This is a genomic window from Promicromonospora sp. NPDC090134, assembly GCF_044746965.1.
Lineage (GTDB): Bacteria > Actinomycetota > Actinomycetes > Actinomycetales > Cellulomonadaceae > Promicromonospora.
In genome coordinates this window covers 336,940-392,450 of record NZ_JBIVCZ010000006.1, presented here as the reverse complement: position 1 = coordinate 392,450, position 55,511 = coordinate 336,940, and the positions used below count along the sequence as shown (strand labels likewise).

The 55,511-nt window shown below is 73.9% G+C and carries 50 protein-coding genes and 1 pseudogene (1 of these 51 running past the window's edge); 24 read left to right on the top strand and 27 right to left on the bottom strand.

All coding sequences use genetic code 11. The annotated features are described in order from the left end of the window. Both ACIPN7_RS18635 and ACIPN7_RS18630 read left to right on the top strand, forming a co-directional pair. A protein-coding gene (locus tag ACIPN7_RS18635) for an SRPBCC domain-containing protein (RefSeq protein ID WP_400545415.1) crosses the window boundary here: on the top strand, window positions 1-634 show its 3' portion. It extends 20 nt beyond the left edge of the window; the window shows 634 of its 654 coding nt (coding positions 21-654); the start codon falls outside the window, past its left edge; the stop codon is at window positions 632-634. Beyond that, window positions 635-1,084: an ArsR/SmtB family transcription factor gene (locus ACIPN7_RS18630; RefSeq protein ID WP_400545412.1), complete on the top strand. Its 450-nt coding sequence runs from the start codon at window positions 635-637 to the stop codon at window positions 1,082-1,084. An 82-nt stretch (window positions 1,085-1,166) separates the two neighbouring features. On the opposite strand, the gene ACIPN7_RS18625 is transcribed toward ACIPN7_RS18630, so the two are convergent. Then, on the bottom strand, window positions 1,167-2,273 hold the full coding sequence (locus tag ACIPN7_RS18625) for a glycerophosphodiester phosphodiesterase family protein (protein WP_400545409.1): 1,107 nt from the start codon (window positions 2,271-2,273) through the stop codon (window positions 1,167-1,169). Window positions 2,274-2,408: 135 nt separating this feature from the next. On the opposite strand from ACIPN7_RS18625, the gene ACIPN7_RS18620 reads away from it, so the two are divergent. Further along, window positions 2,409-3,212 carry an alpha/beta fold hydrolase gene (locus ACIPN7_RS18620; protein WP_400545406.1) on the top strand — a complete coding sequence of 268 codons (804 nt, stop codon included), beginning with the start codon at window positions 2,409-2,411 and terminating at the stop codon, window positions 3,210-3,212. Window positions 3,213-3,241: 29 nt separating this feature from the next. Next, window positions 3,242-3,706, top strand: coding sequence for an HtaA domain-containing protein (locus tag ACIPN7_RS18615; RefSeq protein ID WP_400545403.1), 465 nt, complete (start codon window positions 3,242-3,244; stop codon window positions 3,704-3,706). A gap of 18 nt (window positions 3,707-3,724) precedes the next feature. Here ACIPN7_RS18615 and ACIPN7_RS18610 read toward each other — a convergent pair whose 3' ends face one another. Then, on the bottom strand, window positions 3,725-4,723 hold the full coding sequence (locus ACIPN7_RS18610; protein ID WP_400545400.1) for an aldo/keto reductase: 999 nt from the start codon (window positions 4,721-4,723) through the stop codon (window positions 3,725-3,727). A 52-nt stretch (window positions 4,724-4,775) separates the two neighbouring features. Between ACIPN7_RS18610 and ACIPN7_RS18605 the strand changes: the two genes are divergently transcribed. Continuing rightward, a complete protein-coding gene (locus ACIPN7_RS18605; protein WP_400545397.1) occupies window positions 4,776-5,135 on the top strand; it encodes a MerR family transcriptional regulator in 360 nt (119 codons plus the stop codon). A 124-nt stretch (window positions 5,136-5,259) separates the two neighbouring features. Next, window positions 5,260-7,728, top strand: coding sequence for a protein kinase (locus tag ACIPN7_RS18600; RefSeq protein WP_400545394.1), 2,469 nt, complete (start codon window positions 5,260-5,262; stop codon window positions 7,726-7,728). A 37-nt stretch (window positions 7,729-7,765) separates the two neighbouring features. Here the strand turns inward: ACIPN7_RS18600 and ACIPN7_RS18595 are convergent, their stop codons facing one another. After that, entirely contained in the window at window positions 7,766-8,383 is a 618-nt protein-coding gene (locus ACIPN7_RS18595; protein ID WP_400545391.1) for a TetR/AcrR family transcriptional regulator, read from the bottom strand. Window positions 8,384-8,504: 121 nt separating this feature from the next. Between ACIPN7_RS18595 and ACIPN7_RS18590 the strand changes: the two genes are divergently transcribed. Beyond that, the gene (locus tag ACIPN7_RS18590; RefSeq protein ID WP_400545388.1) at window positions 8,505-9,365 is read left to right on the top strand and encodes an oxidoreductase; all 861 of its coding nucleotides are present in this window, start codon (window positions 8,505-8,507) and stop codon (window positions 9,363-9,365) included. A gap of 20 nt (window positions 9,366-9,385) precedes the next feature. Here the strand turns inward: ACIPN7_RS18590 and ACIPN7_RS18585 are convergent, their stop codons facing one another. From ACIPN7_RS18585 to ACIPN7_RS18575, 3 genes are read right to left on the bottom strand one after another with little or no spacing between them, the layout of a single operon-like run. Further along, window positions 9,386-12,886, bottom strand: a complete 3,501-nt coding sequence (locus ACIPN7_RS18585; RefSeq protein WP_400545385.1) for an error-prone DNA polymerase — start codon at window positions 12,884-12,886, stop codon at window positions 9,386-9,388. Continuing rightward, entirely contained in the window at window positions 12,879-14,561 is a 1,683-nt protein-coding gene (locus tag ACIPN7_RS18580) for a DNA polymerase Y family protein (RefSeq protein ID WP_400545382.1), read from the bottom strand. Before ACIPN7_RS18580 ends, ACIPN7_RS18585 begins: the two co-directional genes overlap by 8 nt. Further along, window positions 14,558-15,487, bottom strand: coding sequence for a hypothetical protein (locus ACIPN7_RS18575; protein ID WP_400545379.1), 930 nt, complete (start codon window positions 15,485-15,487; stop codon window positions 14,558-14,560). Before ACIPN7_RS18575 ends, ACIPN7_RS18580 begins: the two co-directional genes overlap by 4 nt. Window positions 15,488-15,947: 460 nt before the next feature. Here ACIPN7_RS18575 and ACIPN7_RS18570 point away from each other — a divergent pair, with 460 nt between their 5' ends. The 10 genes from ACIPN7_RS18570 to ACIPN7_RS18525 all read left to right on the top strand — a co-directional run bounded on the left by ACIPN7_RS18570 (window position 15,948) and on the right by ACIPN7_RS18525 (window position 28,879). Then, window positions 15,948-16,136, top strand: coding sequence for a thiazolylpeptide-type bacteriocin (locus ACIPN7_RS18570; protein WP_400545376.1), 189 nt, complete (start codon window positions 15,948-15,950; stop codon window positions 16,134-16,136). Window positions 16,137-16,211: 75 nt separating this feature from the next. After that, complete coding sequence (locus ACIPN7_RS18565; protein WP_400545373.1) at window positions 16,212-17,150, top strand: ABC transporter ATP-binding protein; 939 nt, start codon at window positions 16,212-16,214, stop codon at window positions 17,148-17,150. 1 nt (window position 17,151) lies between these two features. Then, window positions 17,152-18,009: an ABC transporter permease gene (locus tag ACIPN7_RS18560; protein ID WP_400545370.1), complete on the top strand. Its 858-nt coding sequence runs from the start codon at window positions 17,152-17,154 to the stop codon at window positions 18,007-18,009. Next, window positions 17,999-20,689, top strand: coding sequence for a hypothetical protein (locus ACIPN7_RS18555; RefSeq protein WP_400545367.1), 2,691 nt, complete (start codon window positions 17,999-18,001; stop codon window positions 20,687-20,689). The genes ACIPN7_RS18560 and ACIPN7_RS18555 overlap by 11 nt, the downstream gene beginning before the upstream one ends. Beyond that, a complete protein-coding gene (locus ACIPN7_RS18550; RefSeq protein WP_400545364.1) occupies window positions 20,683-21,831 on the top strand; it encodes a hypothetical protein in 1,149 nt (382 codons plus the stop codon). Before ACIPN7_RS18555 ends, ACIPN7_RS18550 begins: the two co-directional genes overlap by 7 nt. Further along, window positions 21,824-23,608, top strand: a complete 1,785-nt coding sequence (locus ACIPN7_RS18545) for a hypothetical protein (RefSeq protein ID WP_400545361.1) — start codon at window positions 21,824-21,826, stop codon at window positions 23,606-23,608. The genes ACIPN7_RS18550 and ACIPN7_RS18545 overlap by 8 nt, the downstream gene beginning before the upstream one ends. 23 nt (window positions 23,609-23,631) lie before the next feature. Continuing rightward, window positions 23,632-25,491 (top strand): TOMM precursor leader peptide-binding protein, encoded by a 1,860-nt coding sequence (locus tag ACIPN7_RS18540; protein ID WP_400545358.1) that lies wholly within the window; start codon window positions 23,632-23,634, stop codon window positions 25,489-25,491. Window positions 25,492-25,502: 11 nt separating this feature from the next. Continuing rightward, window positions 25,503-26,813, top strand: coding sequence for a hypothetical protein (locus ACIPN7_RS18535; protein WP_400545355.1), 1,311 nt, complete (start codon window positions 25,503-25,505; stop codon window positions 26,811-26,813). After that, a complete protein-coding gene (locus tag ACIPN7_RS18530) occupies window positions 26,810-28,558 on the top strand; it encodes a thiopeptide-type bacteriocin biosynthesis protein (protein WP_400545353.1) in 1,749 nt (582 codons plus the stop codon). The genes ACIPN7_RS18535 and ACIPN7_RS18530 overlap by 4 nt, the downstream gene beginning before the upstream one ends. 42 nt (window positions 28,559-28,600) lie before the next feature. Continuing rightward, the gene (locus ACIPN7_RS18525) at window positions 28,601-28,879 is read left to right on the top strand and encodes a hypothetical protein (protein ID WP_400545350.1); all 279 of its coding nucleotides are present in this window, start codon (window positions 28,601-28,603) and stop codon (window positions 28,877-28,879) included. Window positions 28,880-28,932: 53 nt separating this feature from the next. Here ACIPN7_RS18525 and ACIPN7_RS18520 read toward each other — a convergent pair whose 3' ends face one another. The 5 genes from ACIPN7_RS18520 to ACIPN7_RS18500 are packed head-to-tail and all read right to left on the bottom strand — an operon-like array spanning window position 28,933 to window position 33,747. After that, a complete protein-coding gene (locus ACIPN7_RS18520) occupies window positions 28,933-29,397 on the bottom strand; it encodes a MaoC family dehydratase (RefSeq protein WP_400545347.1) in 465 nt (154 codons plus the stop codon). Next, window positions 29,394-30,143 carry a 3-oxoacyl-ACP reductase FabG gene (fabG, locus tag ACIPN7_RS18515; protein WP_285106861.1) on the bottom strand — a complete coding sequence of 250 codons (750 nt, stop codon included), beginning with the start codon at window positions 30,141-30,143 and terminating at the stop codon, window positions 29,394-29,396. Before fabG ends, ACIPN7_RS18520 begins: the two co-directional genes overlap by 4 nt. A gap of 34 nt (window positions 30,144-30,177) precedes the next feature. Further along, entirely contained in the window at window positions 30,178-31,275 is a 1,098-nt protein-coding gene (locus ACIPN7_RS18510) for a zinc-binding dehydrogenase (protein WP_400545344.1), read from the bottom strand. Window positions 31,276-31,286: 11 nt separating this feature from the next. After that, the gene (locus tag ACIPN7_RS18505; protein ID WP_400545341.1) at window positions 31,287-32,510 is read right to left on the bottom strand and encodes an acetyl-CoA C-acetyltransferase; all 1,224 of its coding nucleotides are present in this window, start codon (window positions 32,508-32,510) and stop codon (window positions 31,287-31,289) included. Between the two features lie 37 nt (window positions 32,511-32,547). Next, window positions 32,548-33,747 carry an acyl-CoA dehydrogenase family protein gene (locus ACIPN7_RS18500; protein ID WP_400545338.1) on the bottom strand — a complete coding sequence of 400 codons (1,200 nt, stop codon included), beginning with the start codon at window positions 33,745-33,747 and terminating at the stop codon, window positions 32,548-32,550. A gap of 95 nt (window positions 33,748-33,842) precedes the next feature. Here ACIPN7_RS18500 and ACIPN7_RS18495 point away from each other — a divergent pair, with 95 nt between their 5' ends. Next, the gene (locus ACIPN7_RS18495; protein ID WP_400545335.1) at window positions 33,843-34,304 is read left to right on the top strand and encodes an acyl-CoA thioesterase; all 462 of its coding nucleotides are present in this window, start codon (window positions 33,843-33,845) and stop codon (window positions 34,302-34,304) included. On the opposite strand, the gene ACIPN7_RS18490 is transcribed toward ACIPN7_RS18495, so the two are convergent. The 12 genes from ACIPN7_RS18490 to ACIPN7_RS18435 all read right to left on the bottom strand — a co-directional run bounded on the left by ACIPN7_RS18490 (window position 34,249) and on the right by ACIPN7_RS18435 (window position 46,615). Beyond that, window positions 34,249-35,907: an AMP-binding protein gene (locus tag ACIPN7_RS18490; RefSeq protein WP_400545332.1), complete on the bottom strand. Its 1,659-nt coding sequence runs from the start codon at window positions 35,905-35,907 to the stop codon at window positions 34,249-34,251. The genes ACIPN7_RS18495 and ACIPN7_RS18490 overlap by 56 nt on opposite strands. Further along, the gene (locus ACIPN7_RS18485; RefSeq protein ID WP_400545329.1) at window positions 35,904-37,160 is read right to left on the bottom strand and encodes an acyl-CoA dehydrogenase family protein; all 1,257 of its coding nucleotides are present in this window, start codon (window positions 37,158-37,160) and stop codon (window positions 35,904-35,906) included. Before ACIPN7_RS18485 ends, ACIPN7_RS18490 begins: the two co-directional genes overlap by 4 nt. Further along, window positions 37,160-38,257, bottom strand: coding sequence for a phosphotransferase family protein (locus ACIPN7_RS18480; RefSeq protein ID WP_400545326.1), 1,098 nt, complete (start codon window positions 38,255-38,257; stop codon window positions 37,160-37,162). Before ACIPN7_RS18480 ends, ACIPN7_RS18485 begins: the two co-directional genes overlap by 1 nt. Before the next feature lie 67 nt (window positions 38,258-38,324). Beyond that, entirely contained in the window at window positions 38,325-39,623 is a 1,299-nt protein-coding gene (locus tag ACIPN7_RS18475; protein WP_400545323.1) for an ABC transporter substrate-binding protein, read from the bottom strand. A 5-nt stretch (window positions 39,624-39,628) separates the two neighbouring features. Continuing rightward, window positions 39,629-40,726, bottom strand: a complete 1,098-nt coding sequence (locus tag ACIPN7_RS18470; protein ID WP_400545320.1) for a branched-chain amino acid ABC transporter permease — start codon at window positions 40,724-40,726, stop codon at window positions 39,629-39,631. After that, window positions 40,723-41,649, bottom strand: coding sequence for a branched-chain amino acid ABC transporter permease (locus ACIPN7_RS18465; RefSeq protein WP_400545317.1), 927 nt, complete (start codon window positions 41,647-41,649; stop codon window positions 40,723-40,725). Before ACIPN7_RS18465 ends, ACIPN7_RS18470 begins: the two co-directional genes overlap by 4 nt. Window positions 41,650-41,662: 13 nt before the next feature. Then, window positions 41,663-42,385, bottom strand: coding sequence for an ABC transporter ATP-binding protein (locus ACIPN7_RS18460; RefSeq protein WP_400545315.1), 723 nt, complete (start codon window positions 42,383-42,385; stop codon window positions 41,663-41,665). Then, complete coding sequence (locus ACIPN7_RS18455) at window positions 42,382-43,182, bottom strand: ABC transporter ATP-binding protein (RefSeq protein WP_400545312.1); 801 nt, start codon at window positions 43,180-43,182, stop codon at window positions 42,382-42,384. The genes ACIPN7_RS18460 and ACIPN7_RS18455 overlap by 4 nt, the downstream gene beginning before the upstream one ends. Window positions 43,183-43,341: 159 nt before the next feature. After that, window positions 43,342-44,103: an SDR family NAD(P)-dependent oxidoreductase gene (locus ACIPN7_RS18450; protein ID WP_400545309.1), complete on the bottom strand. Its 762-nt coding sequence runs from the start codon at window positions 44,101-44,103 to the stop codon at window positions 43,342-43,344. Then, window positions 44,100-45,146: an NADPH:quinone oxidoreductase family protein gene (locus ACIPN7_RS18445; RefSeq protein WP_400545306.1), complete on the bottom strand. Its 1,047-nt coding sequence runs from the start codon at window positions 45,144-45,146 to the stop codon at window positions 44,100-44,102. The genes ACIPN7_RS18450 and ACIPN7_RS18445 overlap by 4 nt, the downstream gene beginning before the upstream one ends. A gap of 3 nt (window positions 45,147-45,149) precedes the next feature. Beyond that, window positions 45,150-45,764 (bottom strand): TetR/AcrR family transcriptional regulator, encoded by a 615-nt coding sequence (locus ACIPN7_RS18440; RefSeq protein ID WP_400545303.1) that lies wholly within the window; start codon window positions 45,762-45,764, stop codon window positions 45,150-45,152. A gap of 41 nt (window positions 45,765-45,805) precedes the next feature. Next, entirely contained in the window at window positions 45,806-46,615 is an 810-nt protein-coding gene (locus tag ACIPN7_RS18435; RefSeq protein WP_400545300.1) for an SDR family oxidoreductase, read from the bottom strand. A 149-nt stretch (window positions 46,616-46,764) separates the two neighbouring features. Between ACIPN7_RS18435 and ACIPN7_RS18430 the strand changes: the two genes are divergently transcribed. The 3 genes from ACIPN7_RS18430 (at window position 46,765) to ACIPN7_RS18420 (ending at window position 48,573) form a co-directional block, all read left to right on the top strand. Next, window positions 46,765-47,394 (top strand): QsdR family transcriptional regulator, encoded by a 630-nt coding sequence (locus tag ACIPN7_RS18430; protein ID WP_400545297.1) that lies wholly within the window; start codon window positions 46,765-46,767, stop codon window positions 47,392-47,394. Window positions 47,395-47,461: 67 nt separating this feature from the next. Beyond that, entirely contained in the window at window positions 47,462-47,998 is a 537-nt protein-coding gene (locus ACIPN7_RS18425; RefSeq protein WP_400545294.1) for a YbhB/YbcL family Raf kinase inhibitor-like protein, read from the top strand. Then, window positions 47,995-48,573 (top strand): YbaK/EbsC family protein, encoded by a 579-nt coding sequence (locus ACIPN7_RS18420; protein ID WP_400545291.1) that lies wholly within the window; start codon window positions 47,995-47,997, stop codon window positions 48,571-48,573. Before ACIPN7_RS18425 ends, ACIPN7_RS18420 begins: the two co-directional genes overlap by 4 nt. 60 nt (window positions 48,574-48,633) lie before the next feature. Here ACIPN7_RS18420 and ACIPN7_RS18415 read toward each other — a convergent pair whose 3' ends face one another. Beyond that, complete coding sequence (locus ACIPN7_RS18415; RefSeq protein WP_400545288.1) at window positions 48,634-49,611, bottom strand: siderophore-interacting protein; 978 nt, start codon at window positions 49,609-49,611, stop codon at window positions 48,634-48,636. Window positions 49,612-49,916: 305 nt separating this feature from the next. Here ACIPN7_RS18415 and ACIPN7_RS18410 point away from each other — a divergent pair, with 305 nt between their 5' ends. Continuing rightward, window positions 49,917-50,732: an MHYT domain-containing protein gene (locus ACIPN7_RS18410; protein WP_400545285.1), complete on the top strand. Its 816-nt coding sequence runs from the start codon at window positions 49,917-49,919 to the stop codon at window positions 50,730-50,732. 187 nt (window positions 50,733-50,919) lie between these two features. On the opposite strand, the gene ACIPN7_RS18405 is transcribed toward ACIPN7_RS18410, so the two are convergent. Next, window positions 50,920-52,017: a hypothetical protein gene (locus ACIPN7_RS18405; protein ID WP_400545282.1), complete on the bottom strand. Its 1,098-nt coding sequence runs from the start codon at window positions 52,015-52,017 to the stop codon at window positions 50,920-50,922. A 15-nt stretch (window positions 52,018-52,032) separates the two neighbouring features. Between ACIPN7_RS18405 and ACIPN7_RS18400 the strand changes: the two are divergent. Next, window positions 52,033-52,236: pseudogene (locus ACIPN7_RS18400) on the top strand (hypothetical protein); the annotation flags it as partial. A 323-nt stretch (window positions 52,237-52,559) separates the two neighbouring features. Here the strand turns inward: ACIPN7_RS18400 and ACIPN7_RS18395 are convergent. Next, on the bottom strand, window positions 52,560-53,402 hold the full coding sequence (locus tag ACIPN7_RS18395) for a TrmH family RNA methyltransferase (protein WP_400545279.1): 843 nt from the start codon (window positions 53,400-53,402) through the stop codon (window positions 52,560-52,562). A 25-nt stretch (window positions 53,403-53,427) separates the two neighbouring features. Next, complete coding sequence (locus ACIPN7_RS18390; RefSeq protein ID WP_400545276.1) at window positions 53,428-54,510, bottom strand: DNA polymerase IV; 1,083 nt, start codon at window positions 54,508-54,510, stop codon at window positions 53,428-53,430. Window positions 54,511-54,698: 188 nt separating this feature from the next. Here ACIPN7_RS18390 and ACIPN7_RS18385 point away from each other — a divergent pair, with 188 nt between their 5' ends. Next, window positions 54,699-55,412: a sigma-70 family RNA polymerase sigma factor gene (locus tag ACIPN7_RS18385; protein WP_400545273.1), complete on the top strand. Its 714-nt coding sequence runs from the start codon at window positions 54,699-54,701 to the stop codon at window positions 55,410-55,412. Window positions 55,413-55,511: the final 99 nt, after the last annotated feature.

The following is a 55,511-nucleotide window of genomic DNA, read 5'->3' as shown; positions in this document are numbered from 1 at the left end:
CGTCGCCACCGCCGGCCTCGTCTCCCGCGAGGTCCGCGACGGCAGCCGGGACGGCACCCCGACCAAGATCGCCGTCGCCCGGCGCACCTACGACGCCGAGCAGTCGGACCTCTGGCAGGCGGTCACCTCACCCGAGCGCATCCCCCGCTGGTTCATGCCGGTCAGCGGCGACCTCAGCGTCGGCGGCCGCTACCAGCTCGAGGGCAATGCCGGCGGGCTCGTCGAGCGCTGCGACGCGCCCGAGTCGTTCGCCGTCACGTGGGAGTTCGGCGGCGGCGTCTCCTGGGTGGAGGTCTCCCTCACGCCCGCCGACGGCGGCACCACCCTCGAGCTGCTGCACGAGTCCCCCGTGGACCCCGACTTCTGGACCCAGTACGGCCCGGGCGCCGTCGGTGTCGGCTGGGACCTCGGCCTCCTCGGGCTGGGCCTGCACCTCGCCACCGGCGCCACGATGGACCCCAAGGAGTCCGAGGCGTGGGCCCTCTCCCCCGAGGGCGTGGAGTTCGCGCGGCACGCCAGCGCCGGCTGGGCCGACGCCGCGATCGCCGACGGGGACGACGCCGACGCGGCACGGGCCGCGGGCGAGCGCACCCTGGCCTTCTACACCACGCCGGCCCCGACGCCGGAGGCCTGAGTGCCGGCGGCCGCGGCCGCGCCGGGGGACGACGGCGGACCGGACGGCGGACCCGCTGGCGCGCTCGACGCGGCCCGGGCCGGGGTGTTCGAGGCGCTCGGCGACCCGGTCCGGCGTCGGCTGCTGGAGCTGCTCGTCGCGGGCGAGCAGCCGGCCGGCGCCCTGGTCGCCGCGCTGCAGGCGCGCGTGCGCATCACACAGCCGGCGGTCTCGCAGCACCTGAAGGTGCTGCGCGAGGCCGGCCTGGTGCAGGTGCGCGCCGAGGGCACCCGCCGCCTCTACGCCGTGGACGACGCCGGGACCGCCGCCGCCCAGGCCTGGCTCGCCCGCTTCGAGGACACGTTCGCCCAGCCGCTCGACGCCCTGGCGACGGAGCTGGCCCGCGGGCGCCGGGACCGCCGTCGGGCAGCAACCCGGGAGGAAACCGCCCAGGGCGAGGCGGCCGGTTGACTCTGCGCCCGCCGGCGTCGGCGTGTCAGACGCTCAGTCACTCTGGTGACCTGAGCGTCTGACACGTGCTGGTTCCAGCGTGTCAGTAGCGCTTCGGGAGCTTGAGGTGGCGCTCCGCGATGATCGTGCGCAGCAGGTCCGGCCGGTCGGTGATGAGGCCGTCGACGCCGATGTCCATCAGGGACTCGATCGTGGCGCGATCGTCGACGGTCCACGGGATCACGTCCATGCCCGCGCGGTGCGCGGCGCGGACGAGCTCGGGCGTGGTGAACGGGACGTAGCCCGGGTCGGACACGCTGCCGCCCTGCGGGTCGCCGTGCACGGGCGAGACGGCGTCGGCGCCGAACGAGGCGGCGGCCGCGACGAACTTCTGCTGGATCGAGCCCGGGAAGTCGTCGATGTCCAGGCCGCCGAGCCACGGCGACGCACCCTCGACGCCGACCTGGAGAAACTGCTGGCCGTTGGTCAGCGCCACCAGGCCGAAGCGCGGCTCGACCTGGCTCATCCGCATGAGCGAGCCCCAGTCGAAGCTCTGGATCGTCACCTGGTCGACGAGCCGCGCCGTGCGCACCTCACGCGCGACGACCTGCACGAACTGCTCGCGCGGCGCCGTCTGCTCGGGGGCGCCCGCCTCGACCTTGGTCTCGATGTTGAGCATGACCTGGTGCGCCCGGTGCCGGTTGACCAACGCCAGGACCTCCGACAGCAGCGGCATCCGCTCGCCCGGATGCAGCTCCTGCCCGGGGAACTGCGGCTGGCGCAGCGACCCGCAGTCCAGGGTGCGGACCTGCGCGAGCGTGAGGTCCTTGATGTACGTCTTGTTGGGCACGTAGGGGAACTCGGGGTCGCCCGGGAACGCCGGCTGCGTGTCGACGCACTTGGCCGGGCTCGGGTCGCGGTCGTGGGTCACGACGGCGTACCCGTCCTGCGTGATCTGCACGTCCAGCTCGAGCGTGCTGACCCCGAGCGCGAGGGCGTTGTCGAACGCCGGAAGCGTGTTCTCGACGGTGAGCGCGATGCCGCCCCGGTGGGCCTGGAGGTCGAAGGTGCGGTCGCGGTGCGCGGCCGAGCGTGCGGCGTCGCCCGCGTCGGCGGACAGCGCCGACGCCGGCGCGGCACCCAGGGCCAGCGTGCCCGCGAGGGTCACGGCGAGGGCTGTGGTGATGCGGCGTTGCTGGGTGGTTCTCATGGGTCAGAGCCTGGACAGGTCCCGTGGCCGGGTCATGGCGGCTCGCCGTCAGGCGGGCGACGCCGACGTGAACGCCCGGCGACGTGCGTCCGGGCGTCTCCTGCGCGCCCACCCCGGTACACGTACCGTGCAGTGGTGGAGTTCATCGAGGCGGACGGGCTCCGGATCGCCTACGACCGGGCCGGCGAGGGGCCCCTCCTTGTTCTCGTGCACGGCGCCGCCGAGGACTGCCGCGTCTGGCGGTTCCAGCTCGACGGGCTGGCCGACGAGCTCACGGTCGTCGCCTGGGACGAGCCTGGGGCCGGCCAGTCCTCCGACCTGCCCGAGGGCTTCGGCCTGGCCGGTTACGCGGACGAGCTGGCAGCGCTGATCGAGTCGCTGGGGCTCGGGCCCGCGCACGTCGCCGGCGTGTCCTGGGGCGGCACCGTGGCGCTCGAGCTCTACCGCCGCCGTCCCGAGCTCGTGGTGACCCTGATCATGATCGACACCTACGCCGGCTGGAAGGGGTCGCTGCCCGCGGACGAGGTACGGGCGCGAGCTGCCGGCGCACGCAGGATGCTCGCCGCGCCTCCCGCGGAGTTCGACCCCACCTTTCCCGGGCTCTTCGCCGGAGCTCCGCCGGCGGAGCTCGTGCCGCTGCTCGCCGACGTCGCCGCAGACGTCCGCCCGGCCACCCTCGCCCAGCAGCTGGGCATCATGGCGGAGGCCGATCTGACCGACCTGCTGCCCCGGATCGACGTCCCCACGCTGCTGGTCTGGGGACGCCTGGACGCGCGCTCCCCGCTCACGGTCGCGAGCCAGTTCGAGGCGGCGATCGGTGACACCACGCTCGTCGTGATCGAGGGCGCGGGCCACCTGAGCCATCTGGAGCGTCCCGAGCAGGTGAACGACGCCGTCCGCGACTTCTGTCGCGCCCACCCGCCCGGCGCAAAGCGGTAGAAATCACCGCGTGGGGGTACCGTTCTCAGGTGGCTCATCTGGACTGGGAGATCAAGGCAAGCCTGCTGATGTACGTGATGGGGGCGCCTGGCGGCCGCATCGTGCAGGACGATGCCGTAGGCGGCAGCGGCGCCTCGTTCCACTTCCCGCTCGACCCGGAACGCACCCCCGACCCGTCCCCCGAGGGCACGTCGTTCGCGTTCACCGGCTCCGTGATCTTCATCGGGCACTTCGGCTCCTTCGTCGGCGAGGTCGCCGACATCGAGGTCGACGCCCCCGCCGACGGCGGCCCCGACTGGACCATGTCCATCCGGGACCGCGAGTCGGACGTGCGCACGGTCGCGTTCCGCCTGGCCGGCGCGCCCGAGCGGTCGGACGACGGCACCCGCCTCACCTGGCAGCAGGTCGAGCTCACGGAGGACGGCGCGAAGCTCTGGGGCGGCAGCTACCCGGTGGCGACCCCGTTCGAGCCGCTGACGATCGACCTCTCCTGACCCCTTGGCCACACCGGGTCAGGAGACGGGCGGGGTGACGTCCACCGCCGTCAGACGGGTCGCCTGGTCCGGGGTGAGCGGCAGAGTCATCGCCGCGATCGCCGTCTCCAGCTGGGCCGGCTTGCTGCCGCCCAGCATCGGGTGGATGCCGCGGGCCGTCAGCCAGGCGAGCACCACCTGGCCGCGGGACGCGCCGAGCTCGGCCGCGACGTCGTCGAGCACGGCCAGCCGCCGCGTGGTGCCCGGGTGGTCGAAGACCTCGGGGATGGGCTTGGCCGGGTTGTCGTACGCGCCGGACAGCAGCGGCGTGTAGGCCCACACGTCCAGGTCCTCGACGGCGGCCAGGTCGACCAGCTCGTCGTCGAGCCAGCCGAACCGGTGGTTCCCCGTGAGGGTGCCCGGGCGCGGCTGGAGGTAGCTGTAGGCGTGCTGCACCACGCTGAACGGTTCCTCGCCCCGCCCGACGGCGTGCCGGCGAGCCCGCTCGACCCGCCACGCGGGGTGGTTCGAGGTGCCGATCCGGGCCACGACGCCGTCGGACACGAGGGCCGCGCAGGCCTGGGCCGTCTCCTCGACCGGGACCGAACGGTCCTCCATGTGGGCCCAGGCCAGGTCGACGTGGTCGGTGCCGAGCCGGCGCAGGCTGCGGGTGAGCTGTTCGCGGACCGCGGCGGCCGAGAGGCCGGTGCGGGAGGCAGGCCAGACGGCGGCGTCGCGCGGCTCGGCACCGAACTTGGTGGAGAGCAGCACGCGGTCGCGCATGCCGGGGCGCGCGGCGAGCCAGCGGCCGATCATCTCCTCGCTCTGCCCGCCGTAGCCGGACTCGCTCGCCCAGAAGGAGTAGCAGTCGGCCGTGTCGATCCAGCGGCCGCCGGCGTCGACGAACTGGTCGAGGAGGGCGAACGACGTGGGCTCGTCCACCGCGGTGCCGAACATCATGGCGCCGAGCACCAGACGTGCGGCGGGCGGGGTGTCGTGGAGGGTGGTGTGCTGGGCGGTGCTCTGGGTCGTGGTCATGAGAGCAGCGAAAACCCTGGAGCGCGCTCCAGGTCAAGGGCAGGATCAGAACATGATCACGTACTCGCCCGCGCAGGCCGCCGAGGTCTCCGGTTTCAGCATCGACACGCTGCGGTACTACGAGCGTGAGGGCATCCTGCGGCCCATCGCGCGGACGTCGGGCGGGCACCGCACCTACACGCAGGACGACCTGGGCTGGCTCGACCTGGTGCACTGCCTCCGCGACACCGGCATGCCGATCGCCGACCTCAAGCGCTACGCCGAGCTGTCGCTCGACGAGGCGACCCTCGCGGCGCGGGTCGCGCTGCTGGAGGAGCACGACCGGCGGGTCCAGGAGTCGATCGACGCCCTGCGCACCCAGCAAGAACGCCTCAGGGAGAAGATCGCCTGGTACCGCACCCAGGGTGTCTAGGTCGAGCACAGCAGTTGCTGCCAGACCGGGGCCCGCACCGGCAGCAACTGCTGTGGTCAACGGGTTGCCGATCCGGCGCGGACTTTTCTCTGATCGGCGGAGGTCCGCTGGTAGGTTTTCCGGCATGACGTCACCAGCACCCGGCGTCGGCGAGGTCGCGCCAGCGGCCGTCGGCCCCGGTCCGGTCCCGTCAACGGATCCCGAGCCCGCAGCAGGCCCCCCGCCGACCCCGGAGCTCGCGCCGGTCCCCGCCCCGCCGGACGAGGATCCGACCAGGGAGCTCGCGCCCGTACCCGCTCCGCCGAGCGCGGACGACGCCGCTGAGCCCGCGCCCGGACCCCAGGCCGAACCGGAGCCCGAGACCTCACCGGTCGCGGAACCTGAGCTGTCCTCGGGCGGCGACCCCGAGCCCCTGGCGGAGCCCGGCCCGGTCCCCGTCCCGCCGTCCGAAACCGTGGCGGAACTCGCGGCGTCCGGTGCGGAAGCCGAGCCCACGCCCGAGCCCCTGCCGGATCCGGAGCCGGACGCCGAGCCCACCCCGGAGCTCCCGCCCGCCCCGCCTGCCGACCTCGCGCCGCCCGCCCCCCGCGCCGCCCCGCTGCCGATGCGGCCGGTGCGGCGCATCCCCGCCAGCGGGGAGCGCCTGGGCCGGTTCACGCTCGCCGAGGCGCTGGGTCACGGCGGCTTCGCGCACGTGTACCAGGCGCAGGCCGACGACGGCACCGAGGTGGCCCTCAAGGTCCTGACCGGCCTGCACGACGACGCCCGGGAGCGTTTCGCGCAGGAGGCGCACCTGCTGGAGCGGCTGGACGGCCGGGGCTTCCCCCGGTTCGTCGAGGCCGGCCTGGACGCGACGCAGCCCTGGTTCGCGATGGAGCTCGTGCCCGGCACCACGCTGCGCGACCGGGTGCGCGAGGAGGGGCCGCTGTCCGGCCCCGAGGCGCTGCACCTGGCCCGGCAGATCGTCGACGCGCTGCTCGTGCTGCAGGAGGAGCGCTGCCTGCACCGCGACCTCAAGCCGGCGAACATCATGGTCGACGGCGACCGCGCCGTGCTCATCGACCTGGGCATCGCCAAGGTCTTCGACGCCGCGACCTCCACGCAGCCCGCCGGGACCATGGCCTACATGGCGCCCGAGCTGTTCGGACGCCGGGTGCACCCGCGGTCCGACGTGTACAGCCTGGGCCTGCTCCTCGTGTACGCGAGCACGGGCGCGCTGCCGCTGGACCTGAACTTCCTGGGCCGGGACCTGACGCCCGCCGACCTCGTGGAGGAGGAGCCGGCCGGCGTCGTGCCGGACGACGACCCCCTGCCCGAGCGCCCGGCCATCGACCGGCACCTGCAGTCCCTGGTCCTGGCCATGACGCGGTACCAGCCGAACCACCGGCCGCCGCTGGAGAACATCGCGAGCGTGGTGCGCGCCCGGATCGCGAGCGCGACTCCCGACCCGACGCTCCTGCTCACCTCGCAGCTCGTCAGCGACGGTGTGACGGCCGCCGAGGTCGCCGCGCTCCCGGCGACGGACGTCCTGCCCGGCCGGGGCCACACCAAGATGTTCCAGCACGACCTCGACCGGGCGGACGAGGTCACGCCCACCCGCGTCCCGGAGCCCTGGCACGCCCTGGTCTACGACCGGGCGCTGATGAGCGTGCTGACCGAGGTGCACGCGGACGGGTTCGACGGCGCCGCGGAGCAGGTCGTGGCCGACCATGTCGCGGAGATCGGCGCGGAGGTCGCGGGCGGCCGCACCCCGGCCGAGATCAAGGACTGGATCTGGCTGGCGATGCGCTGGCGGGTCGCCGCTCCCCCGGACGGGCACGCGGACACGCTGCGCGGCTGGCGGGCGTTCCGCAGCCCCGAGCCCGCGCCGGCGAGCAAGCGGGCACCCGTCACCAGCCGGCCCAGGTCCGTGACCCCGGTCGGGTCGGCCGCGGCGGGGTCCGCCGCGGCGCCGCCGTCGGCCACGGCGACCCAGGTGGTCCGCAGCCAGGTTCCGCCGCCGCAGTCGTTCCAGCCGCGCAAGAGCCCGGTGAAGCACCTCGGCCCCGCCCCGCGGCAGGCCGCGCCCAGCCCGTCCCTGCGCGCCACCCGGCCGATGCCCGCGGTGCAGCCGGGCAGGCAGCCGACGGCACAGCCCGGCGCGCGGCCGACGCCGCAGCCCGCCCGGCAGCCGGCCGTGCAGCCCACCGCCGTCCAGCGGCCCGTCGTGAACCGGCCACCAGGCGCGCAGCCGGCCCAGCCGCAGGCCGCACCACCGGCCCGGCCGCAGGGCAAGCAGCGCCCCGCGGTGCAGGCCCCGGTGGCGCCGCGCAGGCGGCCGTGGCCGCTGCGGCTGCTCGGCGCCCTGCTGCGCTGGGTGCCCCGGCTGCTGCTCCTGGCAGCGGTGTACGTGCTGGTCACGCAGGACGCCCAGGGCGGAGACCCGTTCCTCGCCGCGCCGGCCCTCGGGACCGCCGCGTTCGGGCTGGCCGTGCTGCTGCGCCTTGCCGGGCACCGCATGTGGGTCTGGTTCTACGTGCTGTCCGCGGTGCTCGTCGCCGCGGGCTCCGCGGTCATGTGGGCCAACAGCACGGGTCAGCTCGTCCTGGGCTGACGAGGCACGCCACGTGTCCGGCAGCCTGCCGGAGCGATCAGCGCAGACGCAGCGAACGGTTCCAGACGAGCTGCAGGGTCTCGACCACCTGGTCGATGTCCTCGCCGCGGGAGGAAGCGACGTAGAACTCTCGCTCGGTCATCCCGACGAGCGCCCGCACCATCGCCGGCAGGTTGTCCGTCTCCGCCGGGTCGTCCCCGGCTCCGCCGCGGACGAGGTCGACGGCGCTGCGCTCGATCTGGCCCCGGGCGTCGCCCCAGAGCTCGCCGATCACCGGGACGCCGGGAGCGAGGTCGACTGCCGCGCGCAGCACCGCCCCGTGCGCCTTCCAGAGCAGCGACGTCCGGCGGATCGCCTCCGCTATGGCCTTCGCGGGTGACGCGTCGAGCTGATCGCTCGTGGCCACGCCCGACGTCATCTCCACGGCCGCGCGCCGTACCAGCGCCGCGAGCACGTCGTTCTTCGAACGGAAGTAGAAGTACAGCGCCGCCCTGGTGATGCCGGCGGCGTTGGCTATCGACTCCACGGTCATGGCGTCCGCCCCGACGTCCCGGAGCTGCCGCTCCGCCTCGTCGAGGATGGCCCGCTCGCGCCGCTCCCCCTTGGACGGTGCAGCGACCCGACGGCCGTGCTCGTCGTACACATAGGGAGGCACGGCCCCAGGCTACAACGGCCTGCGCACCCGCACGCGGACCCGGCCCCGTGTGAGCGACATCACCGCACACCGAGAATCAACAGCGTGTCAATTATTTCTGTCGCGATGTAGAGTCGATCGCATGACCGATAGCTCCAAGCTTTTCCTCGTGACCGGTGTCAGCTCCGGCTTCGGCCGCGCCTTCGCGGTGACCGCGATCGCGGCGGGCCACACGGTCGTCGGGTCCGTCCGGCGGCCCGACGACGCGGAGGCGTTCCGCGGGCTGCACCCGACCCGCGCGCTCCCTGTCGTCGTCGACGTGACCGACGACGACGCCGTCCTGGAGACCGTCGAGCGCATCGAGCGCGACGTCGGACCGATCGACGTCGTGATCGCCAACGCCGGCTACGGCCACGAGGGGATCCTCGAGGAGTCCCCGATGTCAGAGCTCCGCAGGCAGTTCGACGTCAACGTGTTCGGCGCGGTGGCGACCATCAAGGCCGTACTGCCGTACATGCGCGAGCGGCGGCGGGGCCATGTCCTGGGCGTGACGTCGATGGGCGGCCTGATGACGGTTCCCGGGCTGGCCTACTACCACGGCAGCAAGTACGCCCTGGAGGGAATCCTGGAGACGCTGGGCAAGGAGGTCGCGGGCTTCGGCATCCACGTCACGGCGGTCGCGCCGGGCTCGTTCCGCACCGACTGGGCGGGCCGCTCCATGGTGCGTACGGAACGTTCCGTCGCCGACTACGACGAGCTGATGACTCCCGTGCGCGCCAACCGGCAGGCGGCGCACGGCAACCAGCTCGGCGACCCGATGAAGGCCGGCGAGGCGGTCCTCAGGATCATCGGCGACCCCAACCCGCCCGCACATCTGCTGCTCGGGTCGGACGCGCTCCGGCTCGTCACCAGCGGCCGCAAGGCCGTGGACGACGAGATCGCGGCCTGGGCGGGCCTCACCCGGTCCACCGATCTCCCGGAGGGAGCCCAGCTCGCGGGATGACGGTCAGGCGCCGCCAACCCCTACCGGAAGTCCCGTGACCGCCCCGGTACCGCCAGCGTCAGCGGGGCGAGGTGCTCCGCCAGGAGGTTGACGGCGCCGTCGGCGGCCTCGATCCGTCCGCGGATCACCATGGCCTGCGCCGACCGTGCGACCCGGCGGAACCGCTGCCACAGCCCGACGGTGCAGATCACGTTCAGCAGCCCCGTCTCGTCCTCCAGGGACAGGAACGTCACGCCCCCGGCCGTACCCGGCCGCTGCCGGTGCGTCACCACCCCGCCGACGGCGACCCGGCGTCCCGGCTCGGTCACCATCGCCTGGGCGACCGTGAGCACGCCCGCCGCCTCCAGCCCCGGCCGGACGTGCTGCGTCGGGTACGAGTCGGGCGTGACGCCGGTCGTCCACGCGTCGGCCTGCGCCAGCTCGACCTCACTCATCCCCGGCAGCACCGGGGCGTCGACGCCGACGCTGACGCCGGGCAGCGTCGTCGGCCCCTCCTGGCCCAGGGCGCCCGCGGCCCACAGGCCTTCCCGCCGGTCGACGCCGAGCGGCTCCAGCGCCCCGCCCGTCGCGAGCGCCTCGAGCTGCGCCGTCGACAGCTCGACCCGCCGCACGAGGTCCCGCAGCGACGCGAACCCCGCCGGGCCCGCGGCGTCGCGGGCCGCCACGATCTCCTCCGCCTTGTCCTTCCCGATGCCCCGCACGGACTCCAGCCCCATGCGGACCGCGAGCGCCGGGTCGGCCCGGACGAGGTCGGCGACGGACGAGGCCTGGGTCTGGGTCTGGGTCTGGGTCTCGACGGGCTCGGTCGGCGAAGGGGCACGCTCGACCGAGGAGAGCACCCGGGACGCCGCGACCGAGGGCCGCAGCACGCGCACCCCGTGCCGGCGCGCGTCGGCGACCAGGGACTGCGGGGAGTAGAACCCCATGGGCTGGGCCGCGAGCAGCCCCGCGTAGAACGCGGCCGGGTGGTGCACCTTGAGCCAGGAGCTCACGTACACGAGGTGCGCGAAGGAGTAGGCGTGCGACTCGGGGAAGCCGAAGTCGGCGAAGGCCCTGAGCTTCTCGAAGATCTCCTCCTGCACCCCGGGCGGGATCTTGTTCGCGGTCATCCCCGCGTAGAGCCGTTCGCGCAGCGCTTCCATGCGTTCCTGGGACCGCTTGGACCCCATGGCGCGCCGCAGCTCGTCGGACTCCTTGGGCGTGAACCCGGCGACGTCGATCGCCATCTGCATGAGCTGCTCCTGGAACAGCGGCACGCCCTTGGTGCGGCCCAGGGAGTTCTCGAGCAGCGGGTGCAGGTACTCCACCTTCTCGCGCCCGCGGGCCCGCTCGATGTACGGGTGCACGGACCCGCCCTGGATGGGGCCGGGCCGGATGAGCGCGACCTCCACGACGATGCTGTAGAAGTCGCGCGGCCGCAGACGCGGGAGTGTCGCCATCTGAGCGCGCGACTCCACCTGGAACACGCCCACGGTGTCGGCGGCGCACAGCAGGTCGTACACGAGCGGGTCGTCCTGCGGCGGGTCGTGCAGCTCGAGGCGCTCCCCGGTGTGCTCCTCGATGGACTCGAACGCGTACCGGATGGCGGTCAGCATGCCCAGGCCCAGCAGGTCGAACTTGACCAGCTCGGCGTCGGCGCAGTCCTCCTTGTCCCACTGCAGCACGGTGCGCCCCTCCATGCGGGCCCACTCGACGGGGACCACCTCGATCACCGGGCGGTCGCACATCACCATGCCGCCGGAGTGGATGCCCAGGTGGCGGGGCAGGCGGAGCATGCGGTCGGCGAGGTCGAGCACGTCGTCGGGGATCTCCCCCTCCTGCGCGGCCGACGGCGGCGTGCGGAACGGCACCACGTCGTGGGTGTCGTCGGCGCGCTCCCGGGGCTCGCCCGCCGCGCGCGCCTCCTGCGCGAGCACGTCGACGAAGGTCCCGTTCTCCCCCGGCCCCCACAGCGCCGTCATGCGGGCGTCCTTGGCGGCGGTCCGGTTCTGCGGGGCGGGTCCGGCGCCCGGGGCGCCGTCCGACGGCGGGGTGGTCACCCTCGGTTTGAGCGTGCCCCAGCGCTCGATGCTCTTGGACCAGGCGTCCTGCTGCCCGACGTCGTAGCCGAGCGCGCGGGCGGCGTCGCGCACCGCGGAGCGTGGCCGGTAGGAGATGACGTTGGCGACCTGGGCCGCGTGCGTGCGCCCGAACTTCTCGTAGACGTACTGGATCACCTCCTCGCGCCGTACCGACTCGATGTCGACGTCGATGTCCGGCGGGCCGTCCCGCTCCGGCGCGAGGAACCGCTCGAACAGCAGCCCGTGCTGCACCGCGTCCACGGCGGTGATCCCCAAGGCGAAGCAGACCGCCGAGTTCGCGGCGCTGCCCCGCCCCTGCGCGAGGATGCCGTTGCGCCGGCAGAACTCCACCAGGTCGTAGACCACGAGGAAGTACCCGGGAAACTCCAGGTCGGTGATGACCTTCAGCTCGTGGTCGATCTGCTTCCAGGCCTTCCGGTTGCCCTCCCGAGGACCGTAGCGCCGTGTCGCGCCCTGGTAGGCGAGCTCGCGCAGCCAGGACTTCTCGTCGTGCCCCTCCGGAACGGGGTAGGGCGGCAGCCTCGGCGCGATGAGCTTCAGGTCGAACTCGCACTCGGCGCCCAGCGCGGCCGCCGTCGGCACCGCCTGGGGGTGCCTGTGGTGCAGGCGCGCCATCTCCGCGCCGCTGCGCAGGTGCGCGGTGGGCGCGCCGGGCAGCCAGCCGTCCAGGTCGTCCAGGCTCGACCGGGCCCGGACCGCCGCGAGCGCCCCGGCGAGGTCGGCGTCCCGGGGGCGGGCGTAGTGCGCGGCGGTGGTGGCGACGAGCGGCAGGCGTGCCTCCTGTGCCAGCAGGGCGAGCGCGTCGTGCAGGTCGGCGTCGCGCGGGTCGCCGGTCGCGGTGATCTCGACGGCCACGTTGTCCCGCCCGAAGGCGTCGACCAGCCGCTGCAGCTCCCGCCGCCCTCCATCCAGTCGATCGCTCCGGTTCCCCTCCCGTCGGGTGCTGGACGTCAGGGCCTGGCGGACCGGGCCCTTGCGGCAGCCCGTGAGGACCAGCCACTCGCCTGACGACGCCTCGCCCAGACGCTCCAGCGTGTAGTTCGCGGCACCCTTGACGCCCGCGTCGAGGTGCGCGGTGCCGATCGCGCTCGACAGGTTGCGGTACCCCTGCGGCCCGCGCGCGAGCACGAGCAGGTGCGTCGCGCGCGGGTCGGGGATCCCGGTCGGCGGGTCGAGCACGGGCGCGCCGCCCGTGCCGGCCGGGGCCGGCAGGTGCAGCTCCGCCCCGAACGCGGTCTTGAGCCCGACCTTCTTCGCCGCCTGCGAGAACCGCACCACGCCGTACAGCCCGTCGTGGTCGGTGATCGCGAGCGTCCTCAGTCCGAGGCGCGCGCCCTCGGCGGCGAGCTCCTCGGGGTGCGAGGCGCCGTCGAGAAAGCTGAACGCGGAGTGCGCGTGCAGCTCGGCGTAGGGGACGGGCGCCGTCCCGGTCCTAGTCATAAAGAGCCTCCAGGGACCATGACCCCGCCGCCGACGACAGCAGCAGGCCGAGCGTGAGCTCGTCCCGTCCGGCGGGGCCGTCGACCACCACCTGGAGGAACACGCGACGCTTGCCCCGGGACGTCCACCACCGTTCGGCGACCGGCCAGGGCCCGGCCCAGTCGACGACGGCGGCGTCGAGACCGGCCCACGCGGCGTCGCCGTCGGCGTCCGCACCGCCGCCGGCCGCCTCCCCCGGCACCAGCACGCGGGCCGGCTCGCCGCTGACCGCCAGCCGCACGTCGACGACGACAGGCTGCCCCGCGGCGTCCAGCACGTGCGCGGGGACGGGCTCAGGGAGCACCACCGACGGCGCCGGGGGCGGCAGGGCGCCGGGCCAGGGCCGGTCGGGGTCGCGCTCGGGCGGGACCTGCTCGCCGTAGGGCACGAGCTGGACGCGGTCGCGGGGGTCGCGGCCGCCCTGGAGCCGCACGGTGAGCACGGCGTCGCCGCCGAGCAGGGCCTGCACGCGCTCGACGGCGCGGCGGGCGCGCAGGTCCTCGCCCGCGCCGGGCCCCCAGAGGCGCGGCTGCAGGGCCCCGGCGGGGGCGACCTCCTCGGCGGCCAGGCTCAGGCCCGCGATCGGGGCGGGCCGCTCGCCCTGCCCGAGGGACGACGCCGTGAGCCAGCCCTCGAGCTGCCAGCGCACGCGGTCGGTGATCCGGGCGGCCGACAGCCCGCCGAGGGTGTCGTCGGTGCGCCACAGCCGTTCCAGGGTGCGGGCCTCGCCCGTGACCGGGTCGACGGCACGCGCCGTGATCCGCAGCCGGCCGCACGCCAGACCGCGCCGGTGCAGGTCGTCGTGCAGGCGCTCGGCGAGGCGGCGGGCGGCGAAGGTCGCGACGTCGACCCGGTGCGCCGGCGGGTCCAGCTCCTCGGTGACGGTCATGTCCTCGACGAGCCGGCGCCGGGCGGGCGGGCGCACGTCCTGCCCGCGGGCGAGGCGCTGCGCCCACACGCCGAGGTCGCCGAACCGGGCGGCGACGGCGGCGTCGGGCAGGGCGGCCAGGTCCGCGAGCGTGCGCACGCCGAGGCGGCGCCACAGGTCGACCAGCTCGGTCAGCGCCCGGTCGGCGGGCCGGGCGTGCACGAGCACCGCGGCGGGGCGGGGCGCGAGGTAGTCCCGGGAGTCCCCGGGCGGCACGACGGCGTCGTCCCGCGCGGCCAGGACGGCGGCCAGGTAGCCGTCGGCGACCCCGACCTGGCACTCGTGGCCGGTGCGGACGGCGACCTGCTCGGTCAGCTCGCGCGCCAGGTCGTGCTCGGAGCCGTGGTAGCGGGCCGCGCCGCCGGACGGCAGCAGGAGCAGTCCCGGGCGGGCGATCTCCAGTCCCGAGACCACGGTCTCGGCAGCCACGGCGACGGGTTCGAACTCGCGGGCGTCGCGGGCGTCGTCGGCGGCCCAGAGCTGCAGGTCGGGGCAGCGTCCCTGGGCCTCGCGACGCCGCATGCCGCGGCGCACCCCGGCGCTGCGCGCGGGCGCGGACACCGCGACGATCCGCCCGCCGGGGCCGCCCGTGACGGCGGCGGGCACCTCGGGGCCCAGGCCGGCGACGACCAGGGCGGCGACGACCGGCCAGTCCGGCACCCAGAGGCAGGCGGTGCGGGTCGCGGCTCCGAGAGCGGTTCTGGTCATCCCACCAGCTCCAGCGCCGGCCGGCTCCCGGCGGAAACGCCCTGCGCTCCGGCGGGCACACCCTGCGCCCCGGCGGGCTCCATGCCCCCGGCCGCCCGGCACACGGGCACCTCGACGTCCAGGTGCAGGGGACGCGATGCGCTCCCCCGCCCGGTGCGCCGCACCCGCAGGGTCCGGCGCCGTAGCCAGCCCACCCCGTGGTCGACCCCCGCCCACTCCCCGGCGGTGGCCTCGAGCACCACTTGGGCCCCGCCCCAGTCCCCCGCGCCCGGGCGTGCGGTCGAGCCCGGCGCGGCCGGGACCAGGACGGTTCCTCGTTCGCGGGCCCGGGCCGTCAGCCGGCGGCGGTCGTGGTCCAGCAGCGCCACCCCCGGCCCGACCACCACGACGTCCATGCCGTCGACCAGCGCGGCGAGCACCGCGGGCGCGTCCACCGCCGACCCGTCCGGCAGCGGCACCACCAGGGTGCGCGTCAGGTCGCACCCGGCGTCGGCCGCGGCGGCCAGCCCCGCGGCCGGGTACCCGACCAGCACCGTCCAGGCGCCGTCGCGGGACGCCTCGGCGAGCAGGGTGAGCAGCAGCGACGTCGAGCCCCGGACCACGACGGTGGTACCGGCCCGCAGGCCGCCGTCGGGCAGAAGGGCCGCGAGGTGCGGGTGCACGGGCAGCAGCACGCGCCCGGCGTCCCCCAGGCCGTCCGCGCCTGCCCGGCTGTCCGACGACGGGGCGGGCTCGGCCGTGTGCCCGCCCTGCAGCGCCCGGACCTGTATCCGGGGCCGCCCATAGGGTGCGGACCCTGCGCCCGTGGTCTGCTCGCGCACGCCGGTGCGCGACTCCGCGGACCGCAGGGCCGCGAGTGCCTGCGCGTGCCGGTTGTCGACGACCGGGGTGCTGCTGGTCTCCCGGGAGACGGATACGACGGTCATGGCCCTCCAGCGATGGTGCCTGCCGGTGGAGACCGGTGGTGGAGCACGTCATCGAACACATGTTCGACATTCCAGTAGATCCCCGCGCAGGCCCGCCTGTCAAGCCATCCGCGCCCCGACCCGCCCCCCGCCCCCCGGGAGTCAATTCACCCGAGCCATTTCGCCCTCTGGCACCCCGAGGTCATTTCACCCGGGTGAAATGCCATTCTTGGCGGCTACAGGATGAACGAAAGGAAGAATTCTGAATATGGCCCTGAACAGCGGGTTCATTGCCGGCAAACCAACCTCCCCCAGCCCTTGTCACGCCATTGGTGTTGCCACTACCTTGACCATGCTTCGCGGGTTAGAGGATTTAACGACCCGTGCACATCGCACCACAGCCATGTCGAAAAACAGGCACCAACACTCTCCCATCCCCATCGTCGGCCATACTGCGCCCGACGCGACCAAAGGAGTGCTCATGCAGAACGAGATGACCCAGACCCCGCTCATCGAGCTGCCCAACCTGGACTTCGAGGGCCTCGAGGTCCTCTCCGTCCGCGAGGCCGTTGCGGTGCCGGAGACCGGCGCCACCTCCGGCAGCAGCTCCTGCACCTCGACCTCCTGCTGTGGCAGCAGCTCCTGCTGCTCGTCGGGCTCCTGCGCCTGACCTGACCGGGCGTGGGGTCCGCTGCGGGCCCCACGCCCACCGTCCGACCACGAAGAGATCGAAGAGAGCAGGGACATGGACGCAGTCGTGGTGGAAGACCTCCACAAGAACTATCGCGCCACCCGGGCGCTGGGCGGCGTGAGCCTCTCGGTGACCGAGGGCAGCATCGGGGCGGTGCTCGGCCCGAACGGCGCGGGCAAGACCACCATGGTCGAGATCCTGGAGGGGCACCGGCAACGCACGTCCGGCAGGGTGTCCGTGCTCGGTCTCGACCCCGGGAACCGCAAGGACTTCGCGGTGCTGCGTACCCACCTCGGCGTCGTCTTCCAGGCCACCATGCTGGAGCCAGGGGTCTCCGCGCTCGACCTCGTCCACCGCCAGGCCACCTACTACCGCGACCCCCTCGACGTGGACGAGGTGCTCGCCGCCGTCGGGCTGACCGAGAAGCGGCGGGCCCTGGTGCGTACCCTCTCCGGCGGCACGCGCCGAAGGCTGGACATCGCACTCGCGCTCGTGGGCCGGCCGCGGATCCTGTTCCTCGACGAGCCCACCACCGGCCTGGACCCGGTGTCGCGGCGCAGTGCCAGGGAGCTGATCCGCAAGGTCAACGGACAGGGCACCACGGTGCTGCTCACCTCGCACGACCTGGAGGAGGTCGAGTCGCTGGCCGACGACGTCGTCGTGCTCGCCGGCGGCCAGGTCCTCACCTCCGGCACCACCCGGGAGATCGTGGCCGCGTCCGCGGCCGGCACGGTCGTCGAGCTCACGCTGCCCGACGGCGTCGGGGCCGGTGACCTGCCCTCGGGCCTGCCGTCCGGCCTCACCGTCGACGACGGCCGGGTCCGGGTCGTGACCGCCGACCCGGACGCGGTGACCACGATCCTGCACACCTGGGCCGATGCCCGCGGCGTCGCCCTGGAGGGGCTCGCGATCGTGCCGCCGCGTCTCGAGGACGCCTACCTGAGCCTGCTCGACGGCACGAGCACCGGCACCACGAACGACTCGGAGGACTGACATGACCACGGCCACTGCCACCCCTCTCGTCTCGCAGGCCGCGGCCAACCCGCTGCCGAGCCTCCTGCGCCACGTGGAGACCGAGATCAAGGACTTCTGGCGCTCGATCATCTCCCTCGCCTTCATCGTCCTGATGCCGATCGGCTTCTACGTGGGCTTCGGGTTCGCCTTCCGTGCCCAGGGCGGGACCGTCCTGGAGGTCGGCGAGCACTCCCTCACACAGGCAAACCTCAGCTACGCGGGCGTCCTCACGTTCGGCATGATCTCCGTCGCCCTGGCGAACGTCGCGATCGGGCTGGCGATCCGGCGCCACCACGGGATCTTCCGCCGCCTGCGCACCACGCCGGTGCGCCCGTGGGTCGTGACGACGGCCTACCTGGTCAACGGTGTGCTCACCGCGATCGTCGTGGTCGCGGCCGTCACCCTGCTCGGTACCCTGGCGCTGAACGTCCACGTCGAGCCGGAGCGGGTGCCGGCCCTCCTGGCGGCCCTGGTGCTCGGCTTCGTCTGCATCGCCCCGCTCGGCACCGCGCTCTCCCTCCTGCCCCCCAGCGCCGACGCCGCCGTGCCGATCATCAACGGCATCTTCTTCCCGCTGGCGTTCCTGTCGGGTGCGTTCATGCGGCTCCCGCTCGGTGAGGTGGGCGACGCGATCGTGTCCTACCTCCCGGGTGCCCCGCTGATGACGCTGGTCACGAGCGCCGTGGCGACGTCGGGCCCCGTGTGGGACGCGCGCGCCACCTGGATCCTGCTCGCCTGGGGCCTCGCGGGCGCAGTGGTGTCCCTGCGCTTCTTCCGCTGGACCTCCGAGCGCGAGCCACGCGGCTTCTCGTCGCAGCGCAGGGCCGATGCCGAGTAGCACCGAGGCTGCGCTCGCGCAGCTCGTCACGCCCTTCTGGGTCACCCGTACCAACCTCTACCCGAACCGCCCTCTCGCCGACGCCGCCACCGGCCGGAGCACCCGGGACGCCCTGATCACGCTCGCTCGCCTCACGGCACGCCGCGAGGCGCTGCGCGACCCTCTGGTGGAACACCTGCACGCCCTGGCACCACGGGTGCCCGACGACGTCCGCCACCGCGTGGTGCTACCCCTCAAGCGCGCGGTGTTCAACCGGCGTCCCCCCGGCCCGGCGATCGGGCCGGCGCTCGCGGGCACGGCGGCGGACCATCCGGAGCTCGCGCACATCGACGGCCTGGACGAGTGGCTGGCGACCTGGGACGACAGCGCTACCGCGGCCCTGGACGCCGCGCACGAACCCGCCGTGGCGACCGAGCGCGCCGAGCTCGTGCTCTGGGCGAGCGATCCCGACGTGCGCCGGTCGGTCGCCGTCACGAGCCGGGACCTGCTGCGGGCCGTCACCGACCGCGCGGGCACGCCTGCCGACCGGGCGTCACGCGGCGGGGCGAAGACCGAGAGCGCCCTGGTGCAGTACCACTCGCGCTCCACGGTCCGGGTCAGCCCGTTCTCCCTGTACACAGGCGTGCACGTGGCACAGCTCGACGGCACGGGGCCTGGCGGCACGGGGCCTGACGGCACGAGCCACGCGTCGCCGTCGGGCGGCGAGAGCGGGCCGCACGGGCGCCGCTCCGTGCCCGCCCTGCGCCATGTGCTGCTGCGCCACGCGGCACGCCGCCTGCTGACCGACCCGCGCGACGCCGCCCAGATCCCGCTGCGGCTGAGCGCGGGCCACGCCCGCGCCGGCGGGTTCCTGGAGGTGCACCGGCGGCACTGGGCGCAGCCGACGCCGGGTATGAAGGCCGACGGTGTCATGGAGGACGTCGCCCGGCTGCCGCTGTCGCCGTCGTTGGACCGCGTCGTCGACGTGCTGCTGGTGGCGTGCGACCCGGACTCGCCGGGCCTGCTGCCGGAAGCCCTCGCGGCTCGGCTGGCCCCCAACGGTCTGCCCGACGACGCCGCGCGCACCCTGGTCGACCAGCTCCGCACGCTCGGTCTGCTGCTGCCGGTGCTGCCCGTGCCGGAGCAGTCCCCCGACGCCCTGGTGCGGTGGCACGACGCCCTCGCCCCGATGGACGGGGCGGCGTCCGCCACGATGCGCCGCGCGGTGACCGTGAGCTTGGAGAACCTGGACCGGTTCTCCGCCGCCGACGCGGGCGCCCGCGTCAGGATCCTGGAGCAGCTCTCGGACCTGTGGTCGGACGCCGTCGGCGCACGGGTGGAGGCACCCCTGGTCGAGGACTGCTACATCGCGCCGTCCGACGGCGTCACCGACGACGACGTGCGCCGCTGGGCGGACGACACGGCCCGGCTCCGCCCCCTGCTCGACGCCAGCGACGACCAGCGGCTGCTGGGCGCCGCCCTGGAAACGGTGTTCGTGCAGCACTATGGGGTCGGCGGCACCTGCACCGACCTGCGCGAGCTCGCCCGGCACGCCTACGCGGCGTTCCCGCTCACGCAGCGACTCGTCGCGGGCGAGACCGTCGAGGGCGTGCCGGAGCGGGTGCGGCGGCTGCTGGCGGCGCACGAGGTCGCCGCGGCGCACCTGATCGACCTGCAGCACCGGCCGGTCGAGTCGGCCGCGGTGGACCCGGCGATGCTCGAGCAGGTCGCCGCGCTCCTGCCGCCGGCACCGGACGAGGTGCGCTCGGTGTCGGTGTTCGGCCAGCCGGCGGGGCACGAGCTCGTGGTCAACCACGTGTACGGCGGCCAGTCGCGCTACTTCAGCCGCTACCTGCACGACGTCGACCCGGCGGTCACCGAGGGGCTTCGCGCCCACGACCGGCGGCTCAACGCGGGCCGCTCGGTCCAGGTGCGGCCGGTGCTGGGCTTCAACGCCAACCTCAGCCCGCTGCTGGCCGAGCGAGAGCTGGCCCTGGCGGACGACCCGCCCAGCCCGGCGGCCGATCGCCTGCGGCTGGCGGACCTGCGCGTGATCCACACCCCGGACGGGCTGCGGGTGCGCACGCACGACGGCGAGCCGATCACGATCGTCTACACCGGGTTCCTGGTGCCGCACGCGCTGCCGTCCGACGAGATGCTGCTCGCGATCCTCGCGGGCGCCCCCTACTTCTCGTTCGGGGACCTGACGACGGACCTGCACGCGCGGTATGCCCGGCACCCGGGCGGCGGGCCGACGGCGGGTGCCGGCGGCTCGATGTCCGGCACCGCCCGCATCACCTGCGGAGACCTGGTGCTGTTCCGCCGCCGCTGGGTGCTGCCGCGCGACGTGCTGGTGCCCCGCCCCGGCGAGACGCCCCCCGAGCACTTCCGTCGGGTCAACGTCGAGCGGATCGCGCGCGGAATCCCGGACCAGGTGTTCCTCCGACCGCTGCAGGGCCGGGCGCTGACCCCGATGGAACGGGTCGTCGCACCCAAGCCGCAGCACGTGGACCTGCTCAGCCGCCTGCACGTGGCGCACGTGGCCAGGCTCACGCAACGCCTGGGCGAATGGCTGCTGGTGGAGGAGATGACACCCGTGCCGGGTCCCGACGAGCACGCCTCGGAGATCTTCTTCGAGGTCAGCGCGACCGAAGACAACACCACCGAAGACAACGCCGACACCAGGAGGCCCCGATGGTGACGACAGTGCGCCTCGCGTACTTCGACGACAAGGAACCGCTGGTCCGCGACGTCGTGCTGCCCGCGCTGGAGGAGGTCGCCGCGCTGCCCGGCGTGGACGGCGCCTGGGCGCGCTCGCACTGGTTGCGTGGACCGCACCTGCTGCTGCACGTGACGGGGCCGGCCGCGCCGGACGCGGCGGCCGGCCTCGCCGAGCGCCTGCGCGCCCACCTGGCCGCGCACCCCTCCCGTGCACGGCTCGACGAGTCGGGGTACGCGGCGACGTCGGCCGAGCTGGGCCGCCTGGAGCTGGTCGCCGGCCCCTACCTGCCGCTGTGGCCGGACGGGTCCGTCGAGGTGGTGGACACCACGACCGGCGACACGTTCGTCCGCACGCCCGCGGCGGAGCGGGCCAAGGGCCGCATCATGGCCGCCGGGACGGCCGTGCTGCGCACGGTGCTGACCGCCGGCACGACGCCGGTCACCCGCGCGGACGCCGCGTTCCTCGGCATGGCCGCCATCGCCGTCGCCTACCCGCGCCACGGGCTGGTGTCCGGCTACCAGGCGTTCCTGTCGCACTGGAAGGAGTGCTTCTTCTGGTACGACGCCGACGGGCGGGCCGACGCGGCGCTCACCGCCTCGTTCGAGGCGCAGCGGGACCTGCTCTGCGACCGGCTGCGCACCATCCAGGCCGGGGGCGAGGCCGCCCGCCAGGACCCGGTGGCGGCCGCCTGGCTCGACTGGGTGGATGCGGCGTTGCCGATCGCCCTCGAGCGTGCGGAGGCGGGCGACGTGCTGCCCTACCCGCACCCGGAGCGGGCCGAGCGGGCGGCGACGTTCGACGACGCCACGGCGGTGCGATGGAGCGGGTCCGACGAGCGCGGCTACAGCGACTATCACCGTGCCTTCCGACAGCTCGACTTCACCGCGCTGGGCAACGGCTCCGACTTCGCCGCCTACCGGTTCCTGGTCAACTGCTTCTTCGACCTGCTCACGGTGCTCGGCGTGACGCCGATGCAGCGCTACTCGGTGGCGCACCTGCTGACCGACGCCGCACAGGTGGTGGTCGGCGAGCCGTGGCAGATCACCGTCGAGCGCGCCGTGACCCGGCAGAGCGCCCAGGCTGTGCCGACCCTCCCGTGGCGGGGTGACGCAGGTGAGTGACACCGCGCAGGCTGAGGCGTCGATGGCCGAACCGGCGCAGCGGGCCGACGGCACGCGCGACGGCGGAACGACGGCGCGGACGGCGGATGTACGGCTACGGCGCGGCACCCGCACCCGTGACCTGGAGGGCCGGGGTGTCGCGGTGAGCACGGGGGGCGCGGCGGTCGTGGTCGACGGCGCGAACGCCGTGCGCCTGTGGGCCGCGGTGCGGCCCGTGCTGGAGTCGGGCGTCGATCCGGACGCGCTGCTGGCGGCCGTCCCGCCCGCGGGCCGGGCCGTGGTCGCCGGCCTGCTCGACCGCCTCGCCGAGCACGACCTGCTGCGTGAGGTGGAGGACGCCCCGCCGGAGGTCCCGGCCGCGACGCTCGACCACCTGGAGTCGATCACGCGCCGGCCGCACGCCGCTGCTCGCGCGCTGCTCGCCGCCCGCCTGCGGGTCCGGTACACCGGGAGCCGCGAGGTCGCCGAGGCCGCCGCGACGCACCTCGCGCAGGCGGGCTTCACCCCGCTGCCCGACGTCGTCCGCGCCGGGGCCGGTGACGCGTGGGCCGGCGCCGGCGCGACCACCGGCGCGACCGTCGTGGAACGGCAGGACGGCGACGCCTGGGTGCCGGTCGCGTTCGTCGCGGGCACCGGAGACCGCCGCCTGGTCGGCCCACGGGACCAGGACGCCACGCCGGAACTCCTCGCCGACGCGCTGGCCTGGGCCGACGCGCGCCCGGCCGCCCCGGAACGGGCGCACCTGGTCGGCCTGCTGACCGCTGGACAGCTCGCTCTGGCGGTGCTCGGCGCGGTGGTGCGGCAGGTCGAGGACCGGCCCGCCGACACGAGCGCTCCGGAGTACCTGGTCACCGCCGACAGCCTGGTCGCGGAGCCGCACCGGCGCGTCCTGCTGCCACCGGTCGGCCCGGCGGACGGCTGGACCGACGTGGCGCCTGCTGGCATCGGCGAGGCTCCCGGTACCGGCACCGCCGCTCCCGGAACCGGCGCTGCAGGCGCCGACGCGCCGGCCGACCTCGACGTCCCCGCAGTCCTGGACGCGCTCACGGACCTCTGGGACCCCGAGCTGGGACCGGTGGCCGAGCCGCTGCCCGGCGACCTGCCCCAGCTCCCCGCCGGGCTTGCCCTGGCCCGGCGCAGACCCACGCCCACCGGCACCGCGCCCGGCCGGCTCGGGATCGGTGTGACCACGGCGCAGGCCCGCCTCGACGCGGCCCTCGCCGAGGTGCGCGAGCTGGTCACGCTCGACCGGCCGGTCGGCGTCGGCCCGACGCTCGCCGACGCACAGGCCGAGGCAGCCGCCCGGCTGGCCGCCGGGGCCCACGGCTGGGAGCCGGGCACCGTGGTCGAGGAGGCGCTCGGCCCCCGCGCCCGGCGCCTGCACGCCGGGCTCACGCTGCGCCTGGGCGTGCCCACGCGCCTCGTCACGTCCGTGGGCGGCGACGGGTCGCCGCTCAGCGGGCTCGTCCGGGTCGAGGTGCACGGAGACACGCCCGGCCGGCTGCTCGGCACCGCCGTCGCCGCTGACCAGGGCGCCGCCTGCGAGGGTGCGCTGCTGCGCGCCACCGGCGTCGCCCAGTATGCGGCGGCGTCCACCGACCAGTCCCCCGCGCGGGCTTCCGCCGACGTGCTCGACGTACGCGGCGACGCCGTCCGGCAGAGTCTGTCGCGCTGGCTGACCACGACGGACGTGGTGCGGCTGCGCACCCCGTCCGGCCCGGCCGCACGCGCCTGGGTCCGGGCCGGCCTGCAGCTGGCGGAGGCATCATGGCGCTGACCGACGCTCCTACCGTTGTTCAGGTGTCCGGCGTCCGGGCATCCGGCGAGCAGGCACAGCAGGCACAGCAGGCACAGCAGGGCAGGGTTCCAGTCACCGTCCGGGGCGAGCACATCGTGGTCGGACCGTGGGAGACCGACGGGCAGCGCGGCTGCCAGCAGTGCGCCCTGGCCTGGTGGTCCGACGTGTCGCCGCACACCGCGGGTGGCGAGGAACCGCACCTGCCCGAGATGTGGCGGGACGTCGTGGCGGGCCTGGTGGACGAGTTCGCCGCCCCGACCGGCGCCGACCCGGCTGCCCGCCGCCTGCTCGTTCTCAGCACGCGCACCGGCGAGGTCACCCGGCACCGGTTCGCGGTGCATCCGGACTGCGCGCGCTGTTCCGGGCTGCCGGCCGACGGGGCAGCGCCCTCGGCCGTCGATGCGACTCCCCTCGACCTGACCACGCCGCAGCCTTCCGTCGCCGGACCGCTGCGCACCCGCCGCATCCATCGCGAGCACCTCCGCGAGCGCCTGCTGGACTTCCGCTTCGGCCCGGTGGCGCACACCTACCGCGACGAGGAGTCGCCGCTGGCGCTGGTGACGTGCGAGACGGTGGTCCCGGGCCGGGCCGCGCGCGAGGGTGGGTACGGCCGGTCGGCCGACTTCGCCGGCAGCGAGCTGCCGGGCTTCCTGGAGGGCGTGGAGCGGGTGCGGGGCGGGTACCGGCGGCCGGACCGGTCCGTGGTGGTGGCGTCCTACGACCAGGTCGCCGGGCAGGCCGTCGACCCGCGGACCCTGGGCGAGCACGACCCCGTCCCGGCAGCGAGGGAACCGGCCGCCGGGACGCCGGACCGCGCGGCGGTCGGACGGACGCCGCACGAGCAGCCACAGCGCCCGCACGGGTTCGTGCCGTACGACCCGGGGGCCGAGACGTCGTGGGTGTGGGCGTGGTCGACGCTGCGGCGGTCACCGGTGCTCGTGCCCGAGCACGTCGCCTTCTGGCACGAGACCGGCACGGGGGCGCGGTTCTTCTACGAGTCGTCCAACGGCTGCGCCGTCGGGGGGACGCTGGAGGAGGCCGCCCTGCACGGACTGTGCGAGGTGATCGAACGGGACGCGTTCCTGCTGGCGTGGTACTCCCGCTCCCGGTTGCGCGAGGTGGTGCTCGACCTGCAGGACCCGGGGCTCGCGGACCTGGCTCCCGCGGTGGACCTGCTCGCGGAGCGTGGTCTGCGGCTGCGGGTCCTCGACCTCACGTCCGACTTCGGCGTGCCGGTCGCGCTGGCGATGATCACGGCACCTCAGGACGCCGTGCGCGCCGGGCTGGCACCGGCGATGTCGTTGGCCTCCGGTGCCGGCCTGGACGGACGCGCGGCGATCCGGACCGCGGTCGAGGAGTGCCTCACGAACGCCGTCATGTACCCGAAGTGGGTCCGGATGCGGGCCGACGTATCGGTCGAGCGGTGCCGGCCCATGCTGGACGACTACTCGCTGGTGCGGACCCTCGAGGACCACACGGGGATGCACGGCCTGTGGGAGGCGCGCGGCCTGTGGGAGTTCCTCGACCGGCCGGCCGGGACGATCAGTGTGGCCGAGTTCGCCGACGCAGGGCCGGGGCTGCTGGACGACGTCGCCACCACCCTGTCGGTGCTGACCGAGCGCGCGCATGCGCTCGGCTGCGACGTCGTCGTGGTGGACCAGACGGGGCCGGACGATGCCGCCGAGCTCGGTGTGCACGCAGCCAAGGTGATCGTGCCGGGCGCGATGCCGATGACGTTCGGGCACCTCAACCGGCGCACGGTGGGGCTGCCTCGCCTGGGCCGTGCCTCGACGATCCTGAGAGGAGCACAGCCGTGGACGACCGAGACCGGTCCGTACACCGTGCCGCACCCGTTCCCGTGAGCCCCGTTGCCGTGGCAGGCGTGCTGTACGCGCAGACGTACGGCAAGGCGGTGGGCCCTGTGCCCACCCTGCTGGCCGACCGGGCGAGCACGCCCCGCCAGGTTCCGACCGAACCGCCGCCTGCCACGGCCCTGGCCGCGCTGCGTGCCACCCGGGCCGGCACGGTGCTGGGACCCGGCTGGTCGGAGCGGGAGCGGTGGACCGCGGCCGCGCTGGAAGCGGTTCGGGTCCGGCGCCTCACCCCGGTCGACCGGTACGTCGCCCACCGCGCCTACCCCTCGCCGCGCGGCCTGTTCGGCGCGGACGCCCACCTCGTCCTGGCCGACGGCGTCCGCACCGCGGACGCGTACGCCGTGGCACTCGGCGTCCCGGCGCGCCCCGCGGACGCCCCCGGAGCAGACGGTGCGGACGCCCCCGGTGCCGACCGTGCCGAGGCCGGCTGGACCACGGCGGACGCACCGCACCTGCTCGTCACCGCACACCCGGAGCGGTTCCCGACCCCCTACGGATCGCTGCGCCCCGCGCTGGCCGAGCTGGAGGCCGGGCACCTGACCGCGGTGCTCGCGCTGACGGCACACCGGGCAGGGCTGCCGGTCGAGGTCAGGCTGGGCCCGGCGCCCGCCGGGTCCGGCACCAGGGCGCGCTCCCATGACGCCGGGCCGGGCGTCGTGGCGACGCTCCGGGCACGGCCGGGCACCGGCGGGCAGGTAGGGCAGGCGGTCTGGGTCGGCCCCGGCGACGTGGCCCGGCTCGACGCCCTCGTGGCCCCCGGCGAGCCGCTGACCGACTGGCTCGACCGTCGTTCGAGCGGTTCCTCGTTCGACAACCTGGTGACCATCGCCCCGACCCCCGAGGCGGACGCCGTGGCCGTGGATGCGGCGCTGCGCGCCGCCCTGGAGGCGGCGGCCCGGCTGGCCCCGCCGGGCGGGCTGCGACTGTTCCGGCACCGGCTGGCCGACGGTTCCCTGGCCCGGAGTGAGGTGCTGCCCGCCGACGGCGCGCCGTTCGAGGGACCGGCGGGCACCCTGTTCTCCGCGCCGCTGGGCTGGAGCCTGGTCGCGGACGTGTCCGCGTGGACCGCCGCACACGCCGCCGCCGCGCCCGCCCGGCTGCACGCGGTGCTCGGGTTCGTCGCGCAGTGGGGTGCGCTGGCTGCCGCGGCCCGGCACGTCGCCCTGCGCCCTGCCCGCAACCACGACGACGCGGCGTGGGCCGCCGCTCTGCGCCTGCCGCTCGGGCACGTGGTGGCCTACCAGCTCTGGGCCCGTCCGCTGCCCGACGGCGGCACGCCGCTGTCGCCGCTCGGGATGGCGGTCTCATGAGCGAGCCCACGCGCTGGTCGACGCTCTACGTCTACCTGCACCGGACGCCGTCGGCCGTCGACCGGTTCCTCCTGGACGTCGTCGGGCCCGAGGCCGCGGCCCTCGTCGCCACGGGCGAGGCGACCGCCTGGCACTTCCTGCGCTACTGGACCGGCGGCCCGCACCTTCGTGTACGGCTGCGGGACGCGTCGGCGGCGACGGTCAAGGACCTCGCGGACCGGCTGCGCGAGGCCTGCGCGGCACCCTGCCCGCCGGGTGACCGAGTCGACCTCGACCCTGCCGCGTACGGGGCGGTCTTCACCGCGGCGGACCCCGAGCCGTGGCACGCCGACGGCGACGTCGTCGAGGCGGCCTACGTCCCCGAGACCGACCGGTACGGCGGTCCGGAGGCGCTCGCGCTCTGCGAGGAACAGTTCGGCGTCTCCTCCGACCTCGCCCTCGCCCTCCTGCGGGCCACGCCCGCGGCGGACACCCGCCGTGCCGTCGCGGTCGACCTCATGCTCCTGGCCCTGGACGCGCTCGACCTCGATCCGCTGACGGCGGTCCGTGCGGCACGCGGCTACTTCGCGGGGTGGGACTTCACGTCGGAGTCGCCGTCCGACGGAGCCTCGGCCCGGGCTGCCGCCGAGGCCGTCTACTGGGCCGCACCCGCCCGCTGGGACGCGCGGCCCGCCCTGGTGAGCGCCGCGGCCTCCGGCCCCCGCTCCACCCACCAGGTCTGGTCCGGCTCCCTGCGCCCGCTCGTGGCCCGGCTGCGCACCCTGGCCGACGACGGCGCGCTGCGCAACGCACCCGAGCGCATCGTCTGGTCACTGGTGCACATGATGAACAACCGGCTGGGCCTGAGCGTCTGGGACGAGCGGTTCGCCGCCTGGCTGGTCTCGCTGGCGACCGGTGCGTTCCCCCAGCGGGGCGCGGGCTTTTTCGACGACGGGCCGACGGCGGCCGACCGGACCTACCTGGAGTTGTCGAAGTACCGGTCGGTGGCGATCCGGGGCGAGCAGCTCCCGCACGGCGCGGCGGCGGCCCCGGTGCGGGACGCCCGTGCCGGGCAGGGCGCCGGTGCCGCGGGAGCCGTGGCTCGGGCGGTGGCCCCACGGTCGCTGGCCGGGGCACTGGCGGGGCGCCGCAGCGCCTACGGCGCCTATGGCGCCCTGTCCCGCGTGGACCTGGAGGCATGGCTCGACGCCGCGCTCTCCGGCCCCGCCTACCCGAGCGCCGGTGCCCTCCGGGCCGTCGAGGCACACGTGCTGGTCGCCGAGGTCGAAGGCCTACCGCAAGGCGCCTACCGGTTCCGCCCGGGCGGAACCGGCGCGCGGCACACCTCGGCGTCGGCCCGGCCGGATGACGGGGCAGCGGGCCCCCCGCCCCAGGACAGCATGCTCGAGCAGGTGGACGGGCTGGACGTCTCCTTCCCGGACCTGTCTCCGCTGGTGGGCCCCATGGCCGACGACCCCGCCGCGAGCCTGGAGGCGCGCGTGCTGCCTGCCGCGGTGGTGCTGGTGGCCGACATCGGGCGGCTGCGGGAGAAGTACGGCCTGCGGGCGCTGCGCCTCGCGCTGCTGGAGGCAGGGCACATGGCGCAGAACCTCGGCCTGTGCGCGGCTGACCGGGGCCTGGCCTCCGTGCACCTCGGCGCGTTCACCGATGACGCCGTCAACGCCCGGCTGCACCTGGACGGCGTGGACCGGTGCGCGGTGGCACTGCTCCCGGTGGGGCGAGACGGACAGACCAGAAGTTCCTGACACAATACCCGAGAGCTGTGCCGGACAACCGGGAGGAAGCCCATGAGCGAGCTGACGAACGACCAGGACAAGAACGACCAGAACGGGCCGGTCCAGGATGCACCGGGCGGGACCGGCACACCGGACCGGTGGGCGCCGGGCCAGGACCGTGGCGCCAACCGGAACGGGACGGCGGGAGCGCTGCCCAACGCGCTCGGGATCGGCGCGCCGGTGCTGGGTCTGGGGATCGGGATGGCGTTCGGCCAGCCCGCCATCGGCGTGCTGATCGGCGCGGGCGTCGGCATGGTCCTGCGAGCCCTGGCGGGGCGAGACCGCGGCTGACCCGCCACCCGTCGAACCACGGACGGCGGGTCAGCCGGGCCCGCCGGCGGTCTTCAGCCCGCCGGGACGTAGAGCGACAGCGCGTGTGCGACCAGCGCAGGCTTCTCGGACCCCTCGATCTCGACGGTGACCTTCGAGGCGAGCCGCACGCCGGCCGTCGTCGGCTCGGCCGAGAGGATCTCGGTGACGGCCCGCACGCGCGCGCCCGACGGCACCGGGCTGAGGAACCGCAGCCGGTCCATGCCGTAGTTCATCACCATGGCGACGCCGCCCACCTCGACGAGCGACGACGCCAGGCGCGGCAGCAGCGACAGGGTGAGGTAGCCGTGCGCGATCGTCGAGCCGAACGGCCCGGCGGCCGCCCGCTCGGCGTCGAGGTGGATCCACTGGTGGTCCTCGGTCGCGTCGGCGAACGCCGCGATGCGCTCCTGGGTGACCTCGAACCACTCGCCCGTGGCGGTCCGGCCCACGGCGTCGGCGAGGTCAGCCGGAGCGTCGACGGTGATGACGTCCGTCATGCCTTCGGGCCGCCCGCCACGTACAGCACCTGGCCCGAGACGAACCCGGACTGCTCCGCGCAGAAGAACGACACGGCGTTCGCGATGTCCTCGGGCTGGCCCACGCGCCCCACGGGCACGTCCTTGGCGGCCACGCTCAGGTAGTCGGACAGCGACACCCCGATGCGCTCGGCGGTCTCCCGGATCATGTCGGTCTCGATCACGCCGGGCGCCACGGCGTTCGCGGTGACGCCGAACTTGCCGAGCTCGATCGCCAGGGTCTTGGTGAAGCCCTGCATGCCCGCCTTGGCCGCCGAGTAGTTGGCCTGGCCGCGGTTGCCGAGCGCGGACGTCGAGGACAGGTTCACGATGCGGCCGTACTTCGCCTCCACCATGTGCGCCTGCACGGCCCGCGTCATCAGGAACGCGCCTCGCAGGTGCACGCCCAGCACGGCGTCCCAGTCGCCCACCGACATCTTGAACAGCAGGTTGTCGCGCAGGATCCCGGCGTTGTTCACCAGGACGGTGGGCGCGCCCAGCTCGGCGGTGACGCGCGCGACGGCGGCGGCGACCGAGTCCTCGTCGGCGACGTCGACGCCCACGGCGAGCGCGCGCCCGCCGTCCGCCACGATGGCCTCCGCGGTGGTCTTCGCCTGGTCCTCCAGGAGGTCCAGGACGGCGACGGCGAAGCCGTCCTGCGCGAGCCGGCGGGCCGTGGCGGCGCCGATGCCGCGGGCCGCTCCGGTGACGATGGCTGTACGAGTCATCAGGGGTTTCCTCTCGTTGCGTGAACTTCTCAGGTCAGAACATCACGAGCTGCCGCAGCGCCGCGCCGGAGGCGAGGCGGTCGAGCGCGGCGGGCAGGTCGTCCAGGGTGATGCGGTCGGACACCAGCCGCTCCAGGGGCAGCCGCCCGGCCCGCCACAGCTCCACGTAGCGCGGGATGTCGCGGCTCGGCACGGCCGACCCGAGGTAGGAGCCCACCACGGTGCGGGCCTCGGCGGTCAGGCTGAGCGGCGAGATGCTCGCCCGGGCGTCGGGGTGCGGCAGCCCCACCGTGACGGTGGTGCCGCCCGAGGCCGTGAGGGCGTAGGCGGTCTCGAAGGCGCGGGCCGAGCCCGCCGCCTCGATCACCACGGGGGCCCGCAGCCCCTGGTCGGCCGCCTCCTGCGGCCCGACGGCGAGGGTCGCGCCGAGCTCGCGCGCCAGGTCGAGCTTGGCGGGCACGGCGTCGACGCCCACGACCTCGTGCCCGAGCGCCACGGCCACCAGGAGCGCCGCCATGCCCACACCGCCGAGCCCCACGACGGCCACCCGGTCGCCCGGAGCGGGCCGGCCGGCGTTCACGACGGCGCCGCCGCCGGTCAGCACCGCGCAGCCGAGCAGCGCGGCGACGTCGGGCGGGACGTCGTGGTCCACGGGCACCACGGAGGTCTCGGAGACCACGGCGTGGGTCGCGAACGCGCTCACCCCGAGGTGGTGGTGCACCTCCTGGCCCTCACGTGTCAGCCGCCGCCCACCCCCCACGAGGGTGCCGGCCGCGTTGGCCGCCGACCCCACCGCGCACGGCAGCCGCCCGTCGGTCGCGCACTGCGCGCACTGCCCGCAACGCGGCAGGAACGTCATGACCACCCGCTGCCCGACGGCGAGGCGCGCACCCGGGCCGGTCGCCTCCACGATGCCGGCGGCCTCGTGGCCGAGCAGCATCGGCACCGGCCGGGCGCGGTTGCCGTCCACGACCGACAGGTCGGAGTGGCACAGCCCCGCGGCCTCGATCCGCACCCGCACCTCGCCGTCGCCCGGCGGGGCGAGCTCCAGCGGCCCGACCGTGACCGGCCGGGACTGCGCATAGGGCGCCGGCGCGCCGCAGCGCTCCAGCACCGCACCCGTGATCAGCACGCCTGCTCCCTTCAGAGCTTCTCCAGCACCATCGCCATGCCCTGCCCGCCGCCCACGCACATCGTCTCCAGACCGTACTGGCCGCCGGTGTCCGCGAGCGCGTTGATCAGGGTGGAGGTGATGCGCGCCCCGGTCATCCCGAACGGGTGCCCGACGGCGATGGCGCCGCCGTTGACGTTCAGCCGTTCCTCGTCCACGCCGAGCTCGCGCGCCGACGGGATCACCTGCGCGGCGAACGCCTCGTTGATCTCCACGAGGTCCATGTCGTCGACCGTGAGCCCGGCGCGGCGCAGCGCCTGCCGGCTGGCGTCGACGGGGCCGAGCCCCATGATCTCCGGGGACAGCCCGCTCACCCCCGTGGACACGATGCGAGCCAGCGGCGTCAGGCCGAGCTCGTCGACCACGCGCCCGGAGACGATGACGACCGCGGCCGCGCCGTCGTTCAGGGGGCAGGCGTTGCCCGCCGTGACGCTGCCGTCGGGGCGGAACACCGGCTCCAGCGTGCCGAGCTTCTCCACGGTGGTGCCCGGCCGCGGGCCGTCGTCGGCGGAGACGACCGTGCCGTCGGGCAGGGTGACGGGCGTGATGTCCCGGGCCCAGAAGCCCGCCGCGATGGCGGCCTGCGCACGCTGCTGGCTGCGGGCGGCGAACTCGTCCTGCTCGGCGCGCGTGACGCCGCGCAGCGCGGCGACGTTCTCCGCCGTCTGGCCCATGGAGATGTACGCGTCCGGGAGCACGCCCTCCAGCCGCGGGTCGGTCCACAGCCCCGCGCCGGCCCCCGCGCGCTTCTCGGTGCGGGCCAGGGCGTCGGCGAAGACCGGGTTGTGCAGGTCCACGCCCGGGATGTCGTCGCTCGACCCGGTGGCGAACGAGCTGACGGACTCCACGCCCGCGGAGACGAAGACGCCGCCCTCGCCCGCCTTGATCGCGTGGAACGCCATGCGTGTGGTCTGCAGGCTGGAGCTGCAGTAGCGCGTGACGGTCGCGCCGGGCACGGTGTCCCAGCCGCACAGCACCGCGACGATGCGCGCCAGGTTCATGCCCTGCTTGCCGCCCGGCAGGCCGCAGCCCAGCAGCAGGTCGTCGATCCGCGCCGGGTCCAGGCCCGGCACCTGCCCGACGGCGGCGCGCACCATCTCGGCGGCGAGGTCGTCGGGGCGCACGTCCTTCAGCGACCCCTTGTGCGCGCGCCCGATGGGCGAGCGCGCGGTGGCGACGATGTAGGCCTCGGTCATTGCTCCTCCTTGAGCGGGGTGGGCGGCACGGACCGGCTCAGACGAACGCCGCGTGACCGGTGATCGCGCGGCCCACGATGAGCTGGTTCATGTCCTTGGTGCCCTCGAACGTGTACACGGCCTCGGCGTCGGCGAAGAACCGGGCCACGCCGTGGTCGAGCGTGATGCCGTTGCCGCCGCAGGCCTCACGGCACAGCGCAACCGTCTCACGCATGCGCGTGGTGACGAACGCCTTGGCCATCGCGGCGTGGGCGTCCTTCTGGATGCCCTGGTCCTGGAGCTGGGCCACGCGCACGCACATGGCGAAGCTCGCGGTCACGTTCGCGTACGCCGTGGCGAGCTTGTCCTGGATGAGCTGGTAGCTGGCGATGGGGTTGCCGAACTGCTCGCGCTGCTTGGTGTAGGCCACGGCGGCCTCGTAGGCGCCGATCATCGTGCCGAGCGCCTGCCAGGAGACGCCGTCGCGCGTGATCCGCAGCACCGCGGCCAGGTCGCGGAAGCTGTTGATGTGCTGCAGGCGGTCGGCCTCGGCCACCTCGACGCCGTCGAGCACGATGTCGGCGTTCTGCACGATGCGCAGGGACTGCTTCCGCTCGATCTTGGTGGCGGTGAAGCCGGGTGTGCCCTTGCGCACCAGGAAGCCCTTGACCTGGTCGTCGGCCGTGTCCTTGGCCCAGATCACCACGACGTCGGCGAACGTGGCGTTGCCGATCCAGCGCTTGGCGCCGTTCAGCACCCAGGTGTCGCCCGTGCGGGTGGCGGTGGTGCGCAGGCCCTTGGCGGTGTCGGAGCCGGCCAGGGGCTCGGTGAGCCCGAACGCGCCGATCACGTCGCCGGCCGCCATGGGCGGCAGCCACTGCGCACGCTGTTCGGGCGTGCCGCCCAGCCCGATCGAGGTCATCGCCAGGCCGCCGGAGACCCCGATGAAGGTGCAGAACGAGGAGTCGACGCGCGCCGTCTCCATGCCCACCCAGCCGCGGAACACGGCCGAGGTCTCCTCGCCCTGCGTCTCGGCCCAGCCCGACCCGATGGTGCCGAGCTGCGCGTAGGGCTTGAACAGGTGCACGGGGCACTCGGCGCGCTCCCAGTAGTCGTCCGCGATGGGACGCACCTCGCGCTCCATGAACTCGCGGACGGCCAGGGCCTTCTTCTGCTCGGCCGGGGTGAGCAGGTCCTGGAACGCGTAGAAGTCCGCCTCCAGCAGGTCCGTGGCGGGTGGCTCGGGTGCGAGCGTCATCGGTTCTCCGATCGTCGTCGATCTGGCTGATGTCCAGTATGCATCATTCTCGAATATGTTGCACCCACCCCTCGGTGCGGCGCTACGCTGGCTCGATGGGCTATCGGCACCCCTTCCCGCTGCGCTGGAACGACAACGACCAGTACGGGCACATGAACAACACCGTGTACTACGAGGCCATGGACACGGCGGTGAACACCTGGCTCATCAAGCACACCGGCCTGGACCCCGCGGGTGACGTGATCGGGCTCGCCCGCGCCTCCTCGTGCGAGTTCCTCGCCCCGGCGTCGTTCCCCGAGGAGCTGGAGGTCGACGTCGCCGTCGGGCGCCTCGGGCGCACCTCGCTCACCTGGGACCTGGCGATCCTGCGCGCGGGCGCGCCCGACCGCGCACAGGCGTACGCGACGGGCAGCTTCACGCACGTCTTCGTGGACCAGGCGGCCCGCCGCCCGGTCCCGGTCCCGGACGTGATCCGCACAGCCGTGGAGCGGCACCTGGGCGTCACCCCTCCCGAGCCGGCTCCGGGGCCGAGTGCCGGGCCGTCAGCTCGCGCTTGAGCACCTTGCCGCTCGGGCCGAGCGGCAGGTCGGCGGACACGTGCACCACCCGCGGGTACTTGTACGCCGCCACGTGCTCGCGCATGTAGGCGACGACGGCCTCCGGGTCCACCTCCACGCCGTCGGACGGCACGACGGCGGCGTGCACCTCCTGCCCGCGCGCGGCGTCGGGCACCCCGAACACCGCGGCCAGCGCGACACCCGGGTAGCCGGCCAGCACCGCCTCGACCTCCGTGGGATACACGTTGTAGCCGTTGCGGATGATCATGTCCTTCTTGCGGTCCACGATCGTCACGATGCCGTCCGCGTCCACGGTGCCGAGGTCGCCGGTGCGGAACCAGCCGTCCACGACGGCGGCCGCCGAGGCGTCCGGCCGCCCCAGGTAGCCCTTCATCAGGTTGTGCCCGCGCACCACGATCTCGCCCAGGTCGCTCACCTCGCCCGCCGCCGGGGCGGGCAGCAGCTCGACCCGGTCCTCCACCTCGGCCACGGCCACCGCGACGTCGACGCCCCACATGGGCCGTCCCACGGTGCCGGGCCGGATGGGCTCGGACGTCACGTTGAAGGTGCACGACGGCGACGTCTCGGTGAGCCCGTATCCCTCGTGCACCTGCGCGCCGTACGCCTCCTCGAACGCCTCCAGCAGCGCCACCGGCAGGGCCGCCCCGCCGGAGACGGCGAACCGCAGCGGGGGGCGCGCCGCCGACCGGCGGGCCGCCTCGACCATGCCCGCGAAGTTGGTCGGCACCGCCGTGAACACGGTCGCGCCGTGCGCCACCAGCAGCTCAAGAGCCTCGTCCGGGTCGAACCGGGGCAGCAGCACGATGGACGCGCCGCGCCGGAACGCCATGTTGAGCACCGCCATCTGGCCGAACGAGTGGAAGAACGGCAGGCCGCCGTACACCACGTCGTCGGGCCGCAGGTCGAACGAGTCGATCAGCGAGCAGTGCACCTGCTCGACCATCGCCAGGTGCGAGCCCACCGCGCCCTTCGGGGTGCCCGTGGTGCCGCTCGTGTACAGGATCGTGGCCGCGGCCAGGGGGTTCACGCCCGCGTGCCGCTCGATCGGGGTGGCCCCGGCCGCCTCCTCCTCCAGCCGGGCCACCGGGGTGCCCCGTTCCGCGAGCCCGCGGGCGGCCTCCTGCGGCAGCAGCACGGTCAGCAGCGGCACGCCGGCCCGGGCGGCCGCCGGCGCGGCCTCCGCGAGCATCGGGGCGGCGACCACCACGACGTCGGCCCCCGCGTCCCGCAGCACGAACTCGATCTCGTCGGTGCGGAACAGCAGGTGCACCGGCACCACCACGGCGCCGAGCGCGAGCGTGGCGTAGTAGACGCGCGCGAAGTCGGGCACGTTCGGCACGATCATCGCCACGCGCGATCCCGGCCCGATCCCCCGGGCCGCGAGCGCCCCGGCATACGCGCGGGTCTGGCCCCAGAGGTCGCCGTAGGTGGTGGCCTGCCCCAGGAAGTACAGCGCGTTGCGCCCGGGGAACCGGCGGGCGGTCTCGGCCAGCATGCTCGCGATGGAGAGGGTGCCGTAGCCCGGTCCGTCGACGGCGAGGTCGGGGGCGGCCGGGGTGGGCGCGGCGGGCGCGTGGGTCATGTCGGGTCTCCTTCGACGGTCGACGGTTCGGGGGCGACGCGCACCAGGTAGGGCGCGCGACGGCGGAGCTCGGCCCGGCCGAGGGAGGCGAGGTGCACCTCGTCGGGCCCGTCCGCCAGGCGCAGGGTGCGCACGCCGGCGAGCAGCTCGGCCAGGGGGTGGTCGCCGGAGACCCCGGCGGCACCGAACACCTGGACGGCGCGGTCCAGGATCTGTCCGACGGCGCGGGGTACCGCGATCTTGATGGCCTGGATCTCGGTCATGGCGGCCTTGTTGCCGACGGTGTCCATGAGCCAGGCGGTCTTGAGCACGAGCAGGCGCAGCGACTCGATCTCGATGCGCGAGGTGGCGGCCCACTCGCGCACCACGCCCTGGTCGGCCAGCGGCCCGCCGAACGCGACCCGCTCGGCGGCACGCTCGCGCACCAGGTCCAGCGCCCGCTCGGCCGTGCCGAGGGCACGCATGCAGTGGTGGATGCGGCCGGGCCCGAGGCGGGCCTGGGCCATGGCGAACCCGTCGCCCTCGCCGCCCAGCAGGGCGGTGGCGGGCACGCGGACGTCGTCGAACACGATCTCGGCGTGGCCGCCGTGGTCGCGGTCGTCGTAGCCCAGCACGGTCAGGCCCCGCAGCACGGTGACGCCGGGGGTGTCGCGGGGCACGAGCACCATGGACTGCTGTCGGTGCCGGGGCGCCTCCGGGTCCGTCTTGCCCATCACGACCAGCAGCCCGCAGTCCGGGTTCATGGCGCCGGTGGCGAACCACTTGCGGCCCGTGATCACGTACTCGTCGCCCTCGCGCACGATGCGGGTGGCGATGTTCGTGGCGTCCGACGACGCGACGTCGGGCTCGGTCATGCAGAACGCCGACCGCTGGGTGCCGTCCAGCAGCGGGTCGAGCCACCGCTCGCGCTGCCCGGGCGTGGCGAAGTCGGCGAGCAGCTCCATGTTGCCGGTGTCGGGCGCCGCGCAGTTCATGGCGACGGGCGCGAGCCTGGGGCTGTACCCGGTCAGCTCGGCCACGGGGGCGTACTGCAGGTTGGTCAGGCCGCCGTCCGACGGCAGGAACAGGTTCCACAGGCCGCGCTCGCGGGCCGTGGCCTGCAGGTGGCGGACGACGGGCCGGAACGACCAGTCGTCGGGGGTGGCCGCGAGCTGCGCGGCGAGCACGGGCTCGGCGGGCAGCACGTCGTCCGCCAGGAAGTCCCGGACCCGCCCGGTGACCTCCCGGGTCGTCTGGTCGGGTGCGAAGTCCATCAGGCTCCTCCTGCTGTCGTGGTGGCGGTCCGGGGCGGGGTGTCGGCGAGCCGGTCCAGCCCTTCGACGGCCAGCGGTTCCACGAGCTCCCCGATCCTGTCGAACCCGTCGCCGACGGTCTGGCCACCGGTGAACCGGAAGTGGATGCCCTCGAGGATGACCGCGAGCTTGAAGCAGGCGAACGCCCGGTACCAGGACAGGTCGGGTACGGCGATCCCGGCGCGGGCGGCATAGGCGTCGATCACCTCGCCGAAGTCCGGGTAGCCGGCGCCGGGCAGGATCGCCCCGGGCACGACGTCGACGCCCGACGTCGTGGTCAGCTCCCGGATGTGCCAGTACATGCCGAGCATGCCGAGGTCCACGAGCGGGTCGCCGAGCGTCGCCATCTCCCAGTCCAGCACCGCCGCGACGTGCGGGGCGTCGGGCGGCCCGGCCACCAGCGCGTTGTCGAGCCGGTAGTCGCCGTGCACGATGCCGGTGCGGGCGCCGTCGTCGGGCACCGCGGCCTCCAGCCGCTCCTGGAGCGTGTCCAGGAGCGGCTGGGGCCGCGAGCGGGAGGCGTCGTACTGGCGCCGCCAGGTCTTCATCTGGCGGCCCAGGTACCCGGCGGGGCGACCGAAGTCGGCCAGCCCGACCGTCGCGGGGTCGGTCGAGTGGAGGTCCGCGAGGACCTCGGCCAGCTCGACGCCGAGCCGGCCGAGCCCCTCGCGGGTCCAGGCCGCGTTGTGCTCGGGGCGAGCCAGGACCGTGCCTGCCACGTGCTCCATGACGAAGAACACCGTCCCCGTGACCTCGGCCCGCTCGGTGTCGTCCACCACCGCGACGGTGCGCGGCACCGGGATCGTCCCCGCCAGGGCGGTGATGACCCGGTGCTCGCGCCGCATGTCGTGCGCGCTGGACAGCACGTGCCCCAGCGGCGGGCGCCGTACCACGAGCGGCAGCGCGGCGCCGTCGACCCGGTAGGTGAGGTTGCTGCGCCCGCCGGTGATCAGGCTCGCGGTCAGGCCGGGCCCGGCGGGGTCCGCCAGCTCCGGGTGCTCCCGGGCCAGCCAGGTGGCCAGGCCCGTGACGTCCAGACCGGGTAGTTCGTGCGTCATGGTTCCCCTCTCGTGCGCCCGAGGTCCTCGTGCGCGATGTTTCTGGTGCCCCCTGCTTCCCGCAAGGTCATTCGGTCGCCGGGATGCCCTCGTTCTCGAGCGGCGTCTGCTCCGGCTCGACGGGAGCGGCGCCCGTCTCGGAGACCTCGTAGGCGTCGTCGGTGAAGTCCTGCACGCCGTCGGCCACGACGGCGATCCGGACGGTGCGGTGCCCGAAGTGGTCGTCCGCGGAGTAGGTCAGCGGCGCGATGCCGTTGCCCACGAGGTCACCGGACTTCACCGCCGCCACTATCGACTCCCTCGTCGGGTTCTCGCCGGCCGCGGCCAGCGCCTCGGCGAACTGGTAGCCCACACTCATGCCGAACGTGGTGTTGCCCGTGTAGGGCGCGCCGTCGTTGTACTCCTCGTTGATCTCGGAGAAGAGCTCGTACCACTCCGACGACGGGCTGTTGGGCAGGTAGTTGACCGAGACCAGACCCTCCAGCGCCGGCGTGCCCTCCTCACCGAGGTACTCCACGAGCGTCGGGTAGTCGGCGCCCGACGAGGACACGTGCCACTTCGGGAACCACTCCATCTGCGCGGCGGTGCCCACGGCCAGCGCCGTGAACCCGTTGATGGTGCCAAGCACGTTGTGCGTGCAGCCGGCCTCCTTCATGGCGCCGAGCTGCGCCGTGACATCCTGGTCGGCGGTGGAGTAGGTCTGGTTGGTCGCCACCTCGCCGTCACCCACCACGAGCTCGACGCCCTGCAGGATGCCCGCGCCGAAGTCGTCGTCCTGGCCCAGCACGCAGACGACGGCGTCCGGGTCGGTGTCCAGCGCGTGCTGCGCCAGCGCCGCACCCTCCGTCACGTAGTCGGCGTTGAAGCCGAACGTGTTCGGGTACTTGTCCGGCTGGTTCCACGTCAGGGAGCCGGAGGCGACGAACAGGTCCGGCACGCCGTTCTGGTCGAGGTAGTCGAGCACGCTGGAGTGCGTGGGCGTGCCCAGGCCGTTGACGATCGCGAAGACCTCGTCCTCCTGGACCAGCTCGCGCACGACCGTCTGGGTGTTGGCGGGGTTGTAGCCGTCGTCCTTGACGACGTACTCGATCTCGCGGCCATGGATGCCGCCGTTCGCGTTGACGTACTCGAAGTACGCCGCGGTGGCCGCCGAGATCGACGCGAAACCGGCAGCGGCCGGGCCCGTGAGCGGCTGGTGGGTGCCGATGACCACCTTCTCGTCGGTGACGCCCGGGACCTCGGCGGCCGCCGGGGTGGAGCAGCCGGACAGGGCTGTCGCGGCGGCCAGGCCGAGGACGGCCGCCGTGCCGACGGATCGTGTGGTGGTTCGTGTGGTGGTTCGTGTGGTGGTTCGTGTGGTGCGCATTCCGATCACCTCTCTGTGTTCTTGGAAAGCTGCGGGTTCTGGGAGAGCTGCGTGCTGCGGAAGAGCTTCTTGGTCGTGCGGAGCCGGGCCAGCCCGCCGGGCCACAGCACCGTGACGACGATGACGACCACGCCGAACAGGACGATCTCGAGGTTGCCCTGCAGGCGGTGCCCGAGGTCGGCGGGCAGCCCGGCCGTGGCCTGGTCGACCACCCAGGGCAGCAGCGTCACGAGCACCGCCCCGATGGCGGCGCCCCCGAGCGAGCCGAGCCCGCCGACCACGGCGGCGACCACGAGCAGCAGCGAGAACCCGAGCCCGTACGCCCCCGGGCTGACCTGCTGCGTGACGATCGCGAGCACCGCGCCGCCCAGGCCCGCGGCGAGCGAGCTGACCACGAACGCCCCGGCCTTGACCCGGCCGGGGTCGACGCCGGCGAGGCGGGACGCCGTCTCGTCGTCGTGCACCGCACGCATGCGCAGGCCGGCGCGCCCGGCGCGCAGGGCGACCAGGGGCGTGACCGCGCAGGCGGTCACGACGATCGCGAGCCAGGCGTGCCACTGCTCCACCGCGATGAGGGCGGCCAGCGCGTCGGGGACGGGGACGAACGGGGCGCTGATCCCCTGCGCCCCCGACAGCCCGGGGATCGTGCTCGCGGCGGACGGCAGCGCGATCACCAGGGCGAGCGTCAGGCCCGCGAGGTACGGGCCGCGCAGCCGGGCCGCCGCGAGCCCGAGGAGCAGGCCGAGCACCCCCGAGACCACGAGCGCACCGGCCACCCCGGCGAGCAGGGGCAGCAGCCAGCCGACGTCGCCGTCGGCCACCGCGCCCTCCGCCCCCGCCAGCGCGCCCGCCACCCAGGTCGCGGTCAGGGCGTATCCGTACCCGCCGGCGGCCATGAGCACCGCGTGCCCGAGGGAGAGCTGCCCGGTGAGCCCGACGAGGAGGGTGAGCCCCGCGACGGCCGCGAACACCCCGGCGGAGGTCGCGAGCTGGTAGTTGCGGTAGGGGTCGAGCAGGAAGGTGGCGCCCAGGGCCAGCAGGGTGAGCAGGCCGGCGCGCAGCAGGAGTCTCGTGCCGCGGGTCCTCAGGTCGTGGTTCCTCATGCCGCCCGCGCCTCCCTCGCCGCGAAGAGCCCGTGCGGCCGCACCAGCAGCACGACGGTGAGCAGGGCGAGCACCGCCAGCGGCGCCGTCGCGGCCGACGCGTACCCGGTCACCAGGCTCGCTAGCACCCCCACCACCAGGCCGGCGACCAACGCCCCGACGGGCGAGTCCAGCCCGCCGATGACGGCGGCGGCGAAGGCGTTGACGAACAGCACGTCGGCGGCGTGGGGGTCCAGGCCGAGCCCGGTGGGCACCAGCAGCAGGGCCGCGAGCGCCGCGGTGGCGATCGACAGCATCCAGCCGAGGGTGACCATGCGGGGCACGCGGACGCCCAGCAGCCGGGAGGTCTCGGGGGCGAAGGCGGCGGCGCGCAGCTGGAGGCCGATGGAGGTGCGGTTGAACAGGATCGCGAACCCGCACATGACGACGGCGGCCACGACCAGCACGAACAGGTCGTAGGGGCTGAGCACGTTGATCCCGGCGACCTCGAAGGGCCGCTGGGAGAACGGCGCGTGCACGGGCCGGTGGTCGGGCCCGAAGGCGATGGCGAGCCCGGCCTGGAGCACCATGACCAGGCCGATGGCCACGATGATGCCGGGCAGCGGGGTGTCCTGGGGCACGAGGCGCAGGAGCCATCGTTCGACGACGGCGCCCAGCAGCGCCCCGACGACCACCGCGGAGGCCAGCCCGAGCCAGTACGAGCCGCTGGCCGAGGTGACCGCGAACGCGACGTACACGGGCACGATCGCCATCGCGGCCTGGGCGAAGTTCACCGCCCGCGCGGCCCGGTAGACGATCACGAGCGAGAGCGCGAAGAGCGCGAGGACGGCGCCGCGCGCCAGCCCGGTCGACAGGAGGAACACGAGTCTTTCCACGGCGGGACCCATCTGGATGGCCGCCTCGGTCGCCATGTGGGAACCCATCTGAGAACCCATGTCAGAACCCGAGGTAGGCGTGGCGGAGGGCGGGGTCGGCGGCCAGCGCGGCGGCCGGGCGGTCGGCGACGACCTCCCCCAGGGACAGGACGACGCCGCGGTCGGCGACCGACAGCGCGCCGGTGACGTTCTGCTCGGCCAGGAGCACGGTGAGGCCGGTGGCCTCCGCCTGGTCGCGCAGCACGCCGAGCAGCTGGGCCACGACGAGCGGCGCCAGCCCGAGGGACGGCTCGTCGAGCAGGAGCACGTCGGGCTCGCCGACCAGGGCCCGGGCGAGCGCGAGCATCTGCCGCTCGCCGCCGGACAGGGTGTGGCCGGCGGCGTCGCGGCGTCGGGCCAGCGGTTCGAACAGCTCGTACATCCGCCCGACGGCGGCCTCGCGCGCCCCGCCCCTCCGCCCCGTCTTCCAGAGCGCGCCGAGCCGGAGGTTCTCCGCGACGGTCAGCTCGACGACCACGCTGCGTCCCTCGGGGACCAGGGCGAGGCCGCGCCGCACCCGGTCCTCGGTGCTGAGGTGCGTCAGGTCGGCGCCGTCGAGCAGCACGCGGCCGCCGCGGGCGGGCAACAGGCCGACCAGGGAGCGCAGGAGTGTCGTCTTGCCCGCGCCGTTGGCCCCGAGCAGGGCGACGACGGCGCCGTCGGGCACCTCGAGCTCGAGCCCGTCCAGGACGGGGGCGCCGTCGCCGTGGCCGACGGTGAGCTTCTCGACGGTCAGGGTGCTCATGCGCTCGGCCTCCTGGTCTCGACAGGCTCGACCGTCGATGCCGGGACCCCGAGGTAGGCCTCCTCGACGGCAGGGTCTCGCCGCACCTCGTCCGGCGTCCCGCACGCGATGACGTGCCCGAAGTCGAGCACCACCACGCGGTCGGCCACGTCCATCACGAAGTCGACGTGATGCTCCACGAGCAGCACGGCGCAGCCGCCGTCGGACACGGTGCGCACGGTCTGCGCGAGCTGGTCGATGTCGGCGGCGCCGAGCCCGCCCGCGGGCTCGTCGAGCAGCAGGAGCCGCGGCCGGGTGACCAGGGCGCGGGCCAGCGCCACGCGCTTGCGCTCGGGGTACGGCAGGGTGCCGGCCGGTACGGCGGCCGAAGCGCCCAGACCGAGGGCGCCGAGCACCTCCCGGGCGGCGTCCGCGCGGGCACCCCCGCTCGTACCGACGCTGGTGAGCGGCACCAGCACGTTCTCCAGCACGGTGAGGTGGTCGAACAGCCCCAGGCCCTGCAGGGTCCGGGAGACCCCGGCCCCCAGCAGCCCGGTGGCCGACGACGGCGCGGGCACGCCACCCACGCGGATCTCGCCCCGCCGGGTGCGCACCAGGCCGCACACGGCGTTGAAGACCGTGGTCTTGCCGGCGCCGTTGGGTCCGATGAGCGCGACGGTCTCGCCGTCGCCCACGGTGAAGGACACGTCGTCCAGGGCGGTGAGCCCGCCGAACGTCACGGTCAGCCCCGAGACCGCCAGCCGGGGCGGGCTGTCTTCCGCGTGGTCTTGCTCTGTGTTGCTCGACGTCGTCGTCATCGGCACCTCTGCGTGTCGGACCGGTTGCGGCACTGCAACGTGCCGGAACTCTCTCTGAAAAACCGACCGGCCGGTATGTTTGCGACACATGCCTGTACGTGTGCCACCCGACCTGCCAGGCCCTGCCCTGCCCCTGCCCCGCTCCTGCCCGCCCGCGCCTCAGCCGCGGTGCGGGATCCCGCTCGTCATACCGCCGTCCACCACGATCTCCTGGCCGGAGATCCACGCCGACGCGTCGCTCGCGAGGAACAGGATCGTCCCGGCGAGGTCGTCCGGCACGCCCGGCCGGCCGAGCGGGATCACCAGCGCGTCGGGGTCGATCTTCACGCTCATCTCGGTGAGGATCAGGCCTGGGTGCACCGAGTTCACCCGGATACCGTCCTTGCCCAGCTCGACGGCGAGCGACTTGGTCAGGCCCCGCACCGCGAACTTGGAGGCCGTGTACCCGTGCAGGCTCCAGCTGCCGCGCAGCCCCTCGACCGAGGAGATGTTGATGATCGAGCCGCGCCCGGCGGCCTTCATCGCGGGCACCACGGCCCGGCAGCCCAGGAACACGCCGGTCGCGTTGACCGCCATCACGGCGTTCCACTTGGCGAGCGTGAAGTGCTCGATCGGCGCGGCGTTCGCGATGCCCGCGTTGTTGACCAGCACGTCGACGCCGCCGAGCTCGTCGACCACCTGGCCGACCACCCGGTCCCACGCCTCCTCGTCGGTCACGTCCAGGTGCTCGAACCGCACCCGGTCCCCCAGCCCGTCGGCCAGCGCCTGACCCTCGGCGTCCAGGACGTCGGTGATCACCACGCTCGCCCCGGCGTCGTGCAGGACGCGCACGTACGCCTCGCCGATACCGCGCGCGCCGCCCGTCACGAGTGCCACCCGGCCGGTCAGGTCGTGGAGCGCCGCAACGCTCGGCCCGGTCATGCCGCCACCTCTCCGTCCGCGCCGCTCGTGGCGTCGCTCGTGATCACCGCGTCGTCCGCCACCCGGACCACGAGCCGGCCCGTCGTCGCGCCGCCGGCCAGCCGCGCCACCGCGGCGGGCGCCTGGTCGAACCCGACGACGTCGCTCAGCACCGGGCGCAGCGCGCCCGAGGCGGCGAGCTTGTCCAGCTCGGCGTGCGCGGCGTCCACCAGGTCGGGTCGGCGCTTCTGGTACAGCGCCCAGTGCAGGCCGAGCACGCCGTAGTTCTTCACCAGCGCGAGGTCGGCCCGGACGGTGGGCATCTGCCCGCCCGCGAACCCGACCACGACGATCCGCCCCTCGAACGCGATGCACCGGGTCGAGCGCTCGAACGAGTCGCCGCCCACCGGGTCGAACACCACGTCGACGCCGGGCTCGCGCAGCTCGGCGACCCAGTCGTCGTCGCGCAGGAAGACCTCGTCGGCGCCCGCCGCACGGGCCGCCGCCACCTTCGCCTCGCTGCCCACCACCCCGACCACGCGCGCGCCGGCGGCCTTGCCGAGCTGGCACGCGGCGGTGCCGACGCCGCCCGCGGCGGCGTGCACCAGCAGCGTCTGGCCGGCCTGCAGCCCGCCCCGCTGGTGCAGCCCGAACCACGCGGTCTGGTACGCGATCGTCAGGGCGGCGGCCTGCGCGTCGTCCAGGGCCGACGGTGCCGGGTGCACCGCCTGGACCGGCACCGTCGCGTACTGCGCCAGCACCCCGATCTTCGAGCCGACGACGCGGTCGCCGACCCGCACCCGCTCCCCCTCGGTCACGCCGGGACCCAGCGCGACGACGTCGCCGCACAGCTCGATCCCCGGCACGAAGGGCAGCTCGGGCCGCTCCTGGTACTCGCCGCGAGCCAGGAGGACGTCGGGGAAGTTCACCGCGACGGCCCGCACGCGCAGCAGCACCTCGCCCTGACGGGGTTCGGGGACCGGCACGTCGTGCTGCTCCATCACCTGTTCGGGCTCCCCGTGGGAGACCACCCGCCACGCCCTCATCGCCGTGTGTACGCTCACGTGTCAGTCCTTTCCTGAGTCCTCTGATGCCGCTGCCCTGATGCCGCGCAGGAACAGCTCGGTGAGCTGCTCCGCCACCTGGCCGGCCGTCAGCGGCCCCTCGGACGAGTACCACTGGGACAGGTAGTGCACGTCGGAGAAGAAGTGCGCGATGAGCATCGCGGTGGGCACGTCGTCACGGAACGCCCCCTCCTGGATACCGCGCCGGAGCAGCGCCTCGAACTCCTCGTGGTACTCGCGCCGGCGCCGCTTGACCTCCGCCTGACGCTCCGGCATGAGCATGTGCTGGCTGCGCGTGAAGACGGTGCCCTCGGGCAGGAACTCGATGGACGTCGAGATCACGTCCACGCAGACGGCCCGGAGCACGTCCTCGACACCGTCGCCCCGCTGGGCACCCGTCGCCACGATCTCGTCGAGGCGCGCCTTCTGCAGCGACAGCAGCCGGTCGTAGATCGCGAACAGCAGGTCGTCCTTGGAGGCGAAGTAGTGGTACATCGCCCCCTTGGTGACGCCGGCCGCCGCGACGATCTCCTGGACGCTCGTGGTCGCGTAGCCCCGGGTGGAGAAGAGGTCGAGAGCGGCTCGGAGAACCTGGTCCTGGACGTTCGTGGTGCGCATGGGCTCATCCTTCACCGTCGCCACCACATTCATCGGCCGGCTCACAGGGCGGTCCGCACGCTCGCGCCGCCGTCGACCAGGAGGGTCTGGCCGGTGACCCACGCGGCGTCGTCGGACAGGAGGAAGGCGGCAGGACCCGCGACGTCGTCCGGCACCCCGAGCCGGCGCAGCGGGTAGGCGGCGGCCGCCTGCTCCTCGCGACCCTCGTAGAGGGCGCGGGCCAGCCGCGTCTTGACCACGGCGGGCGCCAGCGCGTTGACGCGCGTGGCCGGGGCGAGCTCGTCGGCGAGCTGGACCGTGAGGTTGATGAGGGCCGCCTTGGACACGCCGTAGAAGGCGATGTTGGGGCCCGACGCCGTGCCCGCCACCGACGCCATGTTCACGATCGAGCGGAGCGGGCTCCCGGTGGGCGCAGCCGAGTCGACCGCCTCCCGGGTCCACTCCAGCGCGGCGATCACGTTCACCTCGAGGATCTTGCGGGCCACACCCGTCTCGAGCCCCGCGAGCGGTCCGTACGCCGGGTTGATCCCCGCGTTGTTCACCAGGTGGTCCAGCCGTCCGAAGCGCTCCACGGTACGGGCGATCGTGGCGGCGCGGTGCTCGGCGTCGTCCGCCTTGCCCGCCACGCCCAGGGCGCGGTCCGCACCGAGCCTGGCCACGGCGTCGTCCAGGGTCCCGGCGTCGCGGCCGGTGATGGCCACCCGGCCACCCTCGGCCACGATCCGGCGGGCCACCGCGAGGCCGATCCCCCGGCTGGCCCCCGTCACGAGCGCGACGCGGCCCTCGAACCTGCGCCCGGGCCCACCCTCGGACCCGCTCCCGAAGCCTTCGGCGACGTCGTCGTCAGCCACGCGTACCTCCGTACCGTCTGGTCGGTTTGTACGAGGACCGTAGCACGCCCCCACACCCGGGGATAGAGTGCTGTTCAGAGAGGGATGTCCCGTATGCATCATTCTGCATTGTGTTGCACGGGACGCCGGTCCAGCGGTTGGATGACCTGATGACGACAACGACGTCGAGCATCGCGACGGTGGGGCTCGACGCGGCGCCGAGCCGCCTGTCCGCCCGGCTGGCCAAGCACCCCGAGGCGCAGCGCGTGCTCGACCTGGCGCGGGACACCTTCATCGAGGGCTACCGCATCGACATGGGCCCCCTGGCCACACAGCTCGGCGTGGACCGAACGTCGGTGTTCCGCTGGGTCGGCAACCGCGACGCCCTGCTGTCCGAGGTGCTGTGGTCGCTCGCCGTGCCCACGCTGGTACAGGCGGAGCACGCGACCGAGCACCTGACCGGCGCCGAGCGGCTCGCGGACCTGCTGACCACGTTCGCGCACGACCTCATCGTGGCCGACTACTTCCGCGCGTTCCTGCGCCGCGAGCCGGCCCGCTCCCTGCGTCTGCTCACCACCGCGGACAGCCCGATCCAGCGCCGCTTCGTCGCGACCGTCGAGTGGCTCGTGGTCCGCGACCTGGGCGAGACGCCCTTCGGCGGCACCATCACGCCCGAGGAGCTGGCGTACCTGCTGGTGCGGGTCTCGGAGTCGCTCACCTACGCCGACCTCATCACCGGCGACGAGCCCAGCCCGGCGCGCGCCCGCACGGCGTTCCGCCACCTGCTCCGGGTCACCTGAGCGGGCTCCCGCGCGGCCGGCGGGGTGGTTGCTGGCACCTGACCCGCCGGTTCGGCAGAGTGGGGCCATGGATTTCACTCGTCCCTACCCGCCGGACCCGTACACGCTGCTGCCCGCGCCCGCCGTCTTCGCGCTGAAGAGCACCGACCTGATCGACGGTGAGCGCATGCCGGACGCGCACGCCGTGCACGCCCGGAACATCTCGCCCGCGCTCGAGTGGAGCGGCTTCCCCGAGGGCACCCGGTCGTTCGTCGTGACCTGCTTCGACCCGGACGCGCCGACGCCGATGGGCTACCACCACTGGACCGTGGGCGACCTGCCGGCCGACGTGACGTCGCTGGAGACCGGCGCGGGCACACCCGACGGATCGGGGCTGCCCGCCGGCGCGTTCCAGACCCGCAGCGACGGCCGCACCCCGGGCTTCGAGGGCGCCGGCCCGCCGCCCGGCGACCACCCGCACCGGTACATCTTCGCCGTGCACGCGCTGGACACCGAGCCCGGCGCGCTCGGCCTGGGGCCGGACAGCACCAACGCACAGGTGGCGTTCAACGTGTACTTCCACCTGCTGGGCCGCGCCACGCTGACGGCGACGTACAGCCGATGAGCGACCACGCCACCCTGCCGACGCTGGGCGACCTCGCCTGGGTGCCCGCGCTCGACCACCCGGAGCTCCTCGCCGAGCCCGTCCGCGCGGCGCTGGCCGCCTGGGCCGCCGCCGACGAGCGGGTCACCGGTCAGGTCGCGGTCACCGAGATCGACCCGGACCACGCCGACACCGCCACGCTCAACGAGCTGCACGACCTGCCGCCCGAGGCCTCGGCCAACTGCGTGCTGGTGGCCGGCAAGCGGGCCGAGGAGGAGCGCATCGCGGCCTGTGTCGTGCCCGCCAGCACGTTCGCCGACGTCAACAAGCGCGTGCGCAAGCTGCTCGACGTGCGCAAGGCGTCGTTCCTGCCGACCGACCGCGCCGTGGCCGACTCCGGCATGGAGTACGGCGGCATCACGCCCGTGGGCCTGCCCGGGCACTACCGCGTGCTCGTCGACTCCCGGTTCACGCAGGACGGCACCATGGCGCTGATGGGGTCCGGCGTCCGGCGCTCCAAGCTGCTCATGCCCGGGCCGCTGCTCTGCGTCATGCCGGGCGTCGAGGTGGTCGAGGACCTGGGCGTCCTGCGCTGAGACGACGAACCGCGTCGACCGGCACGGTCGACGCGGTTCGTGGGCTCGTACGCCGCGGGATCAGTTCTCCGCGCGGCCCTTGCGCCAGTAGCCCATGAACGCCACGGACTTGCGGTCCACCTGGCACTCGTTGACGAGGTAGCGGCGCAGCGTCTTGATCACGCCCGCCTCGCCCGCGAGCCACGCGTACAGCACGGTGTCCTGCGCCAGGGGGCGGCCCGCCTCGTCGACCGGCACCTCCCAGAGGATGCCCGTGTCGATGTCGACGTCGTCCGCCTCGCCTGACAGGTCCACACCCGCGGCGGTCAGCGCCGGCGAGGTGTCCGGCGACGGCCGCACACCCATCGCGAGCAGCCGGTCGGCGGCGGCCTGCACGGCCGGGACCAGCACGTCGCCGTGCTCGCGCCCGTCGCGGGCCAGCCAGTGCACGCGCACACCCTCCGGCGCGCCGAGCTGCCAGCCGTCCTCGGGGTGGGGCACCTCGAGGAAGACCTCGCCCACGGCGTCCTCGGGCAGGGACTCGCAGATGGCCGCGATGGCGGGCACCGCGGTCTCGTCACCGGCCAGCAGCAGCGCGTGGCCGGACGCCGGCGGGGCGAACTCGACGCCGCCGTGCACGCCGTCGTACTCCGCGTTGGGACCCATGATGACCAGGGGGTCGCCCGCGGCAGCCGTCAGGGCCCAGCGGGACGCGGGGCCGGTGTCACCGTGCATCACGACGTCGACGTCGACCTCGCGCATGTTCTGCCGCACGGTGCGGACCGTGTAGGTGCGCATCGGGTTGCGGTGCTCGTCGGGGAGCATGCGCCACGCGGCGTACCAGTCGGGGTCGTCGCGGCGCAGGGCGTCCCAGCCGCCCTGGGGCGACGGGAGCAGCAGCTTGATGCGCTGGTCACGGCCGTTGTCCGCGAACTTGTCCAGGTCCGGACCCGTGAAGGTGAACCGGACGAAGGACGGGCACAGGCGCGTCACACGCGCGACCTGGACATCGAACATTCGCGAGGGCTTGACGTCGAGCCCGTCGGTCTTGATGGTCACGACGGTGAGCCTAACCTAACTTTGCCGGGCCTGTTCCACTCCCTCCGGAGCGTGGGACGGGACCTGCGTCACAGCGTGGGCGCAGCGCGCGCGGGGAACGGAAACCCGGGGAAAAGTCGCGGCACACGGACCCAAAAGATCACCCCTTGCTGCGTGAAATTAACCCTGTACAAACAGTGCATCTCGGCCCATAGACCCGCTAACTTGGCGATGATCCGAACCGCTTCGATGTCCGTGCGACGTCCTTCCCTGAGCGGCGGCGGGTCGCACCCCCCTTGCACACTCTGCACTCGCTGGAGAAGGACATGATCGACCACTTCGCGCTGGGCTGGGTCACCCCCGTCCTCTCGTTCCTGCTCTCGTGCGCCGGCTGCGCCGTCGGCCTGACCTGTACGGCCCGCGCCCGCGTGACCCATGGCTTCGCGAGCGTCGCCTGGCTCGGCCTCGGCGCGATCTCGATCGGCGGCACGGGCATCTGGGTGATGCACTTCGTCGCCATGCTCGGCTTCTACGTGCGCGGCACCGAGACCCGGTTCGACGTCCCGCTGACGCTGGCGAGCGGCCTGCTCGCCATCGTCGTCGTAGGCCTCGGCCTCTTCATCGTCCGGACCGCGGGCGTCGGCCCGGTCGCCCTGGTCGCGGGCGGCCTCATCACCGGCCTGGGCATCGCCGCCATGCACTACCTCGGTATGCGCGCCCTGCACGTGGGCGTGGAGATCACCTACAACATCCCCACCGTCATCGCCTCGGTGGTCATCGGGGTCGTCGCCGCGACGGCGGGCCTCTGGCTCTCCGCGAAGGTGCGCAACTTCGCGGCCGGCGCGGGTGCGACGGTCATCATGGGCCTCGCCGTCTCCGGCATGCACTACACGGGCATGGCGGCCATGCGGGCGGAGGAGACCAACGCGATCATGCCGATCGACACCGGCATCGGTGTGGGAGCGCTCCTAGGGCCGCTCATCATCGGCGTCACGATCAGCACGATCATGATGCTCCTGGTGGTCGGGCTGGCGCCCAGCCCCCAGGAGATGGAGGCGCAGGAGAAGTTCAAGGGCTGGCAGGGCCGCCAGGACGAGCTCCAGCGCGAGACCGCCGCTCCCCGCCGGTCCCAGCTGCTCTGAGCCGGCGCGGCGGCGGCGAGGGAGTCGACGCCGCCCGCCGTCGGGCCTGCGCACCACCAGGTCTGCGACTCGCCGCCTCGACCGCACTCGATGTGGCACGTGTCCACCGGGTCCGCGAGCAAGGCGGGTATCGGGTTTCTGCTGTTGGCAGACGGGGTCAGTCCGGCGAGCAGTGCGAACGCGTGTGTCATAGGTTGATGGCATGACGCGGACAGTGGTGGTACCAGCTTCGGCAGGCGATGAGTCGTCTGCTGGGTCGGTGCTGCCCGGGGTCGGCGTGCCGTCCGGGTCTGTCGTCCTTGCCGGGGTCGCTGATGCCACGGTGGTGGATGCTGCCCGTGTACGGGAGGTGCGTCGGATGCTGGCGGGCATGGCCCTGCCGGGTGCCGCCGACGGCGATGCGGTCACTGGTGCCGGCGGGGGTGCTCGCCGGGGCGGAGGCACGCCACCTGTTCAGGCCGAATGGGTGGACCTGCTCGGTGAGCTGGAGGCGTTGAAGAACGCGGTCACGGCGACGCAGGCTCGCCTCGCTGTGGTGCTGGACGATGCCACGCGGGCCGACGAAGCGATGCAGAGCATCCGTGCGGAGCGGCGGGGTCGTGGTGTGCCCAACCAGGTCGGTGCCGCGCTGCGGGTGAGCCCGCACGCGGGTGCCGGGTTCCTGAGCACCGCGAGAGTCTGGGTCACGCAGATGCCGCACACCTTCAACGCCTTGCAGGCCGGGGTGTTGTCGCCGTGGCGGGCCACGCTCCTGGTCCGCGAGACGTCTCACCTGTCCGTGGAGCATCGCCGCCTGATCGATGAGGAGATCTGCGGCCCGGCGCACCTGGCACAGTTGGCCCGGATGGGCACCCGCCGCCTGGTCGCCCGGATCAAGGAACTCGCCGCCCGGCTGGACGTGCACGCGTGCGTGAACCGCAACGCGAAGGCCGTCTCGGAGCGGCGAGTCTCCGTGCGGCCCGCACCCGACCTGATGGTCTACCTGACGGCGCTGGTCCCCATGCACGAGGGCGTGCAGGCGTATGCCCAACTGAAGGCTCACGCCGAGACCGCCAAGGCGGCCGGTGACGAGCGGGGTGCGGGTCAGATCATGGCCGACACCCTGATCGAACGCGTCACCGGCCGCGAACCCGGCCGCGCTGGCGATGTCCCGGTCACGATCAACCTGCTCGTCTCCGACCAGACCCTCCTGACCGGTGGGAACGAACCCGCTGTGGTCCTTGAAGGGACTTCCGCGGGCGTGGGCACGATCCCGGGCCCGGTCGCCCGCAACCTGGCGGCGCATGCGATCGACACCGACATGGCGTGGCTGCGCTCGATCTATGTCAGCCCGCACGGCAGGTTGTTGGCCACGACGTCGACATCAAGGTTCCACCCCCACGGCCTGGCCGCGCTCCTGCGTGCCCGGGAGCAGGGCATCTGCGCGAGCTCGTGGTGTGACGCCCCGGTCCGGCACCTGGACCATGTCACCCCATACGCAGAGGGCGGTGCGACCAGCCTGGACAACGGGCAGGGCCTGTGCGCCCGCTGCAACCACGCCAAGCAGGCACCGGGATGGCGGCAGAAGACCACCCAGATCAGTGGCCGGGACGCGGTGGAGACGGTGACACCGACGGGGCACACCTACGTCTCGGTCGCGCCCGCACCACCGGCACCCGTCAGAACCGGCCCCGCCAACGGGCGCACGCCGCGCAGCCGCTACCAGATCGGCTGCCACACCGATCCCCGCAACAGCCCGATCCCCTACCAGCCAAGACAGCGGCCAGGTTCACGGCCACGACGTAGCCCGAGCCTTGTCGAGGTTGGCGAGCCGTCCGGGTCGAGGAGTCAGCGCCCGTCGTCCGGCACGCGCGTCGCCCATGCGGCTACAGCAACGGCCGATGCGACGTTCAGCGAGTCCACTCCCCCGGACATCGGGATCCGAACGGTCAGGTCGCAGTTGGCGATCGTGCTGGCTTTCAGGCCGTCGCCTTCGGTGCCGAGCACCAGCGCAAGCTTCTCGGGAGGAGTCGCCACCAGGTCGTCCAACGAGATCGAGTCGTCCTCCAGCGCCAGGGCGGCCACGGTGAAGCCGCGATCGTGCAGCGCCTCGATGCCGCCCGGCCAGGGATCGATCCTGGTCCACGGGATCTGGAACACGGTGCCCATCGAGACCCTGACCGCACGCCGGTACAAGGGGTCCGCACAGCTCGGCGTGAAGAGCACGGCATCGACGCCCAGGGCCGCGCACGCGCGCATGGCAGCCCCGACGTTGGTGTGGTCGACGATGTCCTCGAGGATCACCACGCGACGCGCCCCCGCCCCGCCGCGCGCCCCCGCGAGCAGCTCGTGCACGCCGGGCAGCGGCGGCCGGTGCATCGCGGCCAGGGCGCCGCGGTGCAGGTGGAAGCCCGTGATCTCCTTGAGCAGCGGCTCCTCGGCGACGTAGACGGGCGCGCCGGACTGCGCGATCACCTCGCTCATCGAGTCGAGCCACTTGGGCGCCATGAGGAACGAGCGCGGCCGGTGGCCCGCCGCGAGCGCCCGCCGGATCACCGTGGAGCTCTCGGCGATGTACAGGCCCTTGGCCGGCTCGTGCTTGGAGCGCAGGACCACGTCCGTGAGGCTGTTGTAGTCGGCCAGGCGCTCGTCGGCGGGGTCGTCGATGCGGACGACGTCGAGGGTGGTCACCGATCCATTCTCCCTGACGGCCCGGTCAGATCCGCCCGCGGACGGGGGTGCGCTCGACGGGGTCGCCGTCGTCGGGCATCACCATCTCGGCGCGGACGCCGAGCAGGCGTACCTCGCGGCCCGGCTCCATGCCCTCGGCGAGGGCGAGGACGGCGGCGGTCACCTCTCCGAGCGACCGGGTCGGCGCCGGGAGCTTCTTCGAGCGGTCACGCGTGAAGAAGGGCGCGTAGCGCACCTTGAGGCCCACCCGGAAGACCGGTCGGCCCTCCGCCTCGGTGTCGGCGTGGACCTGCGTGACCAGGTCCCGCAGCGCCGCCTCCACCTGTTCGGGCGTGGTGAGGTTGCGCTGGTAGGTGGTCTCGCGGCTGTGCCCGCGGGCCACCCAGGGTGTGTCGTCGACGACGGCGGAGCCGCGCCCCCGGCCCAGGTCGCCGTACCAGGCGCCCATGCGTGGCCCGAACTCGGCGACCAGCACGTCGCCGTCGGCCGCGGCGAGGTGCGCGACGGTCTCGATGCCGTGGGCCGCGAGTCGCTTGGACACCTTGGGCCCGACGCCCCACAGGTCGATGGTGGGCCGCCGGCCCATCACGTCGAACCAGCTCTGCTCGGTGAGGCGGAAGATCCCTGCGGGCTTGCCGAACCCGGTGGCGATCTTCGCGCGGATCTTGTTGTCACCGATGCCGACCGAGCAGTGCAGGCCGGTGGCATCGAGGACGGCCGCCTGCACCCGGCGGGCGACGGCCTCCGGGTCGTCCGCGTCGCAGCCGAGGAACGCCTCGTCCCAGCCGAGCACCTCGACCACCATCCCGAGCCCGCGCAGGGTGTCCATCACGTGCCCGGAGGCCTCGAGGTAGGCCTCGTGGTCGACGGGCAGGATGATCGCGTCCGGCGCCTTGCGGGCCGCGACCCGCAGCGGCATGCCCGACCCGACGCCGAGCTCCCGCGCCTCGTACGACGCGGTCGAGACCACTGTCCGTTCCGCCGGGTCGCCGCGCCCGCCCACGATGACCTGTCTCCCGGCGAGCTCGGGGCGCCGCAGGATCTCGACCGCGACCAGGAACTGGTCGAGGTCGACGTGCAGCACCCAGGGGAAGGCACGCGGACCCATGGCACGAGTCTCCCGGAGCCGGCCCGGGCTGTCCTGCCTGGAACGCGCGTTGCCGCGCGGCAGCCGGCTGGCACACCGTTATCGTCCCGTTATCTCTCACAGCGAAACTCTTCCCTCTTCCCCCAGAGCACCAAGACTCCATATTCTCCGGGCAAGGAAAGTTCGTCTCACTCAAGAGGAGAGCTGCGATGAGAACTACCAGGAACTCCCGGTCGCCCCGCTCGCGCCGCGGCAAGGAACCCGCCCCGCACCCGGCTTTGCCGCAGTCCTACGCGGCAATGATCGAGCGCACGCCGTCGCTGGACGATGCGCAGCTGGAGTCCCTCCTCGAGCGAGCAGTCGCCGGAGCGGACGCCGCGCGCACCCTCGACGCCACCGCGGTCTCCCCGAGCCTCCGCGCGCAGCTGGAGACCAGGGTCAAGGACGGGCAATACGCGAAGGAGCGTCTCGTCCTCGCCCACCTCCGCCTCGTCCCGGCGATCGCCGGCTCCTACGCGGGCCGCCTGCCGTTCATGGACCTCGTGCAGGAGGGCAACGTCGGCCTGGTCCGCGCCGCCGACTCGTACGACCCCGCGCACGGCACGTTCGCCGCGTACGCCCACCGCTGGGTCCGTCGCTCGATCGTCCGCGCCGTCGCCGCCGCCGAGCAGGCCGAGCGCGCGACCGGGCCCACCCCCGAGCAGAACCTGTTGCGTCGCCGCGTCCGGCAGGCCCTGGCCCACCTCGACGCCGTCGAGGCCCGGGTCCTGGAGATGCGCTTCGGCCTCCTGGACGGCACCACGCGCACCCTCGACGAGATCAGCCGCCGCCTCGGCGTGACCAAGGAGCGCGTGGTGCAGATCCTCGAGTCCGCGCTGGCCAGGCTCCGCGACGTCGTCAGCCCGGCTCCCCTCGCTGCGTGACCGCCGGCTGGGCACCCGACTGCCCGGCCGGCGTCAGCCGATCGATCACCTCGTCCAGCGCCTCGTGGTACGCCCACGACGCCGGATACCCCGAGTGCG

Bases quoted from the DNA above. Each gene is read 5' to 3' on its own strand.
- ACIPN7_RS18410 (WP_400545285.1), top strand. From the start codon at position 49,917: ATGATCGACCACTTCGCGCTGGGCTGGGTCACCCCCGTCCTCTCGTTC.
- ACIPN7_RS18460 (WP_400545315.1), bottom strand. From the start codon at position 42,385: ATGAGCACCCTGACCGTCGAGAAGCTCACCGTCGGCCACGGCGACGGC.
- ACIPN7_RS18440 (WP_400545303.1), bottom strand. From the start codon at position 45,764: ATGCGCACCACGAACGTCCAGGACCAGGTTCTCCGAGCCGCTCTCGAC.
- ACIPN7_RS18405 (WP_400545282.1), bottom strand. From the start codon at position 52,017: ATGCGCCGCCAGGTTGCGGGCGACCGGGCCCGGGATCGTGCCCACGCC.
- ACIPN7_RS18385 (WP_400545273.1), top strand. From the start codon at position 54,699: ATGAGAACTACCAGGAACTCCCGGTCGCCCCGCTCGCGCCGCGGCAAG.
- ACIPN7_RS18475 (WP_400545323.1), bottom strand. From the start codon at position 39,623: ATGCGCACCACACGAACCACCACACGAACCACCACACGAACCACCACA.
- fabG (WP_285106861.1), bottom strand. From the start codon at position 30,143: ATGACTCGTACAGCCATCGTCACCGGAGCGGCCCGCGGCATCGGCGCC.
- ACIPN7_RS18580 (WP_400545382.1), bottom strand. From the start codon at position 14,561: ATGACCAGAACCGCTCTCGGAGCCGCGACCCGCACCGCCTGCCTCTGG.
- ACIPN7_RS18485 (WP_400545329.1), bottom strand. From the start codon at position 37,160: ATGGACTTCGCACCCGACCAGACGACCCGGGAGGTCACCGGGCGGGTC.
- ACIPN7_RS18430 (WP_400545297.1), top strand. From the start codon at position 46,765: ATGACGACAACGACGTCGAGCATCGCGACGGTGGGGCTCGACGCGGCG.
- ACIPN7_RS18450 (WP_400545309.1), bottom strand. From the start codon at position 44,103: ATGACCGGGCCGAGCGTTGCGGCGCTCCACGACCTGACCGGCCGGGTG.
- ACIPN7_RS18465 (WP_400545317.1), bottom strand. From the start codon at position 41,649: ATGGGTTCCCACATGGCGACCGAGGCGGCCATCCAGATGGGTCCCGCC.
- ACIPN7_RS18565 (WP_400545373.1), top strand. From the start codon at position 16,212: ATGGACGCAGTCGTGGTGGAAGACCTCCACAAGAACTATCGCGCCACC.
- ACIPN7_RS18570 (WP_400545376.1), top strand. From the start codon at position 15,948: ATGCAGAACGAGATGACCCAGACCCCGCTCATCGAGCTGCCCAACCTG.
- ACIPN7_RS18495 (WP_400545335.1), top strand. From the start codon at position 33,843: ATGGGCTATCGGCACCCCTTCCCGCTGCGCTGGAACGACAACGACCAG.
- ACIPN7_RS18470 (WP_400545320.1), bottom strand. From the start codon at position 40,726: ATGAGGAACCACGACCTGAGGACCCGCGGCACGAGACTCCTGCTGCGC.
- ACIPN7_RS18420 (WP_400545291.1), top strand. From the start codon at position 47,995: ATGAGCGACCACGCCACCCTGCCGACGCTGGGCGACCTCGCCTGGGTG.
- ACIPN7_RS18605 (WP_400545397.1), top strand. From the start codon at position 4,776: ATGATCACGTACTCGCCCGCGCAGGCCGCCGAGGTCTCCGGTTTCAGC.
- ACIPN7_RS18625 (WP_400545409.1), bottom strand. From the start codon at position 2,273: ATGAGAACCACCCAGCAACGCCGCATCACCACAGCCCTCGCCGTGACC.
- ACIPN7_RS18500 (WP_400545338.1), bottom strand. From the start codon at position 33,747: ATGACGCTCGCACCCGAGCCACCCGCCACGGACCTGCTGGAGGCGGAC.
- ACIPN7_RS18585 (WP_400545385.1), bottom strand. From the start codon at position 12,886: ATGACTAGGACCGGGACGGCGCCCGTCCCCTACGCCGAGCTGCACGCG.
- ACIPN7_RS18575 (WP_400545379.1), bottom strand. From the start codon at position 15,487: ATGACCGTCGTATCCGTCTCCCGGGAGACCAGCAGCACCCCGGTCGTC.
- ACIPN7_RS18480 (WP_400545326.1), bottom strand. From the start codon at position 38,257: ATGACGCACGAACTACCCGGTCTGGACGTCACGGGCCTGGCCACCTGG.
- ACIPN7_RS18600 (WP_400545394.1), top strand. From the start codon at position 5,260: ATGACGTCACCAGCACCCGGCGTCGGCGAGGTCGCGCCAGCGGCCGTC.
- ACIPN7_RS18590 (WP_400545388.1), top strand. From the start codon at position 8,505: ATGACCGATAGCTCCAAGCTTTTCCTCGTGACCGGTGTCAGCTCCGGC.
- ACIPN7_RS18610 (WP_400545400.1), bottom strand. From the start codon at position 4,723: ATGACCACGACCCAGAGCACCGCCCAGCACACCACCCTCCACGACACC.
- ACIPN7_RS18490 (WP_400545332.1), bottom strand. From the start codon at position 35,907: ATGACCCACGCGCCCGCCGCGCCCACCCCGGCCGCCCCCGACCTCGCC.
- ACIPN7_RS18525 (WP_400545350.1), top strand. From the start codon at position 28,601: ATGAGCGAGCTGACGAACGACCAGGACAAGAACGACCAGAACGGGCCG.
- ACIPN7_RS18505 (WP_400545341.1), bottom strand. From the start codon at position 32,510: ATGACCGAGGCCTACATCGTCGCCACCGCGCGCTCGCCCATCGGGCGC.
- ACIPN7_RS18555 (WP_400545367.1), top strand. From the start codon at position 17,999: ATGCCGAGTAGCACCGAGGCTGCGCTCGCGCAGCTCGTCACGCCCTTC.
- ACIPN7_RS18530 (WP_400545353.1), top strand. From the start codon at position 26,810: ATGAGCGAGCCCACGCGCTGGTCGACGCTCTACGTCTACCTGCACCGG.
- ACIPN7_RS18520 (WP_400545347.1), bottom strand. From the start codon at position 29,397: ATGACGGACGTCATCACCGTCGACGCTCCGGCTGACCTCGCCGACGCC.
- ACIPN7_RS18550 (WP_400545364.1), top strand. From the start codon at position 20,683: ATGGTGACGACAGTGCGCCTCGCGTACTTCGACGACAAGGAACCGCTG.
- ACIPN7_RS18425 (WP_400545294.1), top strand. From the start codon at position 47,462: ATGGATTTCACTCGTCCCTACCCGCCGGACCCGTACACGCTGCTGCCC.
- ACIPN7_RS18455 (WP_400545312.1), bottom strand. From the start codon at position 43,182: ATGACGACGACGTCGAGCAACACAGAGCAAGACCACGCGGAAGACAGC.
- ACIPN7_RS18560 (WP_400545370.1), top strand. From the start codon at position 17,152: ATGACCACGGCCACTGCCACCCCTCTCGTCTCGCAGGCCGCGGCCAAC.
- ACIPN7_RS18390 (WP_400545276.1), bottom strand. From the start codon at position 54,510: ATGGGTCCGCGTGCCTTCCCCTGGGTGCTGCACGTCGACCTCGACCAG.